General features: G+C 46.7%; 59 protein-coding genes (2 of these 59 cut by a window edge). 49 read left to right on the top strand and 10 right to left on the bottom strand.

Annotated features, from left to right (window positions below):
- From CS562_RS01890 to CS562_RS01760, 28 genes are all read left to right on the top strand, one after another.
- On the top strand, positions 1-938 hold the 3' end of the coding sequence (locus CS562_RS01890) for an FtsK/SpoIIIE family DNA translocase (RefSeq protein ID WP_099853253.1). 1804 nt of this gene lie to the left of the window's left edge; 938 of the gene's 2742 nt are visible here — the last part of the coding sequence; the start codon falls outside the window, past its left edge; the stop codon is at positions 936-938.
- 186 nt (positions 939-1124) lie between these two features.
- Complete coding sequence (gene sleB, locus CS562_RS01885) at positions 1125-1955, top strand: spore cortex-lytic enzyme (protein WP_099853251.1); 831 nt, start codon at positions 1125-1127, stop codon at positions 1953-1955.
- 126 nt (positions 1956-2081) lie between these two features.
- Positions 2082-3362 (top strand): EF-P 5-aminopentanol modification-associated protein YfmF, encoded by a 1281-nt coding sequence (gene yfmF, locus CS562_RS01880; protein WP_099853249.1) that lies wholly within the window; start codon positions 2082-2084, stop codon positions 3360-3362.
- 3 nt (positions 3363-3365) lie between these two features.
- On the top strand, positions 3366-4646 hold the full coding sequence (gene yfmH / locus CS562_RS01875; RefSeq protein WP_099853246.1) for an EF-P 5-aminopentanol modification-associated protein YfmH: 1281 nt from the start codon (positions 3366-3368) through the stop codon (positions 4644-4646).
- A 1-nt stretch (position 4647) separates the two neighbouring features.
- Positions 4648-5418 (top strand): elongation factor P 5-aminopentanone reductase, encoded by a 771-nt coding sequence (gene ymfI / locus CS562_RS01870; protein WP_099853242.1) that lies wholly within the window; start codon positions 4648-4650, stop codon positions 5416-5418.
- A 175-nt stretch (positions 5419-5593) separates the two neighbouring features.
- A complete protein-coding gene (locus CS562_RS01865; protein ID WP_062833846.1) occupies positions 5594-5857 on the top strand; it encodes a DUF3243 domain-containing protein in 264 nt (87 codons plus the stop codon).
- A gap of 197 nt (positions 5858-6054) precedes the next feature.
- The gene (locus CS562_RS01860; protein ID WP_024630282.1) at positions 6055-6822 is read left to right on the top strand and encodes a DUF3388 domain-containing protein; all 768 of its coding nucleotides are present in this window, start codon (positions 6055-6057) and stop codon (positions 6820-6822) included.
- 66 nt (positions 6823-6888) lie between these two features.
- Positions 6889-7941 carry a helix-turn-helix domain-containing protein gene (locus CS562_RS01855; protein WP_099853240.1) on the top strand — a complete coding sequence of 351 codons (1053 nt, stop codon included), beginning with the start codon at positions 6889-6891 and terminating at the stop codon, positions 7939-7941.
- 74 nt (positions 7942-8015) lie between these two features.
- Entirely contained in the window at positions 8016-8180 is a 165-nt protein-coding gene (locus CS562_RS32790; protein WP_167434746.1) for a hypothetical protein, read from the top strand.
- A gap of 153 nt (positions 8181-8333) precedes the next feature.
- The gene (locus tag CS562_RS01850) at positions 8334-8825 is read left to right on the top strand and encodes a YajQ family cyclic di-GMP-binding protein (RefSeq protein ID WP_017689115.1); all 492 of its coding nucleotides are present in this window, start codon (positions 8334-8336) and stop codon (positions 8823-8825) included.
- Positions 8826-9147: 322 nt separating this feature from the next.
- Positions 9148-9735 carry a CDP-diacylglycerol--glycerol-3-phosphate 3-phosphatidyltransferase gene (gene pgsA / locus CS562_RS01845; RefSeq protein WP_063566359.1) on the top strand — a complete coding sequence of 196 codons (588 nt, stop codon included), beginning with the start codon at positions 9148-9150 and terminating at the stop codon, positions 9733-9735.
- A 107-nt stretch (positions 9736-9842) separates the two neighbouring features.
- Positions 9843-11099, top strand: a complete 1257-nt coding sequence (locus CS562_RS01840; protein ID WP_076289543.1) for a competence/damage-inducible protein A — start codon at positions 9843-9845, stop codon at positions 11097-11099.
- A 240-nt stretch (positions 11100-11339) separates the two neighbouring features.
- On the top strand, positions 11340-12404 hold the full coding sequence (gene recA / locus CS562_RS01835) for a recombinase RecA (RefSeq protein WP_076289544.1): 1065 nt from the start codon (positions 11340-11342) through the stop codon (positions 12402-12404).
- Between the two features lie 335 nt (positions 12405-12739).
- Positions 12740-13477 (top strand): regulatory protein RecX, encoded by a 738-nt coding sequence (locus CS562_RS01830; protein ID WP_076289545.1) that lies wholly within the window; start codon positions 12740-12742, stop codon positions 13475-13477.
- A 310-nt stretch (positions 13478-13787) separates the two neighbouring features.
- Positions 13788-15329 carry a ribonuclease Y gene (rny, locus tag CS562_RS01825; RefSeq protein WP_062326115.1) on the top strand — a complete coding sequence of 514 codons (1542 nt, stop codon included), beginning with the start codon at positions 13788-13790 and terminating at the stop codon, positions 15327-15329.
- Positions 15330-15492: 163 nt separating this feature from the next.
- A complete protein-coding gene (locus CS562_RS01820; protein WP_024630289.1) occupies positions 15493-16287 on the top strand; it encodes a TIGR00282 family metallophosphoesterase in 795 nt (264 codons plus the stop codon).
- A gap of 117 nt (positions 16288-16404) precedes the next feature.
- Positions 16405-16665, top strand: a complete 261-nt coding sequence (locus tag CS562_RS01815; RefSeq protein ID WP_019005392.1) for a stage V sporulation protein S — start codon at positions 16405-16407, stop codon at positions 16663-16665.
- Positions 16666-16758: 93 nt separating this feature from the next.
- Positions 16759-17745 (top strand): dipeptidase, encoded by a 987-nt coding sequence (locus CS562_RS01810; protein WP_099853238.1) that lies wholly within the window; start codon positions 16759-16761, stop codon positions 17743-17745.
- Between the two features lie 212 nt (positions 17746-17957).
- Entirely contained in the window at positions 17958-18530 is a 573-nt protein-coding gene (gene pduL, locus CS562_RS01805; protein ID WP_053783855.1) for a phosphate propanoyltransferase, read from the top strand.
- Between the two features lie 307 nt (positions 18531-18837).
- Positions 18838-20394 carry a tRNA (N6-isopentenyl adenosine(37)-C2)-methylthiotransferase MiaB gene (miaB, locus tag CS562_RS01800; protein WP_099853235.1) on the top strand — a complete coding sequence of 519 codons (1557 nt, stop codon included), beginning with the start codon at positions 18838-18840 and terminating at the stop codon, positions 20392-20394.
- Positions 20395-20691: 297 nt separating this feature from the next.
- Complete coding sequence (locus CS562_RS01795) at positions 20692-21105, top strand: YlbF/YmcA family competence regulator (protein WP_373561674.1); 414 nt, start codon at positions 20692-20694, stop codon at positions 21103-21105.
- Positions 21106-21351: 246 nt separating this feature from the next.
- The gene (locus CS562_RS01790) at positions 21352-21777 is read left to right on the top strand and encodes a PaaI family thioesterase (RefSeq protein WP_076289549.1); all 426 of its coding nucleotides are present in this window, start codon (positions 21352-21354) and stop codon (positions 21775-21777) included.
- A 58-nt stretch (positions 21778-21835) separates the two neighbouring features.
- Positions 21836-22639, top strand: a complete 804-nt coding sequence (locus CS562_RS01785) for an NUDIX hydrolase (protein ID WP_062326181.1) — start codon at positions 21836-21838, stop codon at positions 22637-22639.
- Between the two features lie 64 nt (positions 22640-22703).
- On the top strand, positions 22704-23273 hold the full coding sequence (locus CS562_RS01780) for a cysteine hydrolase family protein (RefSeq protein ID WP_099853233.1): 570 nt from the start codon (positions 22704-22706) through the stop codon (positions 23271-23273).
- Between the two features lie 205 nt (positions 23274-23478).
- Complete coding sequence (locus CS562_RS01775) at positions 23479-24933, top strand: nicotinate phosphoribosyltransferase (RefSeq protein WP_063566350.1); 1455 nt, start codon at positions 23479-23481, stop codon at positions 24931-24933.
- A 314-nt stretch (positions 24934-25247) separates the two neighbouring features.
- Complete coding sequence (locus CS562_RS01770) at positions 25248-25895, top strand: hypothetical protein (RefSeq protein ID WP_099853229.1); 648 nt, start codon at positions 25248-25250, stop codon at positions 25893-25895.
- A 100-nt stretch (positions 25896-25995) separates the two neighbouring features.
- The gene (locus CS562_RS01765; protein ID WP_099853227.1) at positions 25996-27015 is read left to right on the top strand and encodes an oxidoreductase; all 1020 of its coding nucleotides are present in this window, start codon (positions 25996-25998) and stop codon (positions 27013-27015) included.
- A gap of 74 nt (positions 27016-27089) precedes the next feature.
- Entirely contained in the window at positions 27090-27644 is a 555-nt protein-coding gene (locus CS562_RS01760; protein ID WP_076289553.1) for a hypothetical protein, read from the top strand.
- A gap of 41 nt (positions 27645-27685) precedes the next feature.
- On the opposite strand, the gene CS562_RS01755 is transcribed toward CS562_RS01760, so the two are convergent.
- Positions 27686-28207 carry a MogA/MoaB family molybdenum cofactor biosynthesis protein gene (locus CS562_RS01755; RefSeq protein WP_099853702.1) on the bottom strand — a complete coding sequence of 174 codons (522 nt, stop codon included), beginning with the start codon at positions 28205-28207 and terminating at the stop codon, positions 27686-27688.
- A gap of 166 nt (positions 28208-28373) precedes the next feature.
- On the opposite strand from CS562_RS01755, the gene CS562_RS01750 reads away from it, so the two are divergent.
- The 7 genes from CS562_RS01750 to CS562_RS01720 all read left to right on the top strand — a co-directional run bounded on the left by CS562_RS01750 (position 28374) and on the right by CS562_RS01720 (position 35335).
- Positions 28374-29513: a CobW family GTP-binding protein gene (locus CS562_RS01750; protein ID WP_099853224.1), complete on the top strand. Its 1140-nt coding sequence runs from the start codon at positions 28374-28376 to the stop codon at positions 29511-29513.
- Positions 29514-29580: 67 nt separating this feature from the next.
- A complete protein-coding gene (locus CS562_RS01745; protein ID WP_076289555.1) occupies positions 29581-29916 on the top strand; it encodes a four-helix bundle copper-binding protein in 336 nt (111 codons plus the stop codon).
- Between the two features lie 641 nt (positions 29917-30557).
- Positions 30558-32297: an arginine--tRNA ligase gene (argS, locus tag CS562_RS01740; protein WP_099853222.1), complete on the top strand. Its 1740-nt coding sequence runs from the start codon at positions 30558-30560 to the stop codon at positions 32295-32297.
- Positions 32298-32301: 4 nt separating this feature from the next.
- On the top strand, positions 32302-33345 hold the full coding sequence (locus CS562_RS01735; protein WP_099853219.1) for an ATP-binding cassette domain-containing protein: 1044 nt from the start codon (positions 32302-32304) through the stop codon (positions 33343-33345).
- Positions 33342-34052 carry a hypothetical protein gene (locus CS562_RS01730; RefSeq protein ID WP_099853217.1) on the top strand — a complete coding sequence of 237 codons (711 nt, stop codon included), beginning with the start codon at positions 33342-33344 and terminating at the stop codon, positions 34050-34052. The genes CS562_RS01735 and CS562_RS01730 overlap by 4 nt, the downstream gene beginning before the upstream one ends.
- A gap of 102 nt (positions 34053-34154) precedes the next feature.
- A complete protein-coding gene (locus CS562_RS01725; RefSeq protein WP_076289559.1) occupies positions 34155-34706 on the top strand; it encodes a hypothetical protein in 552 nt (183 codons plus the stop codon).
- Complete coding sequence (locus CS562_RS01720; protein ID WP_076289560.1) at positions 34706-35335, top strand: YdcF family protein; 630 nt, start codon at positions 34706-34708, stop codon at positions 35333-35335. Before CS562_RS01725 ends, CS562_RS01720 begins: the two co-directional genes overlap by 1 nt.
- Before the next feature lie 87 nt (positions 35336-35422).
- On the opposite strand, the gene CS562_RS32785 is transcribed toward CS562_RS01720, so the two are convergent.
- From CS562_RS32785 to CS562_RS01700, 5 genes are all read right to left on the bottom strand, one after another.
- Entirely contained in the window at positions 35423-35596 is a 174-nt protein-coding gene (locus CS562_RS32785; protein WP_167434745.1) for a hypothetical protein, read from the bottom strand.
- 25 nt (positions 35597-35621) lie between these two features.
- Positions 35622-36401, bottom strand: a complete 780-nt coding sequence (locus CS562_RS01715) for a DUF4097 family beta strand repeat-containing protein (RefSeq protein ID WP_099853214.1) — start codon at positions 36399-36401, stop codon at positions 35622-35624.
- Between the two features lie 5 nt (positions 36402-36406).
- On the bottom strand, positions 36407-37090 hold the full coding sequence (locus CS562_RS01710; protein ID WP_099853210.1) for a TetR/AcrR family transcriptional regulator: 684 nt from the start codon (positions 37088-37090) through the stop codon (positions 36407-36409).
- Positions 37091-37417: 327 nt separating this feature from the next.
- Complete coding sequence (locus CS562_RS01705) at positions 37418-39508, bottom strand: ABC transporter ATP-binding protein (RefSeq protein WP_099853208.1); 2091 nt, start codon at positions 39506-39508, stop codon at positions 37418-37420.
- Between the two features lie 12 nt (positions 39509-39520).
- Complete coding sequence (locus CS562_RS01700; RefSeq protein ID WP_076289564.1) at positions 39521-41266, bottom strand: ABC transporter ATP-binding protein; 1746 nt, start codon at positions 41264-41266, stop codon at positions 39521-39523.
- A 531-nt stretch (positions 41267-41797) separates the two neighbouring features.
- On the opposite strand from CS562_RS01700, the gene CS562_RS01695 reads away from it, so the two are divergent.
- Together CS562_RS01695 and CS562_RS01690 are read left to right on the top strand one after the other, a co-directional pair.
- On the top strand, positions 41798-42094 hold the full coding sequence (locus tag CS562_RS01695) for a HesB/YadR/YfhF family protein (RefSeq protein ID WP_024630313.1): 297 nt from the start codon (positions 41798-41800) through the stop codon (positions 42092-42094).
- 71 nt (positions 42095-42165) lie between these two features.
- Positions 42166-42615, top strand: a complete 450-nt coding sequence (locus tag CS562_RS01690; RefSeq protein ID WP_076289565.1) for an NUDIX domain-containing protein — start codon at positions 42166-42168, stop codon at positions 42613-42615.
- Positions 42616-42739: 124 nt separating this feature from the next.
- Here the strand turns inward: CS562_RS01690 and CS562_RS01685 are convergent, their stop codons facing one another.
- The 3 genes from CS562_RS01685 to CS562_RS01675 form a co-directional block, all read right to left on the bottom strand.
- Positions 42740-43255 (bottom strand): hypothetical protein, encoded by a 516-nt coding sequence (locus CS562_RS01685; RefSeq protein ID WP_063566333.1) that lies wholly within the window; start codon positions 43253-43255, stop codon positions 42740-42742.
- A gap of 185 nt (positions 43256-43440) precedes the next feature.
- A complete protein-coding gene (locus CS562_RS01680) occupies positions 43441-43884 on the bottom strand; it encodes a DUF441 domain-containing protein (protein WP_024630316.1) in 444 nt (147 codons plus the stop codon).
- 5 nt (positions 43885-43889) lie between these two features.
- Complete coding sequence (locus CS562_RS01675; RefSeq protein ID WP_099853206.1) at positions 43890-44888, bottom strand: YpdA family putative bacillithiol disulfide reductase; 999 nt, start codon at positions 44886-44888, stop codon at positions 43890-43892.
- A 175-nt stretch (positions 44889-45063) separates the two neighbouring features.
- Between CS562_RS01675 and CS562_RS01670 the strand changes: the two genes are divergently transcribed.
- From CS562_RS01670 to CS562_RS32780, 6 genes are all read left to right on the top strand, one after another.
- Entirely contained in the window at positions 45064-45657 is a 594-nt protein-coding gene (locus tag CS562_RS01670; protein ID WP_076289568.1) for a DUF2087 domain-containing protein, read from the top strand.
- Between the two features lie 484 nt (positions 45658-46141).
- Positions 46142-47233, top strand: coding sequence for a ribosome small subunit-dependent GTPase A (rsgA, locus tag CS562_RS01665; protein WP_257219302.1), 1092 nt, complete (start codon positions 46142-46144; stop codon positions 47231-47233).
- A gap of 56 nt (positions 47234-47289) precedes the next feature.
- The gene (locus CS562_RS01660; protein ID WP_076289569.1) at positions 47290-47628 is read left to right on the top strand and encodes a L,D-transpeptidase; all 339 of its coding nucleotides are present in this window, start codon (positions 47290-47292) and stop codon (positions 47626-47628) included.
- Between the two features lie 66 nt (positions 47629-47694).
- Positions 47695-48228, top strand: a complete 534-nt coding sequence (locus CS562_RS01655; protein ID WP_180287002.1) for a GNAT family N-acetyltransferase — start codon at positions 47695-47697, stop codon at positions 48226-48228.
- Between the two features lie 172 nt (positions 48229-48400).
- Positions 48401-49876 carry an aldehyde dehydrogenase family protein gene (locus CS562_RS01650; protein ID WP_099853202.1) on the top strand — a complete coding sequence of 492 codons (1476 nt, stop codon included), beginning with the start codon at positions 48401-48403 and terminating at the stop codon, positions 49874-49876.
- Positions 49877-50124: 248 nt separating this feature from the next.
- Complete coding sequence (locus tag CS562_RS32780; RefSeq protein ID WP_170867771.1) at positions 50125-50277, top strand: hypothetical protein; 153 nt, start codon at positions 50125-50127, stop codon at positions 50275-50277.
- Positions 50278-50403: 126 nt separating this feature from the next.
- Here CS562_RS32780 and CS562_RS33300 read toward each other — a convergent pair whose 3' ends face one another.
- The gene (locus CS562_RS33300; RefSeq protein WP_063566326.1) at positions 50404-50643 is read right to left on the bottom strand and encodes a hypothetical protein; all 240 of its coding nucleotides are present in this window, start codon (positions 50641-50643) and stop codon (positions 50404-50406) included.
- A gap of 423 nt (positions 50644-51066) precedes the next feature.
- On the opposite strand from CS562_RS33300, the gene CS562_RS01640 reads away from it, so the two are divergent.
- The 6 genes from CS562_RS01640 to CS562_RS01615 all read left to right on the top strand — a co-directional run.
- Positions 51067-51387, top strand: coding sequence for a hypothetical protein (locus CS562_RS01640; protein ID WP_053783884.1), 321 nt, complete (start codon positions 51067-51069; stop codon positions 51385-51387).
- A 56-nt stretch (positions 51388-51443) separates the two neighbouring features.
- A complete protein-coding gene (gene essC, locus CS562_RS01635; RefSeq protein ID WP_099853199.1) occupies positions 51444-55448 on the top strand; it encodes a type VII secretion protein EssC in 4005 nt (1334 codons plus the stop codon).
- A gap of 16 nt (positions 55449-55464) precedes the next feature.
- A complete protein-coding gene (locus tag CS562_RS01630) occupies positions 55465-56295 on the top strand; it encodes a hypothetical protein (RefSeq protein ID WP_076289573.1) in 831 nt (276 codons plus the stop codon).
- 6 nt (positions 56296-56301) lie between these two features.
- Complete coding sequence (locus tag CS562_RS01625) at positions 56302-56850, top strand: WXG100 family type VII secretion target (protein ID WP_063566322.1); 549 nt, start codon at positions 56302-56304, stop codon at positions 56848-56850.
- Between the two features lie 194 nt (positions 56851-57044).
- Entirely contained in the window at positions 57045-57320 is a 276-nt protein-coding gene (locus tag CS562_RS01620; RefSeq protein ID WP_017689071.1) for a WXG100 family type VII secretion target, read from the top strand.
- Between the two features lie 157 nt (positions 57321-57477).
- Positions 57478-57671 carry the 5' end (the start) of a serine/threonine-protein kinase gene (locus CS562_RS01615; RefSeq protein WP_099853197.1) on the top strand. Its footprint extends 1897 nt past the window's final position, so 194 of the gene's 2091 nt are visible here — the first part of the coding sequence; its start codon is at positions 57478-57480; the stop codon falls past the right edge of the window.

Below are 57671 nucleotides of genomic sequence, written 5' to 3'. Positions count from 1 at the left end.
CAGTATGTATCAATGGTATTATTACGAGCATCCTGTACAAAGCGAAGCCAGATGAAGTGAAATTTTTGATGGTCGATCCCAAAATGGTCGAGCTAAACGTATATAACGGTATTCCGCATCTGATGGCACCGGTCGTAACGGATCCTAAAAGGGCCTCACTTGCTCTCAAGAAGATCGTTGTTGAGATGGAGAAAAGATATGAGTTGTTCTCCAAATCCGGTACACGTAACGTTGAAGGTTATAACAATCTGATGAAAGACAACCCAGCGGCGGTTTTGCCTTACATCGTTGTTATCGTGGACGAGCTGGCTGACCTCATGATGGTTGCCGCCGGTGACGTGGAAGATGCGATTGCTCGATTGGCTCAGATGGCGCGTGCAGCGGGTATCCATCTGATCATTGCCACACAGCGCCCTTCTGTGGATGTTATCACTGGTGTAATCAAAGCCAACATTCCGTCCCGGATTGCCTTTGGTGTATCCTCTCAAGTGGATTCTCGAACCATTCTGGATATGGGTGGGGCCGAGAAGTTGTTGGGCCGAGGAGATATGCTGTTTATGCCTATGGGAGCTTCGAAGCCGGTTCGTGTACAAGGCGCTTTCATGAGTGATGAGGAAGTTGAAAATATCGTGAATTACGTGCGTGGTCAAGGTGAAGCGCAGTATGACGAATCCATTGTTCCTGAGGTGGATGATTCCGTTCAGGCAGCAGAAGAAGTGCAGGATGAGTTATATGAACAAGCAGTACAGATTATTTTGGAGGCGAAGCAAGCTTCCGTTTCTCTATTGCAGCGCCGAATGCGAGTGGGTTACACGCGCGCAGCACGTTTGATTGATTCCATGGAGGCCCGAGGTGTGATTGGTCCTTACGAGGGCAGTAAACCAAGGGAAGTATTGATCTCACTGGAACAGTATCAACAGAATAAAATAAGCTCGTAATACACATATGTGTAAAAGATCCAAGCCCTTAACCTTACTGGTTGAGGGCTTTTTGCATGCCATTTGACTGAAGATTTGCCATGATGTCCAATGATCGGAGGATTTGGTGCATAGGAACGAAGTATGCTTGTCATAATAACCTTAGCGATTCTGTTAATCCCACAAGAGAAAGGTAGAGCACAGTCGATGCGAAAAATGAACATATGGCTTTTCACTGCTATTTTGCTGATGTCCGCATTGGGAATTCGTTATTTGCTTCCTGGGAATACAGCAACCGAAAGTCCAAACCCAAGTACCCCGCAAGTCGAAGAGCAGTCGTTACCCACCTTTAGCACCAATGCTGTGAAATATGGAAGTTACGGTCAGGATGTATACGAGCTTCAAGGCCGGCTAAAATATTTGGGATTTTACAATGGTAAAATTGACAGTAATTTCGGCAGCACCACATTGAAATCAGTAAAATGGTTTCAATCGGAATTCGGCATGAAGGCAGATGGTGTGGTTGGAGCCAAAACCAAGCTGAAACTTTACAATGCTTCAAAACAATGGTCGCCAACAGAAACACCGTTGCATAAGGATCAAACCTCAGGAGGTAGTGGCAACAATAACAATACTGCGGATAAAGAGCAGGACAATATGGGCTCTGCCAATTCCATGGGATTGTCAGAGAACGAAATCAAAATTATGGCTAACGCGGTATATGGTGAATCTCGCGGAGAGCCATTTGAAGGTCAAGTGGCAGTAGCGGCAGTTATCCTGAATCGTGTGAAATCGCCGAGTTTCCCGAACACACCATCAGGAGTGATTTTCCAGCCGGGTGCGTTTACTGCCGTTGCAGACGGCCAGATTTATCTGGAACCGAATGCTCAAGCTAAAAAAGCAGTTGAACAGGCGATGAATGGTTGGGACCCATCCGGTGGATGCCTCTATTATTTTAATCCGAAGACAGCTACATCCAAATGGATCTGGACACGTCCTCAGGTAAAAACAATTGGGCAGCATATATTCTGTATGTGATGATCTTGGAAGCAACCAGAAGGCGTGACTTCGGTTGCTTCTTGCCTTTTGAATGGGTTAAAATGGTTGTTACGTTTAAGCTTCACTTATTGCATGATAAATGACGCCGTAAAGGGGTTTTGACATTTGAATACATCAGGATTTGAACGAGGAAACCGGAAAGAATTCCGCATACATGTTCTTCCTACGAAACGTTTTAAGACATTTGCGATCTCGCTTTACGCAGGGGTTCCCCTGCAGGAAGATACGGTTACCAAAGTAGCCTTAACACCTTTCGTACTTCGGCGCGGGACCGAATCCTATCCGGAAACAACGCAATTTCGTGAACAATTGGAACATTTGTATGGAGCGGGTTTTGGCTTTGATGTCTATAAACGTGGCGATTACCAGATTGTACAGTTCCGTATGGATACCATTAATGATTCCTTTGTTGGCGGAGACGAGCAGCTGTTGGATCGTTCTTTTGCTTTTCTAGGTGAGGTCCTCACACGCCCTGCACAGGAAAATGGACATTTCAGAACTTCTTATGTACAAGCTGAGCGGGAGACTGTTCGCAAAATGCTGGAGTCCATCGTCAATGACAAGATGCGTTATGCTGCGGAACGTAGTATTGAGGAGATGTGTAAAAACGAACCTTACCGCTTGCACCCGCTTGGTGAACGCAAGGATTTGCCGGGCATTGATCCAGATACATTGACAGCTTCGTATCAGGAATGGTTGCAGCAGGCAAGTATGGACTTGTATGTGGTGGGCGACACCACGCTGGAAGAGGTAGAGAATCTGGTTCAGCGTTATTTCAATGTAGAACGAGCGACCTCTTCTGACTATCATACACAGGAAGCTATTCGTGGAGATAAAGAAGTGGAAACCGTTGTAGAACGGCTTAATGTTAATCAGGGTAAGCTCAATATGGGGCTTCGCACGTCTATCACTTATGGTGACCCTCAGTATGCAGCTGCTTTGATGTATAACGGCATTCTCGGAGGATATCCTCATTCCAAGCTGTTTGTTAATGTTCGTGAAAAAGAAAGTCTGGCGTACTATGCCTCTTCGCGTTATGACGGGCATAAAGGGATTGCAACGATCCAATCCGGGATAGAAATCCCCAACTACGAAAAAGCCGTCATGATTATCAAGCAGCAGCTGGATGAAATGAAGAATGGGAATATCACTGACCTGGAGATGTCCCAGACCAAGGCGATGATCCGTAATTTGCTCAAGGAAATGCAGGATTCTGCATTTGAGCTGATTGCTTATGATTTTAATCGACAATTATCCGGCAAAGAACGGACCGCCGAGGAACTGCTGGCCCAAGTAGAACAGATCAGCAAAGAAAATGTTCGTGAGGCGGCAGAGAAATTCCGTCTGGATACGATTTATTTCTTGCGTGATGAGAAGGGGGAATAGTCGGTGGAGAGCATAACATACGATCGTTTGCAGGAAACGCTGTATTATGAAGTGATGGATAACGGGCTGCATGTTTATATTCTGCCTAAACCGGGTTTCCAGAAAACATATGCCACATTTGCAACCAAATACGGCTCGGTGGACAATCATTTTAAGGTTGAAGGACAAGAGGAAGTGAAGGTTCCTGACGGAATTGCTCATTTTCTGGAACACAAAATGTTTGAAGAACCAACAGGAGATATTTTCGCTACATTTGCTTCTCATGGAGCTTCTGCCAATGCTTTTACCAGTTTCGATCAGACGGTTTATTTGTTTTCGGCAACGGAACATGTCAATGAAAATATACAAACATTAGTTGATTTTGTGCAAAATCCTTACTTCACCGATCAGAATGTGGAAAAGGAAAAAGGGATCATCGCACAGGAAATTAATATGTATGCGGATAATCCGGATTGGCGCGTTTATTTTGGCCTGATTGAGGCGATGTATCAGAAACATCCTGTGCATATTGATATCGCCGGAACCGTTGAATCCATTGGTACTATAACCAAAGAAACGTTGTACACGTGTTACAACTCTTTTTATCATCCAAGCAATATGCTTCTGTTTGTCGTGGGTGGAGTAGATCCGCAGGAAGTGATCGATATGGTTCGTTCGAACCAGGCGAAGAAAAATTACAAGCCTCAAGGGAAAATCGAGCGGATTTTTGAACCGGAACCTAAGCAAGTGGGCGAAGCTAGACGTGAATCCAAATTGGCCGTTTCCCTGCCCAAATGTTTGTTTGGTTTTAAGGAAACTGAAGTGGGACTTACTGGAGAAGACCTGCTGCGCCGGGATATGACAACTAAACTAATGATGGATCTGTTATTTGGTTCCAGTACCCCGCTATTTCAAAAATTGTACGATGAAGACCTGATTTCGGACAGCTTTGGGCATGAATATAACAGTTCGCCGCAATATGCTTTTTCTGCTATTGGCGGGGATACCAAAGACCCGGATCAACTGCTTGCGCGTATTCGTGAAGAAGTCGATGCTATTGTGGAAAAGGGATTTGATGCAACCGACTTTGAGCGCGCACGCAAAAAGAAAATAGGTGGATATTTGCGTATGCTCAATTCACCAGAAAACATTGCGAATGAATTCACGCGTCAGCAATTCCGTGGTGGTGATTTTTTCAACATGCTCTCGTTGTATGAATCGCTCACACTGGAAGAGGTAAACCTTAGATTGAAAGAGCATATTCGTTGGGATCAACTGGCGATATCGCTTGTCGTGAGTCCTTAATATGGAGAGGGGAACAGGACAATTGAAGCCAATTGGAGAAATGACAGTACTTGTAACAGGCGCGAGCGGAGGCATTGGAGCAGCTATCGCAGAGCGTTTTGCCAAGGTGGGCATGAATGTAGTGATTCACTATATGAAATCGCATGAAGCAGCTAATGAAGCGGCGAGAAGGTGCATGGAACAAGGCAGTGGTAAAGTGATGACGGTGTCTGCTGATCTACGCAGTCGGGAGCAAATTGAACGAATGCGTGAGAAGCTGGAATCACATGGGCTGATGCCGGATATTCTGGTGAATAATGCAGGGATATCTCATTATGGAATGCTGTCCGATGTTACGGAAGAAATCTGGGACGAAGTGATGGCGATCAATCTGAAGGGCACGTTCTTGTGCACACAGGAAATGATGCCTCACATGATCTCCCAAAGATATGGTCGAATTATTAACGTGTCGTCTATCTGGGGACTATCGGGTGCCTCTTGTGAGGTGTTGTATTCTACAACCAAAGGCGGTGTAAATGCTTTCACCAAGGCTCTTGCAAAAGAGCTGGCTCCATCTGGCGTAACGGTGAATGCTGTAGCTCCTGGTGCAGTTCAAACATCCATGTTGAACCAACTGGACCAGGATGAACTAAAAATGCTGGAAGAGGAAATTCCGGCAGGAAGACTTGCCCAGCCAGATGAAATCTCATCACTGGTCTACTTCCTTGCACTTCCCGAGTCTGGATACATTAATGGGCAGATTATAAGTCCAAATGGTGGCTGGCTCACGTAATATATGGAGGAGCGCAATCAATTTTGTTTTAAATACGGGGTAGTTTCTTGATGGAAATTAATGATTTGTAGATGATCTTCGATTAATTCAAAAATGCTCGTATATAAAATGTCCGGGAAGCACATATTACAACTGTTGATTTTAAATCTCATGCGTCAGCTAAGGAGGATTTATCATGTCAACAGAAAAAACAGTGCTCTCAAGTTTTGACACATGGAAGAAGTTTTTGGGTGACCGCGTGCTGCAAGCAGAGAAGATGGGGATGAGTGAAGATACCATCAACAAACTTGCATACGAAATCGGTGACTTCCTGGATGAGAAAGTCGATCCGGCGAACCATTCCAACCGGGCATTGAAAGAATTATGGGATGTCGGCGATGCAGATGAGCGTCGTACGATCGCGTGCCTGATGGTCAAATTGGCCAAACAAAACGCATAAGATTACAGATGGAAAGCTCCCGCAAGGGGGCTTTTCTCTAATGATTACACATTGATTACAGACCTGTTCTTGTAATTCATTTTCATTTTATATATCATTAACGTGACCCATTTTTAGAAGATATCTCAGATTGTCGTCCAATGGACGCGTTCTGTTACTGTCGAATAATGTGGAATAATGCTTTACGGGGTGTTTAAATGGAATCTAAACAATGGTATATGGAGTATAAAATACATAAGAACAGACCCGGCCTTTTGGGGGATATTGCCTCTATGCTGGGGATGCTTGAAGTAAATATATTGACCATCAACGGTGTTGAAGGCAAGACCCGGGGGATGCTTTTGGAATCGGACGATGATGAGAAGATCCGTCTGCTGGGTGAAATGCTTGGCAAAGTGAACAGCATAACTGTGTCTGCTTTGCGTCAACCGAAACTGGTAGATATTCTCGCTGTCCGTCATGGTCGTTATATTGATCGTGATTCGGATGATCGCAAAACATTTCGTTTTACGCGGGACGAACTTGGGTTACTTGTGGACTTTTTGGGTGAAGTATTTAAGAGGGAAGGCAATCAAGTCATTGGTTTGCGTGGAATGCCGCGTGTAGGCAAAACGGAATCCATTATTGCAGGCAGCGTATGTGCGATGAAGCGCTGGACGTTTGTTTCCTCCACACTTCTTCGTCAGACCATAAGAAGCCAGATGTCAGAGGACGAATTGAATCCAAACAATGTGTTTATCATTGACGGAATTGTCAGTACGATTCGTTCAAGCGAACGGCATTATAATCTGTTACAGGACATCATGACGATGCCAAGTACCAAGGTTATTGAACATCCGGATATTTTTGTGCAGGAGTCTGAATATGATTTTAATGATTTTGACATTATTATTGAACTGCGCAACAATCCGAATGAAGAAATTATTTATGATACGTTTACGGCCAGCTACACCGACGAACTGTAACGCTCCGTACGGGATCATGAAATAGATAAGCAACAACCATAGAGATAAACATAAGGAGGAGATGGCATGTCTGAACTGGGTCAGCAGTTAAGGGAGGCCCGGCTGCAAAAAGGGATGAGTCTTGACGATGTACAGGAAATGACTAAAATTCGCAAGAGGTATTTGGAGGCAATAGAGGCAGGAGACTACAAAGTGCTGCCTGGCAGCTTCTATGTGCGTGCATTTATCAAAACCTATGCGGAAACGGTGGGACTAAATCCTGATGAGCTGCTGGAGGGACATAAGAAAGATGTACCTGCAGAAGAAACGGAAGCAACCATGGAGCCAGTTATTCAAAAGCGTTCAAGCCGCCCGGTAGAGCGCAGTAACCGCTGGATGTCTGTTGCGCTGATGTGGACTTTTCCGGTATTAATTCTTGTACTGTTGTACGTGTATGTAGTGATGAACAAAGATGATTCGGATACACAAGGGCTGGATCAGACGAAGATCACAGACAGCCAGCAGCAACCTCAAGATAAACCGGATGAGCCTACAGATAATGGCCAAGCTTCTAATCCTCCAGCTAATGAACCAGGTAGCGGAGAAACGAATGAAGGCGAAGCAGGCGGTAACGGTGGCGGAACAGCAGAGGGGCAGCCTGACGGACAAACTGACGGACAGACGGATGGTCAAACAACGGGTGAAAATGAAGAGAACCCAACAGATAATCAGCCAGCTTCTGTAACTGTTGCTGAAGACGGAAAATCAGGCAATATTACGAACTTCAAAGTGAACGGCAGTGCAGGGCAGCCTGTGACGGTTACAATTAAAGCAACGGGGCATAGTTGGCTGGAAGTATACAAGGGCGAGAACTCTAGTGGCGAGAAGTTGGAATACGGCAACACCGCTGAGGGAGACAGTTATACTTTTGAATTGGACAGTGCAGGAATGTACATTAAGTCCGGTTACGCTGCAGCGACCACAATTGAGGTTGCAGGGCAGGTTGTGACAGACGGGAAAGCGACGAACCGCATTCGGTTAAGACTTGGTGAGGATACGTCCTCCACTGGTACTGAAGGCACAACGACGAATGAAACAGGAAGCAATACCGAAGGAAGCACCGGCACTAGCGGCGAATAACCAAAGTTTCTGCGGGAGACACTAACCTTGTCTTCAACTTGCAGTCAACTTTTGGTGAAGTGAGGTGGATGGCTGTGACAGTCAGCTGGATCGTAACAGGTTTGGGGATCATTGTCAGCCTCCTGGGTTATTACTTGACTCCAACTGCTTGGGGTTACGGAATTTTGGGTTTTGGACTTGCACATGTACTTCTGGGTGTGCTTGACATGTTCAGACAACCTAATCGCAGCCGTTATTAGAAGGACAGCCGCACAAAAAGCATTTTTGGCAACCATCATAAGTGGCAGCCAAAAATGCTTTTTTATTTTGAAAAACCTCATAAAATTAGACTTTTGCTTGGCGTATCCTCTATAATGTTACAGAACATATGATTAACTGAAAGGGTGACTGGTTTGAGTTCAGAAAATTCATTTGATATCGTGTCCAAAATGGACTTGCAGGAATTGACAAATGCCGTTACACAAACGGAAAAGGAAATTGGCACGCGTTATGACTTCAAGGGCAGCAAGAGCAGTCTGAAACTGGATAAGGATGCGTTAACGATCGTATCTGATGATGAGACCAAACTCAAGGCTGTTATCGATGTATTGCAATCCAAGATGGCTAAGCGGGGTTTACCTCTAAAAAACATTGATTATGCAAAAGTAGAACCAGCTTCTTCAGGTACAGTCCGCCAGCGTTTGAATTTCAAGCAGGGGATTGATCAGGATATCGCTAAAAAAATTAATATTCTGATTCGTGACTCTAAGATGAAGGTGAAGAGTCAGATTCAGGGAGATCAGCTCCGGGTAACAGGTAAAAGTAAGAATGATTTGCAAGCAGTTATGCAGTTGTTGAACGGTGCCAATCTACCTCTGGATCTGCAATATACAAACTTTAAGTAATATCTCCTCTTTGTAGCAAGGTATGTTTTTTGACACTACAATTGGCGTATATTATACTAAGTGTGCATTGCTGGCAGATAAGCATCAAAGCCCAGTCATCATCGTTTGCTGACTTTGTGAAAAGCAGTACATCTTCTGAAAGTCACCGGAACGTTTAAAACGGTTTTGCGTTTGAACGGTTGACTTTATTTTTTGCGTTTTTACATAGTGAGAGCACTTTAGTGCTGATTGACAGTGAAACTGTACATTTCATGTTCCGGATGATGAATACGGGATTAAGATGAATGTTTGGAGTAATGGAGGATAAGAGGGAGGGCGTCTTGTGAATTTACCCAACCGGATTACGCTTGCACGAATTTGCTTAATCCCTTTTTTGATGGTGTTCCTGCTCGTAGATTTTCCGTTTTATCCAGAGCCGTTGCAATTGGGAAGTTTATCACTTCCGTATAATCAGTTGATTGCTGCTGTCATTTTTATCATTGCAGCAAGCACGGATGGAATTGATGGCTATCTGGCGCGGAAAAATAATATGGTCACCAACCTAGGGAAATTGCTTGATCCGCTGGCTGACAAGTTGTTGGTTACTGCGGTGCTGATTTCACTTGTGGAAATGGGCAAGTTGGATTCCTGGATTGCTGTGGTCATTATTAGTCGTGAGTTTGCGGTTACCGGCTTGCGTCAGATTGCATTATTGGATGGTTCGGTTGTTGCAGCAAGTGCCTGGGGCAAACTGAAAACCGTCGTGCAAATTGTGGCGATTGTGCTGCTGTTGTTGAATAATTTCCCGTTCTCATTTACGGGTATTCACATGGACGTTATTGCCGTTTGGGCTGCAGCGATCATTACAATTTGGTCAGGTATTGATTACTTTATCAAAAACAAAAATTTGCTTCATTTATCAAAAGCGTAACGTTTGAGGTTAAATGGGTAAGCATGAAGAAATCATTTGTACGAAGGGCAATAGGAAATTATCCTATTGCCCTTTGATCACTCACCACGTGTACAGGAGGATGCTGAATGAAGGCAGAAATCATTGCAGTTGGCACAGAATTGTTGCTTGGACAAATTGTGAATACCAATGCCCGATATCTATCCCGTGAATTGGCTGCGATCGGGATTGATGTATATTTCCAAACGGTGGTTGGTGATAACCTTAATCGACTAAGTGACGCTATTCGCATCGCCCAGGGTCGTGCAGACGTCATTTTATTTTCCGGGGGCATCGGTCCCACACAGGATGATCTGACCAAGGATGCGATCGCGGCGGTCTTGAACCGCAAGCTGCATATAGATCGAATGGCTATGGACAAAATCGAGAGCTTCTTCAGAGATCGTAATGTGGACATGACCGAAAATAATCGCCGTCAGGCGATCGTTATAGAAGGTGGGACACCGCTGGCGAACGAAACAGGCCTTGCCGCAGGAAATGCGATTTCCGACAATGGCAAACATTATGTAGTGATGCCTGGACCGCCGAAAGAGCTGATTCCAATGTTTGAACAGGAAGTTAAACCTTGGCTGTTCCAGCATGTACTAACAGAAGAAATGCCGATTTACTCAAAAATGCTGAAGTTTGCAGGGATCGGAGAATCGGCATTGGAAGACCGACTCCTGGATCTGATTGATACGCAGACAGATCCAACGATTGCTCCTTATGCCAGTGAGGGAGAAGTTACGGTACGTGTATCTACAAAGGCTCCAAGTGAGAGTGAGGCGAAGCTGAAGCTGGACGCAATGGAAGTTCAGATCCGGGAACGATTGCCAGAGCATCTCTACGCGAACGAGGATGTGCCTATAGAGTACACAATTGTAACGATGATGTCTGATATGGGTCTGACCCTTAGCGCGGCTGAGAGCTGCACAGGAGGGCTCGTCATGCAAAGTCTGACGTCAGTCCCTGGCAGTGCTTCGATGCTTAAGGGTGGAATAGTATGTTACTCCAATGAAATTAAGGAGAAGCTGCTCCATGTGCCACATGCCTACCTAGAAGGTGAAGATGCACCGGGCGCAGTGAGTCCGGAAGTCGCCAAAGTGCTGGCAGAACAGATTCGCATGATTGGGGATGCCGACTTCGGTCTGTCGGTTACAGGTGTAGCGGGACCTGGTTATTCTGAACGCAAACCACCAGGACTTGTTTTCATCGCTCTGGCTCAACGTGGTAAAGAGACAGAAATTCATGAACTGCGCATTAATGGCAATCGGGAGACGGTGCGGATCCGTTCAGCGAAGGCGATTCTTTACCGTTTGTGGCGCAAACTTGTGGAGATGGACTAGTTCATAGCTCGGATTGCATTTGCTAAGGCAAGCAAGTATAATAAAGGAAGACGGAAGAACCGTAGAATCAGGCTTTACAGCCTTGTTTACGGTTCTTTTTTCTGTTTAATGGAGAGTTTGCTTGAGGAAGAGGCGCCTCGGCCTTCACAAAAAAAAACGAATGTATGTTCGAAAAAAAGCTTGGCAAACGTGTTAAAACAAGGTATCATTATCTTATAAACAGTAAAGGGTGTGAGCTTATTGTCAGACCGTCGTGCCGCGCTTGATATGGCGCTCCGTCAAATAGAGAAGCAATTTGGTAAAGGATCCATCATGAAACTGGGTGAGTCGACTCACATGCAAGTGGAAATCATACCCAGCGGTTCCTTGGCTCTGGATATTGCATTAGGAACAGGCGGCTTGCCTAAAGGCCGTATTGTTGAAATATATGGACCAGAATCTTCCGGTAAAACAACTGTAGCATTGCATGCGATTGCTGAAGTACAACGGGTGGGTGGACAAGCTGCATTTATCGATGCAGAGCATGCTCTTGACCCGCAATACGCAAGCAAACTGGGTGTTAACATTGATGAGTTGCTTCTGTCTCAGCCAGATACGGGTGAGCAAGGGCTTGAAATTGCAGAAGCGCTTGTACGTAGTGGAGCTGTAGATATTGTCGTTATTGACTCGGTTGCTGCATTGGTACCAAAAGCGGAAATTGAAGGCGAAATGGGTGATTCCCATGTCGGTTTGCAAGCACGTCTGATGTCTCAGGCGCTGCGTAAACTGTCTGGTGCAATCAGCAAATCCAAAACCATCGCAATCTTCATCAACCAGCTTCGTGAAAAAGTCGGTGTTATGTTTGGTAACCCGGAGACAACACCTGGTGGTCGTGCCCTGAAATTCTACTCTACAGTACGTCTGGATGTACGTCGTATTGAGAGTATTAAATCAGGCAATGACATCATCGGTAACCGTACTCGTATCAAAGTTGTAAAAAACAAAGTGGCACCACCGTTTAAACAAGCGGAAGTGGACATTATGTACGGTGAAGGTATTTCGAGAGAAGGCAGTATCATTGATATTGGTACAGAGCTGGACATCGTTAACAAAAGTGGTGCGTGGTACTCTTACGAAGGCGAGCGTTTAGGTCAAGGACGTGAGAACGCCAAGCAGTTCATGAAAGAGCATCAAGATATTGCTCAAGTAATCGAGCAAAAAATCCGTGTAGCCAGCAACTTGACTACTGCAGTTCCTGTGCCTACGACTGAAGATCAACAAAAAGAAGCGGCAGAAGAACAAGAATTGTTTGAAATTAATGAGTAATGCTCTGAATCCCCGAAACTTGTCTGAGTGAGCTTGGCTCGATCTAGATCTAGCTAACGGGGTAAGGTGTGCGCTCGTGCTGTCCAACAGCCTCTGTCCGAATGGGCAGGGGCTGTTGGTACGTTTTCTGTTAGGGAGAGGCCGGACATTGTTTCCGGCCTTTTGTATTACATCTGGTGTCTCTGTGAAATTACGCTCTAAACGTATGCAGTTTATCTGTGTTATCTCCGTCGGAGATCTGCTAATCGGATTCAAGAAAGTCTTTTGTTTTGCTCTGTGCTATCAGTAGACACCAGGTGATACAAGTATCAAATGATGTGGAAGGGGAGACCGAAATGGATCAACATGAAGATGATTTATATGAAGAAGCCAAGCTGGAGGGAATCTCCCAATTCCCGGATAACGAAGAACTTATCATTACACGAGTTGAACGAACGAAGAGTAGGGAAGCTCGTTACCGAATTACCTTTGGTTTATATTCAATTACGGTGCTTGAAGATGTAATGATTAAATATCGGATGACCCGGGGAAATACGTTTCTGAAAAAGGACTTGGAAGATATCATCATTGCTGATGAACGACAGCGGACGTATGTGCAGTCTTTGCGATATCTGGAACATAAACCCCGCACACGCCACGAATTAAGTCAGAAGCTGCGTCAGAAAGAGTTTGCTGCATCGTTGATTGAAGAGGCCCTGGATCGGCTTGAGCGGGAGAATTTGGTCGATGACGAACTGTTTGCGAAGGAATGGACTCGTCAGCGTATGGAGGGCCAGCGGAAGGGAAAACTGTGGATAAGGCAAGAGCTGCGTCAGAAGGGTATTGCCAATGAGCTAATTGCTGAAGCGCTGGAAGGTGTAAGTACAGATGCGGAATATGAGACGGCTCTAACCGCCGGACGCAAAAAATGGAATCAGGTCAAAGGAGACATCCAGGAGAAGAAACGTAAAACGCTTCCCTTCTTGATGCGACGAGGTTTTTCCATGGATATGGTGCGTCGGGTCGTGAATTGTTTAATTGAAGAAGACGAGGCTAAAGACCTCGAAGATGACGAAGCGTTGTTATGGGATTAGCAGACTGGACTCACTATACTGCATTCTCTTGACAATTTCTTTCGTCAAATACTAAAATGGACATGAGTCTGTAAGAAATGGACAACCCTTTTTCCTTCCAAAAAAGCGGTTTCTGTTTTTTAAGATTTATACCATTCATGATTATGGGTTCGCTGGAAACGGTGAATAGTACATGGAAGCATGTACATGTGAAATGAAAATCGGCGGGGGATCGCCGTGAGTATTCGTTATTCCCAAAAATATGTAAGGCTTGAAAACAACAAATTGACCCAAGGAGTGCCTTGGAGGAACCAACGAGGAGGTGAACAGTATGGACATCGTAATCACGATCGTTCTCGTTGTGGCCGCGCTCGTTATTGGGTTCGGAGTAGGGTATTTTATTCGCAAATCTCTTGCAGAGGCTAAAATCTCCAGTGCGGAACAAGCTGCCGTGCAAATCGTGGAGAACGCGAAGAAAGAGGCAGAGGCACTGAAGAAAGAAACGGTGCTGGAAGCGAAGGACGAAATCCATCGCATTCGCGCCGAAGCTGAAAAAGACACTCGTGAACGTCGGAACGAAATTCAACGACAAGAAAGACGATTGTTGCAAAAAGAAGAGTCGCTGGATAAAAAATTGGAATCACTCGAACGTAAAGAAGAGCAAGTGGCTAACAAAGAGAAACGAATTGATGAGACACAGCAGCAGATCGAGATGATCTACAAAAACCAGGTGACGGAGCTGGAGCGCATATCCAACCTCACTATGGAAGACGCACGCAGTATCATACTGTCCAACGTAGAACAGGAAGTTCGTCATGAGACGGCTCAAATGATCAAGGACATTGAACAGCAAGCGAAGGAAGAAGCGGACAAAAAGTCCCGCGAGATTATTACACTCGCTATCCAACGCTGTGCGGCTGACCACGTGGCCGAAACAACGGTATCCGTTGTTACTTTGCCAAATGAAGAAATGAAAGGCCGGATTATCGGTCGTGAAGGACGTAACATCCGTGCGCTTGAAACCCTTACAGGGATTGACCTCATTATCGATGATACGCCAGAAGCTGTTATTCTGTCGGGCTTTGACCCGATTCGCCGTGAAATCGCCCGTACTGCCCTCGAAAAACTGGTGGCTGATGGACGTATTCACCCGGCACGGATTGAAGAGATGGTGGAGAAATCCCGCAAAGAAGTGGATGAGCGTATCCGTGAATACGGTGAGCAAGCTACCTTTGAAGTGGGCGTGCATGGTCTGCATCCGGACTTGATTAAAATTCTGGGCCGGTTGAAGTTCCGTACAAGCTACGGTCAAAACGTCTTGAAACATTCGATGGAAGTCGCTTATCTGGCTGGATTGATGGCTGGCGAACTCGGAGAAGACGTAACCCTAGCAAGACGTGCAGGTCTATTGCATGACATTGGTAAAGCGCTGGATCACGAAGTGGAAGGATCACACGTCGAAATCGGCGTGGAACTAGCGAAGAAATACAAAGAACATCCGGTTGTAATCAACAGTATCGCGTCCCATCACGGGGATTGCGAAGCGACTTCGGTTATTGCCATGTTGGTTGGCGCAGCAGATGCGCTCTCCGCAGCAAGACCAGGCGCACGCCGCGAAACGCTGGAAACGTATATCAAACGACTGGAGAAGCTGGAAGAAATTTCGGAATCGTTCGAAGGTGTCGAGAAATCGTATGCCATTCAGGCCGGACGCGAAGTTCGCGTCATGGTACAGCCTGAGAAAATCGACGATGCTGAAGCCTTCCGCCTCGCACGTGACATCACGAAGATGATCGAGAACGAACTCGATTATCCGGGTCACATCAAGGTCACCGTCATCCGGGAAACCCGTGCGGTTGAATACGCAAAATAGAGCATTACGGAAAAGTGGCCGCAGTAGTGGGCCACTTTTCCTGTTGATAGCCTGTTAAAAGGCATTTTTATAATAAAATTGATGAGCAAGAGATAGAGGTCCTGCGAAGTTTCGGATGCTTTGAAGAAGGCTGCGCTTGGTAGGGATTAAGGAGGCAGTAATAATGAAAGTATTGTTTATTGGTGATATTGTGGGGAATGTGGGGCGTAAGGCACTGAAGGAGAACTTGCCCTACCTCAAAACGAAGTATAAGCCACATGTGGTCATTGTAAATGGGGAAAATGCAGCGGCAGGCCGGGGAATTACCGGGGCAATTGCGAATGAATTTTTCAACTGGGGTGTGCATGGTATCACCCTTGGTAACCATACCTGGGACAATAAGGACATATTTGATTTTATAGATGATGAGCCACGTATGATTCGTCCTGCGAACTTCCCTCCGGGAACGCCAGGCAGAGGGTACACGGTAGTCAAAGGAGAAGGCAAGGAGCTGGCGATTGTCAACCTGCAGGGCCGGACGTTCCTGCCTGCTCTGGATTGTCCATTCCGCGTTGCCGATGAGATTGTAGATGAACTGCGTCAAGACCATAAATGCATACTAGTCGATATGCATGCTGAAGCCACGTCAGAGAAGATTGCCATGGGCTGGCATCTGGATGGACGTGCATCGCTGGTCGTAGGTACACATACACATGTGCAGAGCAACGATGATCGTATTTTGCCTGGAGGAACAGCTTATTTAACCGACGCGGGTATGGTGGGGCCGCGTGACGGCATATTGGGCATGGAGCGTGAAGCGGTGCTTCGCAAGTTCTACACTCAGCTTCCGGTACGATTTGTTGTTGATGATGGCAAATGGCATTTCCACGGTGTATTTGTGGAGATTGATGAAGCCACAGGTGCTGCAACACGCATTGAGAAAATTCGTCTGATGGAGGACGAGTGGCGCATGGAATAGGGGTATTGTCCCATTTTGCAGGGAAACCCGTCTAAAAAGAAGGAATTTTTTTGCCTCCCGCGAATAACATCTAGTAAGTGGAAACAAACATTCAACATTCCCAGGGAGGTACTTACCATGGAAGTATTAAAAGTTTCAGCAAAGTCCAATCCCAATTCCGTAGCCGGCGCTCTTGCAGGTGTTCTTCGTGAACGTGGAAATGCTGAACTGCAGGCAATTGGAGCGGGAGCACTGAACCAAGCCATTAAAGCGGTAGCGATAGCCCGGGGATTTGTAGCACCAAGCGGAGTTGACTTGATTTGTATTCCAGCTTTTACAGACATTGTGATCGACGGCGAGGACCGAACGGCCATTAAGCTGATTGTGGAGCCCAGATAATACATGCGTTTATGCATTGAACCTGTTTACGAAGTAGACAGGTTTTTTTGCGTTTTAATTCCATAACATAACCGTGTAGAAGGAGAGATTTTGATGCACAACTGGCGAGTAGCCGATTTTCATTGTGATGCTTTGAGTAAAATGCTGATGAACCCTAGCCATTCATTTGAAAATGCTTCACAGCTGGATGTGAATCTGGAACGTATGAGGGAAGGTAACATTGGTTTACAGGCCTTTGCAATCTATTTGCCCGAAGTGCTTGGCAGAGGCAATTTTGAACATGTGATGGGCCAGTTGGACATCTACCGCAAGCGAGTGGAGATAACCAAAGAACGAACTGAAGGCACACATACATTATTATGGCGAGAACAGCTTACGCAGATCGGGCAGACGGACAGACCATGGGGGCTACTCACACTTGAGGGTGTAGATGGACTGGAAGGCAATCTCTTTTATCTGGAGTTATGTTATCAAATGGGTGTACGGATCGTTGGGCTTACCTGGAACTATGCCAATTGGGCAGCTGATGGTGTACTAGAGAAGCGTGGAGCGGGACTTACGGAGAAGGGCAGGGAGCTGGTTCAACTGTGTAACCAAATCGGCATGCTGCTGGATGTTTCGCATCTGACCGAAAAAGGCTTTTGGGAACTTGCTGACCTTAGTGAACGTCCTTTTATCGCTTCGCATTCCAACAGTTATGCCATCTGCCCACATGTGCGTAATTTGAAGGATGATCAGATTCGAGCTATTATTGCCCGGGAAGGGCGCATCGGACTGACGTTTGTGCCGTGGTTTGTGAAGCAAGAAGGCGAAGTATGTATTGAGGATCTACTGCCTCATATTGAACGGATATGTTCCCTGGGTGGGGAGCATCATCTGATGATGGGGTCTGATTTTGACGGAATTGCTACGTATATCCATGAGCTTGAACATACCGGGCAGTATCCAAAGCTGATAAATACGCTGCTCAAGCACTACGACGAATCAATCGTTCGAGGTTGGATGTGGGGCAATGCGATGAGTTATTTAGGAGAAAACTTGCCGGAGAAAAATTTGAAGATGGAACATGGGAAATCATGATACTGTTGGCCATCTGAATAAAACGAACTGAAAGCAAAAGTCGTACATCTTAGACGGATTTACCAAATGTTAGGGATTAATGATTGCAAAATAAGTGTATTTCATGAATTTTCAGCAGTTCGTTTTCATTTCACCTCAAAAAGGGGTATAATACCATAGGATTGTTAAGAGCCTGGCTACAGGCCATAGATAAACAAGGAGTGAAATTCACAATGAGCAAAACAGTACCTGTGGGCGTGTCTGCCCGTCACATTCATGTATCTCAAGAGCACGTTGAAATTTTGTTTGGTAAAGGCTACGAATTGACTGAGTTTAAACCTCTGTCCCAACCAGGACAATATGCTGCTAACGAAACAGTAGCGGTTATTGGTTCAAAAGGACAGTTTGATAAAGTGCGTATCCTTGGACCTGTTCGTCCGGAAACGCAACTGGAAATCTCAATGACAGACTCTTTCGCTATTGGTGTTAAGGCACCTGTACGTGAATCCGGAAGCATCGAAGGTACTCCAGGTATCACAATTAAAGGACCTGCTGGCGAAGTTACAATCGATAAAGGTGTTATCGTTGCTGCTCGTCACATCCACTTCCATACTTCTGATGCTGCTAAATGGGGTATTGAGGACAAACAATTGCTGAAAGTTCGTCTGGGTGGAGATCGTGGTCTGGTACTGGAAAATGTACTGGCTCGTGTATCGGACTCCTTTGCACTGGACATGCATATTGATACGGATGAAGCTAATGCAGCTGGCGCTCGTAACGGCGATACTGCTGAAATCATCGACTAATCACATGGAACCAATCTTCAGCCGTGATCCTGGCGGTTTGAATGAACTTATAAACCTGAGTATATCCACAGCGTCGCTACATTCGACCTGAGGATAGCTCAGGTTTTTGTGTTTTCGGGCTGTTTAGCACACCGGCGGGGATTTCGAATGAGGCGAAGAGGCAGCGGCTTTGGATGTGGAACTACAGCCCAATTCATGTTATAATTTGCTGTAATGCTCTTTTGATGTATAAAGCGTGCAAATCACGTGAAACAAGATGAAATAACGATTTTTTATTAATAGAGGCTGTAAGGAGTGACCGAAGGAAATGGCTAAAGACTCAAAAAAGGATTACTCCCAATATTTTGATTTCTCCGATGCCAAAGTAATTTCGCAAGATGAATTCAGCAAAAAGATAAGAATCCGGGGCCGGGAGATTAACATCAAGTCGGAACCCAATCATCGTCAGGAGAAACAACGGGGCAAGGAAGACGTCCAGGTGCTTTATGAAACGGCCGTACCCGATGAACTGAAAAACGTGGGGAAAGGCAAACACTATATCGTATATACGTACGGATGCCAGATGAACGAGCATGATTCGGAGACCATTAAAGGGTTACTTGAATCAATGGGGTATCAGGCTACCGAGGATCGCAAAGAGGCAGATATCATTCTGTTAAACACATGTGCGATTCGGGAAAATGCGGAAGATAAAGTGTTTGGTGAGCTGGGCCATCTGAAAACCTTGAAAACCGAACGTCCAGGCTTATTGCTGGGTGTGTGTGGTTGTATGTCGCAGGAAGAAGGCGTCGTGAACCGGATCATGCAGAAGCATGGCTTTGTGGATATGATTTTTGGTACACACAACGTGCATCGGCTGCCACATCTGATTCAGGAAGCACTGTTCAGTAAAGAAATGGTTGTTGAGGTATGGTCCAAGGAAGGCGATATCATTGAGAACCTACCGAAAAAACGTGAGGGCATGCGCGGCTGGGTGAACATTATGTATGGTTGCGACAAGTTCTGTACATATTGCATCGTCCCGTTCACACGGGGAAAAGAGCGCAGTCGACGTCCGGAAGATGTCATTGCTGAAGTTCGCGAACTGGCAAGACAAGGCTTCAAGGAAATCACGCTCCTCGGCCAGAACGTCAATGCTTATGGCAAGGATTTTACGGATCTGAAATACAGTTTCGGTGACCTGATGGATGATATCCGCAAAATCGATATTCCACGGGTTCGGTTTACAACCAGTCATCCACGTGACTTCGATGATCATCTGATTGAGGTGCTTGCGAAGGGCGGGAACCTGGTGGAACATATCCATCTGCCTGTGCAGTCTGGCAGTACGGAAGTGCTGAAACGTATGAGCCGCAAGTACAGTCGGGAACACTACCTGAAGCTTGCTGACAAAATTAAAACTGCAATTCCAGATGTCGTGTTAACCACTGATATTATCGTAGGTTTTCCGGGGGAGACGGAAGAGCAGTTCGAAGATACGCTGTCACTCGTCAAGGAAGTTGGCTATGACTTTGCTTATACATTTATCTACTCTCCGCGCGAAGGTACACCTGCTGCAGTGATGGAGGATAACGTGCCCATGGACGTGAAGAAGGAACGTTTGAAACGCTTGAACGAGACGATTAACGCATATAGCCATAGCAGCAATGAAAAGCAGCGCGGCAAGGTTGTTGAGGTGCTGGTTGAAGGTGAGAGCAAACGGAATTCCAATGTTCTGGCAGGACGTACACGCAGCAACAAGCTGGTGCACTTTGAAGGACCTAAAGAATTGATCGGTACTTTTGTACATGTGGAAATCACCGATCCAATGACTTTCTATATTCGGGGCAATCTACTCTCAGAGCCAGTAGCCGCCAATCAGTAATACACAAACCTAATAAGATGAAATTCTTTTTGCACTTGGCGGGTTACGGCGTAGCGAAGGTGACGGAATCGATTCTGTAGAAGCGAAGCGTTCGCCTTTGTCTCCAAATTTTAACCACGGACATAACAATCAGAAAAATTTGGAGACAACAGCGATCGAAAGAACGATCCGTAACCGTAGCGGTCACTCGAGCAGTCACTAAGCTTAGTGCAACATTGAGTAGTTCATCTTATATCATCTCATAGAATGGAGCGATTTCGAGTGGCGCAGGAAGAAGTGCAGTACAACCATTATGGAATGCCTACCTACGATACGCGCAATCTGGTCATACGCGACGACATTATGGGAAAAGCCAAAGAATTGGCTGATATGCTTGGAACGAGCGAAGAAGTTAAACAGTTCCAACAGGCTGAGTCCAAAATTCGTGATCATGAACGCATCCAGCAATTGATTGCAACGATTAAGAAGAAACAAAAGGAAATTGTTGCTTTTGAAAGCTTCAAAAATGCAGACATGGTCAGCAAAATTGAACAGGAAATTGAAGATCTGCAGGCAGAGTTGGACGGCATTCCACTCGTTACAGAATTCCAGCAAAGTCAAAGCGATATCAATTATTTGCTGCAGCTTGTTATTTCTGTAATCCGGGATACCGTCTCCGAGAAAGTGAATGTGGAGGCAGGTACGGATTCACCTCCGACTAGCTGCGGGTAAGTGAACGGAAGGGTGCGGACGCAGTCCGCGCCTTTTTTGATCATCTCAGACTCCACGTGGTGGGGTTATTTTGTGTGGTGGGCTTGATCAAGACAACTTCACTGGATAAGACCTGTTCCGTAAGAGCAGGCTTAATATAATAACCAAGCACTTTAGATCAACTACGAAAAGAATCAATGCTGGTAAAATCATCAACAACATACATCATGGGCTTTATACTTAAAGTGCACTAAAGGGGAAATCAATATGGGTATTTTGGACAAAATGGTTGCAGAAGGAAACGGAAGATTTTGGGGCTTCCTCGGTTGTCAGTTTATTAAAGGTGACGGAGAAGAAGTACAGATCGCGCTGACAGCGGGTGAACACCACACTAACTCTATGGGGATTATTCATGGTGGAGTGCTGACGTCTCTGATGGATCAGGCGATGGGCATGGTAGCTACAGCCGCAATGGCAGTAGACAGTTGTGTGACCACCAATCTGAATGTTCATTTCTTGGCACCCATGAAACAAGGGGAATTAATCGTGACATCAACGATCCTGCATCAAGCGGGGCGCAGTGTGACGGCGCAATCCGAGGTCCGGGATGCATCTGGCACGTTGGGGTGTATGGCAACAGCTACATTCCGTATAGCGCGAGTAAAAGCGCAAAACACGGAATCCCAAGGTTGACAAAAGATATTATTATGTCATAATGAAAATATCAAAATGAGAATAGTCGGTGGTGCCCATGAGCGAAAACTACGAACAATTCAATGCTGAAAGCGATGAACAGGCAGCACGTGCCTATAGTTCCAAGAAATATCGTACACCCGATGGAGTTCCCGCGGATATCGTCATGTTCACCTTGACCAAGCGGGAGCGTAAGACGGTAACCAAGACACTTCCCATCCGGGAGTTGAAGGTCATGCTGATCAAACGAAAAGGATGGCCTTTTGCGGGAAGATGGGCGTTGCCAGGTGGATTTTGTCAGGAAAATGAATCCATCTATGGTGCTGCAAAGCGCGAGTTGATGGAAGAGACAGGTGTGGACGGCGGACATCTGGAGTATTTGAATGTATATAGTCAGCCTGGGCGTGACCCCAGAGGATGGATTATCTCACATGCGTTTTTTGCGCTGGTAGAGGAATGGATGCTGGAGCACCGTCAGGCGGCAGATGATGCTGAGGATGTTGGATTATTTACGATTCAGGAAGCTTTGCAAGAACTCGAGCTTGCCTTTGATCACCGGACGATTATAGAAGATGCGTACCGCCGTATTCAACAGCAAATGCTGGAAACGACGATTGCACGACAGTTCCTGCCTCGGGATTTTACACTAAGCGAGTTATACCAAGTGATTCAGAGTGTTGTACCTGACTTTGAAGAACCGAATTTCATTCGGAAGATCACTTCAACTCGCAGCCGCAAAGGCATTGTGGAAGAGGTTCGGGATGAAGAGGGCAACCTGCTAAGCTCCAATCAATACTCACAGCGTCCAGCGCAGCTATACCGTTTTACCGAGCTTGTACCTCGTCTTTCCATCTATACTTAATTCGCAAGCGAATCATGATGGATTGAATCAGGATCAACCTATTCTCAAAAAGGGAGTGTGGACGATGAAAGCACTGATTGTAATCGATTTTACACGTGATTTTGTGACAGGTTCGTTGCCTGTTGGCCAGCCTGCTGTGGAGATTGAGGAGACGATTGCAGCCATAACCCAGGCTTATTGCAATAACAAACATGAGGTTGTTATGGCTGTGGACTTACATGAAGAGAATGATCCTTACCATCCGGAAACGGCTCTTTTTCCGCCCCATAACATCAGGGGTACGGAGGGAAGACAACTTTACGGTCGTTTGGCTCAGGTTATGGAAGAACGGGAATCCCAGATTCGCTGGATGGATAAAACAAGATACAGCGCATTCTGCGGTACAGATCTGGAACTGAGGCTGCGTGAACGTGGAATAACAGACATTGCACTGATCGGTGTATGTACAGATATTTGCGTACTGCACACAGCAGTGGATGCTTATAATAAAGGTTTTCACATAACGGTATATGAAGACGCCGTGGCGAGCTTCAATCAAGCAGGACATGATTGGGCGCTTGGACATTTTCGTGCAAGCCTTGGGGCTCAGGTGGTCAAAGCGAGCGATACCGTTCTCGCAAGCTTGAACCTATAAACGAACCTGTGATTATATCCATCATATTCTGTTGGTTGAACAAGTGTTATGTTACAGGGGAATATGGTGAATAGGAATAAACCGGAGACTTATGCAATGGTACGTAACCATAATCATGAATCATGTGCAATAAGTCTCCACATGTTGACCCGTGTAAGCAGGCAGAGCCTGCCGGCACAAGCGGAAGTCAGAGAGGATGAGACAAATGCAGACGACTAGCCTGGCTTTACATACGGATAAATATCAAATCAATATGATGTACGCCCATTGGGTGAATGGAACTCACAAACGGAAAGCGGTGTTTGAAGCCTATTTCCGCAAGCTTCCTTTTGGCAATGGATATGCCGTTTTTGCCGGATTGGAACGTATTGTGAATTATATCAGCCAGCTTCGTTTTACGATGGAGGACATCAAATATTTATCCAAACAAGAGGAAAATTACGATCCGGTCTTTCTGGAAGAGTTGCTCCAGTTTTCATTTCAGGGGACGATTCATTCCATGAAGGAAGGCGCGCTTGTTTTCCCTGATGAACCGCTCATTCGGGTAGAAGGCTCCATTATGGAGACACAACTGGTGGAGACGGCGATACTTAACTTCATGAATTATCAGACGTTAATTGCAACCAAGGCTTCCCGGATCAAACAGGTGGCAAGTCAGGACACTCTGCTCGAATTCGGAACACGGCGTGCACAGGAAGCGGATGCGGCCATTTGGGGGGCGCGTGCCTCTTATGTGGCAGGATTCCATGCAACGTCTAATATGCTGGCTGGAGAACGCTTTGGAATTCCGACAGCAGGGACACATGCCCATTCTTGGGTGCAGAGTTTTATGAGTGAGCAGGAGGCGTTTGACGTCTATGCCAAGGTGCTGCCAGATCAAGTGACACTACTGGTGGATACCTTTGATACATTGAACAGTGGTGTTCCTCATGCAATCAAGACCGCCAAGAAGCTGGAGAGCCAAGGCAAAAAGATGAACGCCATTCGTCTGGATAGCGGGGACCTTGCGTATCTATCCATTCAAGCTCGGCAGATGCTGGACGACGCCGGATTGGATTACGTGAAGATTGTAGCTTCCAACGACTTGGATGAAAATACGATTTTCAACCTTAAGGCGCAAGGAGCTCGCATCGATACATGGGGGGTAGGTACACAGCTAATTACCGCTTCCGACCAGCCTTCTTTGGGTGGCGTGTACAAATTGGTGGAGCGCGAAGTGGATGGTGCCATGCTGCCTACGATCAAAATTTCAGCGAATCCCGAAAAAGTCTCCACACCAGGTAAAAAAGAAGTCTTCCGGATCATTGATCCGAAACATGGCAAGGCGATTGCAGATTATATCTGCTATCCAGGAGAAGAGCAGCCGCTACAGGGAGGGCCGCTCAAGCTGTTCAACCCGCTACACCCTTATCTGAAAAAGACGGTAACCCGCTACGAAGCAGTGAACATGCTGGAACCGATCTTTGTGAATGGGCGCAAAGTGTATGAATTGCCTACTCTGGATGAGATTCGCAGTTATCACCGTGAGCAGATGGATCTCTTCTGGCCGGAATATCTGCGTAAACTCAATCCTGAGATTTACCGCGTAAATATCAGTCCTGCGGCCTGGAATATGAAGCAGAAGCTCATTGCTGAACACGTGCAATCCACCGAAGAATAAATCAAATAAAGGGGCATAACCGGAAGCAAGTAGGCCGGGTTATGCCTTTTTGGTTTCCTTTTTACTGCTAATTGTCCCACATGACGAATGACTGTGTGTGAAATATCATGGACGCACAGTCCATGAACTAAGGTATACTGTACCTTCAAAGGACACAGGTTCATAAGGGAAATAAACCAATTATTTCTCGGGAAAGCGCAGGAGACGTCAAATGCTGCATCTTTCCGAGCCTGCCTTTCGACAGGATCCGTTTCAGTGGCTGTTTCAATTGCACATTAGCCGGGGATGAATGAAAGAGGAGGTGCAACGCAACCATGAGATGGATTTTGGCACTGACCTGGCTGGCCTTCATTGCGTATGCCTGGATTTGGGCACCTGGGCAGCCTCTTGGGAGTGACCCTGTGTTTAAAGAGCTGGTTACACTGCAAAGCAAGGAACCCTGGCTACTAACCGTATTTTCGTGGCTTGGGATTTTCCCGGCCATTTTTGCTTGCCTGCTGTTAAGGAGGTCAGGGAAAGCGAGAGGATCTCGTGTACATGCTTGGCCCTTTGTATTGCTGTCTTTTGGATTGGGAGCCTTTGCGCTGCTGCCTTATTTTGCGTGGTCCTCGCAAACACACAGAGGTTCGGGGTACGAACAACTGTCTTTTGCCAGGCAGCGTGAATCAGGTATCGGACGTGTGGCAGCTCATAAGCTGACCCATATGGTTCTTTTGCTGCTTACACTGGGAACAGGCTTCTATGCAGTGACTCAAGGTAATCCTGATGTATATATGGAAGCGTTCAGAGAGTCTTCCTTTGTACATATTATGACGATTGATTTCGTCATCCTGACTTTGCTTTCCGTGATCGCATTGTTCAGGGATGCTTCTCTCAATCGTCGTTCTTGTGGGTGGGCCGTTGCAGGGTTAATCCCATTGATAGGCCCTCTCATTTATTTAATGACGGCCCGGAGAGATTGAGTTTGACGGAGGCCGCCCTTATACTTGTTTAACTGGAAGGCGAACAATTCATGATATGAATAGAAAAATATGTAAATCTTAATTAAGGAGAGGGTAACGAATGAAGAATACTTTTCCAGCCTATGTCGTGCGTAAAGAAGAACAGGGCGGCGTGAAGGCTGCTATGGAGCAGTTGACGAAAGAAGACTTGCCTAATGGTGACGTAACCCTACAGGTTCAATACTCAAGCGTCAATTTTAAAGATGGACTCGCCACAACAGAAAAGGGCGGTGTGGTTCGTGAATATCCGATCGTACCGGGAATTGATCTCGCAGGGATTGTAGAGGAATCCGTGAGTGGCCGATTTGCACCGGGGGATCGGGTGATCAGCACAGGCTTCGAGCCAGGCGTGTCTCATTTTGGAGGGTATTGTCAATATGCGCGTCTGCGCAGCGAATGGCTTGTTCCCCTGCCGCATGGACTGAGTGAGAAGGAAGCGATGGCGATTGGAACGGCAGGGTTCACGGCAGCACTTTCGGTAGATGCTTTGTTGCGGGCTGGAGTGACTCCGGAGATGGGCAATATTCTGGTGACGGGAGCTACCGGAGGAGTAGGCAGTATGGCGGTGGCTATCTTGTCGAAGTTGGGATTTGAAGTGACAGCAAGTACAGGCAAAAAAGATCAACAAGAGCAGCTGCTTCGGAATCTGGGTGCCTCACATGTCATTTCACGCGAAGAAGCGGACGCGCCAGCCAAAGGAGCAATGGACAAACAGCTCTGGTCAGGTATAATTGATCCTGCAGCAGGTCCGGCACTGGCCGAGCGTCTGAAACAGATTCAATACGGAGGGGCTGTTGCCGTGTCAGGCTTAACCGGAGGGGCTGCGTTCGAGTCTACCGTATTTCCGTTTATTTTGCGGGGGATTCAATTGATTGGGATTGATTCTGTCTATTGCCCGATGGGACGGCGGGAACGGATATGGAAACTACTTGGCGGAGAATGGAAGCCTGATCGGGCACTGGAGCTGGGGATTCAGGAGATCTCATGGGCACAACTGCCTCAGACACTGGAAACGATCCTCAAGGGCGGTGCTGTAGGTCGTACTGTAGTTAATACGATGTCGGTTACGCCTGCCGAATAAGATTCTTTTCTCCTAGACATGCTAACTCTACCTGAGAGCGTCACCGTGCATGTGGCGGGAAAGGAAGGATGAGTATGCGTGTTAACGGAAAAGGATTGCATTATAGATCTGGACGTGTAAAGTCTGTGCTGGTCAGTATGGTCGTGGTGCTATGTACAATATCGGTAGTAGCGTGTTCAGCATCGAATGTTGAGCAGGAACGAAAAATATATACCCGACAAGCGACGGATGAAGGAATTGTTCGGGCAAAGAGTCAAGGTCACGGGTTAAATGGTCCATTAATTCAGGAGCTGGATGAAGCTTTTGCTGCAAAAGGCATAAAGTTGATGAATAATATGTCTGCGGATGATGGTGAGGACGGCATATCTTATATGTACTTGCTGAATGGAAGTGGCAGACATATTGTAAAGGTCCACATTTTCAGTGATGCCCCTACAAGAGTAGCCCGGATGAACGAAATGTACGGTAATGATGGCAATGAGGCTGTGATGGAAAATGTACTTGGCAAAACAACGATTCGCAGCAAAGACTACGTATCACTGGTCTATACGGCTTCAGGTGGAGAAAAGGACGATTATGAAGAAGACGTTATGCAAGTATTTCAGCATGTGCTTGAGCAACTGAAGTAATCGACTCCACTAAAATAAATCCGATAAACCCGTCTGATTATTCAGACGGGTTTATATATTTCACGCATGACATGCCTCAGCTCAGGCAAAATAAGTTTTTCCATTGCCAGTTTGACAGCTCCCTTGGAACCTGGCATGGAGAATACGGCTGTACGCCCAATCGTTCCGGCTACCGCTCGGCTTAGAATGGCAGCAGAACCGATATCCTCGGTATAGCTGAGGAAGCGGAAGATTTCTCCAAACCCAGGCAGCTCCTTATCGAGTAGTGAAGACACTGCCTCGTATGTTGTATCTCGGGGTGCAATTCCGGTCCCTCCGCTGAGCAGCACCGCTTCGATATCGTCACGAACGGCTGCATCCTGCAGGATGCTTCGAATGGTTTCAGTTTCATCCGGTGTAATGATATATTCGACGATCTGGTAGCCTGAATCGGTCAGCAGCTTATGCATAAGTTGTCCGCTTGTATCAGTGTCCTTCGTGCGGGTATCTGATACGGTTACAATCATACATGATACCGTGTCAGGGGCTTCCTGACGATGTTGTTCTACTGAATTGGTCATAATACATCCTCCTCCAATCAACATGTTCTCATAGCATAGACCATTCAGTAGAATGAGGCAATGGACTTGCAAATAGAAGGCCAGGATTGCGCAAAGATTGCAGGATAGTGTACACTCGCTAGGATAGAGATAGATCAGTTCCATTGGACAAATAGAGAGGTGAACAACGATGAGTGAATTAAAAACAAATGAATCATCCATACCTGTATATATATTGTCAGGCTTCTTGGGCAGTGGTAAAACGACACTGCTTGTTCAACTGATTGAACATTGGCAGCAACAAGGTCTCCGGCCCGCCGTGGTCATGAATGAATTGGGTGAAGTCAATCTGGATGGTCAGATTGTGGATGCATCCGTGCCCATGACGGAAATGTTAGGAGGATGCATTTGCTGTACCGTACGCGGTGACTTGGGGCTGCAGCTTGCTGATCTTGTGCAGGAGGAATCGCCTGATGTCATTATCATCGAAGCAACGGGAGCAGCAAACCCGATGGAGATTCTGGATGCAGTAACGGAAACATCCCTCTATATGCGACTGGAATTGAGAAGCCTGATTACTGTAGTAGATGCCGCGCATCTGTCAGGGCTGTACCAGGAGCAGAAGGGACAAACCTTCAAGCTGATGCAGGAGCAGATTCGCTGTGCGTCTGTACTTCTCCTGAACAAAACGGACCGGGTGAATCAGCAGCAACTTGCAGATCTGCAGGATCTGTTGGCACGCTGGAACGGTTTCGCTCCGGTACTGCCTACGGTGAAGTGTGAAGTCGATATGGATGTGCTGCTTCGTAGTGGAGACAATGTGCATGCCTATCAATCTGTTGAGGAAACGAGTAAACACGCGGAGAAGCAACATCACGTGCATTCCGAGGCTTGTGCAGAGCATGGATGCAGCCATGATCATGGACATGAACATCATGAGCATGTGGATCATGATCACGAAGAACATCAACATTCTCAGAGAAATGACCATGAACATCCTCATGATCACAACCATAGACATAATCATCCCCATGCTTCGCATGAGCATGTCATGGTATATACACACTATTTCACCCAGCCGGTGAACAGTGAGGCCTTCGAGCGTTTGATAGCTGAGTTACCACGCGATGTGTATCGGGCAAAAGGGATTTTATCCTTTAGCGATACGTCCAGCCGGTTTTGGTTCCAATATGCTTACCGGGAATCGGATTATATGAAGATTACGCCTCAGGGGGATGTGCCTAACGTAGCTGTGTTTATAGGTGAACATTTCGATCAGTCGGTTATTCGCAACCAATTGCTGGAATTAGAGGCAGCAAATCAGGTTTAATGATTCAAGGTTCCTCCAGACGGGGTATTAAGAAGCATAGCAAACTTAGTCTGGGAGGTAACTTTAAATGACACAACAACAATATCAACAATGTATCGATGCTTGCCTGGAGTGTATGAATGCTTGCAACGTATGTTACATATCGAGCTTGAAAGAATATGATCTGGCAATGCTGCGTGATTGCATTCGTTTGGATCGGGAATGTGCAGAAATCTGCAGTTTTGCTGCTCAAGCCATGACACGCGGAAGTGATTTCATCGCCGAAATTTGCGCACTGTGTGTGAAAGCATGTGAAGCTTGTGCTGCTGAGTGTGGCAAACATCAACATGATCACTGCCAGGCTTGCGCAGAAGCTTGCCGCAAATGTGCAGAGGCTTGCCGCATGATGGCCGCAGTAGCGTAAATATAACTCCATTGAATTAAATTGAATTGAAAAATAAAAAGCCTGGGCAATCTGCAAAGATGCTTGGCTAATCCCCTCACAAAAGAGAACGTAATAAGACATCCGATAAGATGTACTTCAACGTTTTCTGCTGGAGGGGATTTTTTATCGATACAGTATAGTAACGTCTTTCTCAACCAGATGGCGAGAACCTCTATCGCAAGCAGGCCCTCCATTGGGAAATGCATGTAACAGGTTGCCAAAGCAGAGCTTGATCTGTATAATGATGGCAATGAATTGAAACGATGAATATCCGTGATCGGGAGAGTAGCCAGAATCCATGCATGACAGCGAGCCGGGGCAGGTGGAAGCCGGTATGACATGACCTGAGTGAAGCGCACCCGTGAGATGGTTGTCCGAAGGCATGTTTACATCCTTGAGAGGGTGCAGAGCATGGACTAGAGGGCAATCCGGTAGGCGGCCGTTAATCGCACCGAGCGGAGCGGGCAGTGAACGTACTATAGATGTACATTTACAACCTGCTCACCTAGAGTGGTACCGCGGGAACTGTGAAGATCAGCTCTCGTCTCTGATATAGAGACGAGGGCTTTTTTTGTTTTCTATAGCATGTCTAAATTCGATAATGACTAGGAGTGTTCGAGATGTTGATGAATCAGGCAGCAGCACAACTTGCTCCGTTAACGGGATTGAAGCAAGACGAGGTGTTGAGATTACTGGAGGTTCCACCACAGGCGGAGATGGGGGATGCAGCGTTTCCCTGCTTTATTCTGGCCAAGTCGTTGAAAAAAGCACCCGCGGTTATCGCCATGGATATCGCTGCTGAATTACAGACCGTTGGGCTGGATGCTTCAGCAGCAGGACCTTATGTGAATATACGCTTCAATCGGGAAGATTTGGCGCCGAAGCTGCTGCATGAACTGGGACTTAAAACATTTGGCAAGCTGCAGCTGGGGGCAGGTGCACGTGTGGTGATCGACATGTCATCGCCTAACATTGCCAAGCCATTCGGAATTGGTCATCTGCGCTCCACTGTAATTGGGGCAGCATTGTATCGTTTATATAATGAGGCAGGCTATACTTCGGTCAGTGTGAATCATCTGGGGGATTGGGGAACGCAATTCGGTAAACAGATTGCAGCCTACAAACGTTGGGGTAATGATGAAGCGCTACAGGCTGAGCCGATTCGTACATCTTTGGAGCTGTATGTGCGTTTTCACGATGAGGCGGAGAGCGATCCATCTCTGGAGATCGAGGCACGAAATTGGTTCCGCAAGCTGGAGCAAGGGGATGAAGAGGCACAGCGGTTGTGGACCTTTTTTGTAGAAGTGAGCATGAAAGAATTCAACCGGATGTATGAGCGTCTGAATGTACAGTTTGACCATACGCTGGGTGAGAGCTTTTATAACGACAAGATGGGTGCAATAGTTGAAGAACTGAAAGCCAAAGGATTGCTCGAAGAGAGCGAAGGCGCATTGGTGGTACGTTTGGAGGAGGAGAATATGCCACCTTGCCTGATTATTAAAACCGATGGAACAACAATCTACCCAACACGGGATCTGGCAACAGCCGTTTATCGTCATGATGTGATGAAGGCGGATAAAATGCTGTATGTAGTCGGGGGGGAGCAGAAGCTTCATTTCCGTCAGGTATTTGCGGTATTATCCCGGATGGGGTATGCGTGGTCTGAGATTTGTGAACATATTCCGTTTGGCTTGATGCGTTTCGAAGGACGGAAGATGTCTACCCGCCGGGGGAAAGTTGTCTTTTTGCAGGAGGTACTGGACGAGGCGGTCGCTCGGGCATTACAGATAATTCAGGAGAAAAATCCGGATCTGCCGAATTCGCAAGAGGTTGCGGAAGCGGTTGGTGTAGGTGCGATTGTATTCGGAGATCTGCGCAATAACCGGTTGAACGATGTCGATTTCTCGCTCGAAGATGCGGTGAGTTTTGAAGGGGAGACAGGACCTTATGTGCAATACACACATGCTCGGATTAACAGTGTGCTTGCGAAGGCGGTAGAGGCAGAAAGCGTGGAAAAAGAAAATCAATTAGAGAATGTTCGTAGCAGTAGTAGTAACAATGCTGGGGCAAACTCAGATAACAAGTCGGTCATGGTCGGCGACACTTCATGGGTATTGCTGAAACTGCTGGCGGATTATCCGCAGTATCTGGAAAAAGCAATTCATCGTAACGAGCCTTCGGTCATTGCCAAGTATGCGATAGATGTTGCCCAAGCGTTCAACCGCTTTTACCATGCGGAGCGGATTGCGGATGCGCCGGCTGACGTCAAACCCTTCCGGGTGGCGTTAACAGAGCGTACGGCGGAGCGTATTGCCTACAGCCTATATTTACTGGGCGTTCAGGCTCCTGAACGGATGTGATTCTATGGGATGGAGGACAAGTAGATTCTTCGATAAAGCAGGAAAAACAGCAGCAGGCTCAAACGGACGAATCATATCGCTACAACAGGTGAGCAAACGACTTGGGGATGTGAAGGTATTGAATGATATCAATCTGGAAGTAGGTCAGGGGGAGTGCATCGTCCTGGTAGGCAGGAATGGCTCAGGCAAAAGCACATTGCTGCGTGTGCTGGCGGGTATGTTACTGCCTGACTCAGGCTCGCTGTGCAAGTCCAGGCATGGGCGGATTATGTATGCACTGGATGGACTGTCACGCCTGCCCTTCACATCAAGAGAGTACCTGTGGGAAATGGGACGTATTCGTGGCATGCGACCTGAGGTATTGCGTCAACGGATAGGCGAATTAAGTGAGCTGTTATTCGTGGGCGCGGCGCTGGATCAGAACCTGCCTCAGTTATCCAAAGGTACTTTGCAGAAGGTGAATTTGATTCAGGCTTTGCTGCCTGGACCTGATGGGTTATTGCTGCTTGATGAACCATTGTCCGGTCTGGACGTTCCGGCACAGGAAGCAATTGTAGCTTTGCTCAGACAGTGGAAACAGGAAGGAAGCCAGATTGTTACAGCTTGCCATGAGCCATTGCTAATTGAACGTCTCGCGGATCAGGTCATCGTGTTACAGAAGGGAACGGTGCTGCGTCGCTGGAGCCAGGAAGATTTGCAGCAAGCTGCTGAACTCACTGTAAGTATTCAAAGTGTGATGGAAGGGCTGGAACAACCCGTTATCGATGCGCTGCTTGTTGATCAACCGGGAATCATTGCATGCCATCGCAGCATGGTTCGTCGGGATCATGGTCGAGAAGTATGGGATTGGAAGGTGTCACGCAGTTCGGCAGATCGGATTCTTGGATTGATTCTGGCAGCTGGCGGTTCGATTGTGTCTGTACAGCCGGAAGAGAGCCGATTAAATATGGAAGGGTTGATGGAGGGGCGGCACCCAGGTGAGGCTATAAGCAGGGAAGTTGCTGAGAACCTTTCCTCCATATCTACGGCAGGAGGCGACCTCCAATGATCTACTTGACTCGTTATTTGTTAAAACATTACATACGTTCACAGAAATATGTTGCGCCAGTGATCTTTTATATCATTACGATGCTGCTTATCTATTCCTACAAACCTAATCCGGTTGCGGACAGTTATAGCGTTACGGCCATGCTGCTCTTTTTTGGTGCGGCCTGGCTGGGCTTGACGGTAATGAATACGGAACCTGCGGGGCAGTATCAATTGCTTGTTCTGCATGCAGGAAGCAAACGCAAGGTTGTCTTCGCACAATTAATTTGTGCGTTGATCATGCAGTTCGGCCTGACTGCAATTACCGTGTTATATCCGGTTGTTACGGGCATGTTTGGAAGGATACCGAGTACTGGGGAGTGGATCATGGCTTGGGCCGGACATTTGGCGTTGTCGATCCTGGGTCTGGGGCTCAGTGTGTTCTTCCAAAAATCATACATTCCCATGCTGAGCCGCAGCATGCCGCCTTTCATTGTGGTGATGTTATTATCGTTTGTTCAAGGTTCATTAAGCGGACATTTGCCTGAATCCATACAGTGGGTTGTCAAGATTCTGCCTCCGGCCTTTTATCTGGTTCGTGAGATGATGTTATTTGAAGAATCGGAGTTGGGGGCTGTGGTTTTGACGACAGTGTGGGCTGTACTCTATGCCATAGTTTTACTTATCATTCATGTATGGTTATCGGGAAGAAGGGATATACGGAGTTAGAGGCTATTATCCTGCTTAACTTGAATGTTGGTCCATGTTTCGTTACCATAGAGGGACGTTAGAATGGAATGTATTGTACGGAGATAAAGGGGGCGCTCGCTTATGCAAAATTCAGACATGCAGCAGGGTGACATGCTGGACAGCGAACACTCCAGGGAATTGTTTGCATATTACGGATTGGCTGTATATTATGGACAGGCGCTTGAACAGCAACTGGTCAATCTGATTTTATTAATGAAAATGTCCCAGGGCAAAGTTGTTTCCGAAGAAGATCTGGAAGATCTGTACGAACGGAAGATGAGCAGTTCACTCGGGCAACTCATTCATGAGGTGCGTCATCATTTTACTTTTTCGGAGGAAGAGACTCGTCAGTTGAATGAACTATGGAAGCAGCGTAATAGCATTGTACATCACTATTTCAAGGAACGAATTCATGAGACATTCAGTCCTGAAGGACGATCACGCATGATCAAGGAGCTGGAAGATTTCAAAGACCGTGCACAGGAACTGGAGATTAGTCTTCAGCAGTACACAGGTGCCTGGATTGCAGAGCTGGGATTGGATGCTGAATCCGCGGCGGCGTTGCAGACACTCGAACGTATGCATGCAGAGAGCATGCACGCCCGGGCACTGGAAGAGGATGAATCATTGTGATGGAAGGCAAGTCCCGGATACGAAAAATAAAAAGCAGACGCTGGCTTGTAATATCCATTACATTGCTCGTGTTGCTTGGGGGTATATGGACGTTAACTACCGCCTCGCTCATCTGGACCTACACCGATGAGGAATCATCCAGACAAAGTGATGTGGCTATAATCCTCGGTGCAGCCGTAGAAGGGGATAACCCTTCACCCGTATTTCGCGAACGTATTGAGCATGCCATTTTATTATATCGCCAGGGGACGATCAGCCATCTGCTCTTTACTGGTGGTTCTGGCAGTGCAGGAGAACGAGCCGAAGCCGAAGTAGGACGAGATTATGCTGTTGCACATGGTGTAGATCCTGCAGATATTCAAATGGAAACAGAGTCAAGAATTACGGAGGAGAATCTGGTGAACTCGCTTAGCGTTGGGAAACAGGCGGGGTTTCACACCTACACCATTGTAAGTGACCCGCTGCACATGAAACGGGCGATGAAGCTCGCTAGTGGACTCGGCATGGATGCTGTTCCGTCCCCAACACGAACGACGGCTTACCAGACCTGGCGAAGCCAATTTCCTTTTCTGGCAAGAGAAACGATATTATATATGGGATATACGGTCAAAGAATGGATAGATGGATAGATGGATAGATGGATAGACAATCCGCAGCAGCACGGAAAGTGACTGGTCTGCGCGATTGTCTTTTTTGCACATGGTGATGAGGCGTTTCTAAGTTCCGGGATAATTAATCGCTGCACTAACCAGTGCGGCTACCCCGAAACCGATGAACCACCAAGGCCAGCGCCGATGATTGCTTTTGCGTATACCGATGAACAAACTGATGATCCCCGCAAGTAATACCACGGTAGCCAAGCTGCTGCCAACGATCCAGCCAATGCTCATATGTTTACCTCCTCTATATGGAATGTTAAGAAAAGCTCCCTATGGAGAGCTTCCCACCTCTGACCTCTGCTTGGAATGGATAAGTACCGTTACGATACGTATGTTGATTATGATTGGATTGAAGCGGGAAATCACTGTTGAATCGGCCTCCGGCCTGTTTGAAGTCTAACTTAAATCCATCGTTATCTGCTGGGATTCGCACTTCAACGTTACAACCTGTGGAGCGACTATCCAGAGATTGAAGCATCGTTGAGGAGTGAACGGTGAGTGGGCTGCCTGTCACTTTGGATTGAATATGGGTGAACTGACCGGATAACTGAACAGGTGAAGAAGTGGCTTGCAGTTGCATATGTTCTGCATGGAGGTCTGTTGCTGTAACCCGACTGCCCACTGATCGTAGACGGATATGCTGGGCATGGCCAGTTAAGGTGAGCTTGCCGGATGTACAGTCACAATCCCATTGTTCGGAAGAAACGTTATCTACAAGAAAGTGGGAACCAACTCCGTTGATCGATAGCCTTTTCAAGACACCAGGCGGCAGTATAATGTGGAGCGATGTGCGATGGAAGTTAATGCCCAACGGAAAAGCTTGTTTTCGTCCATCGATCAGATGTAATAAACCTTGGCTGACGTTAGTTTCAAAACATCTAGTTCTTGGGAAACGAGCCGAGCCCCATTGAGTAACACGAATAACCGCTTCTGTACCTTGGCTGATATGCACTTCGCCTTGCATCCATTCCAGAGAAAGGGCCAGAAGGGGTTCTTCAGACAACCATTCTTTGCAAATCATATGATTAGGTTTCAAAATGGTTATCCCTCATTTCTGTCATCGTCTTCATCCAGAATAGGATAAGCATCCATCGCAGCATGTTGGTCTAGAATACGTTCAATTAGTGATTCACTCACAATATCGGCACCAAGCATGTTCATCAACCGCTGTAAAAAATAAAGACGTTGCTTTGTTTCGCTTGAATTGCGGCCGAACAGTGTTGGATTAATCCATATATTGACCAGCATCATGAATACTTCTGCACAAGCTTCGGGATCTTCGGTTTGAATAGATCCATCTGTAATGCCTTCACGCAAAATCGCTGCAATCACCGGGGCATCAATCCGCACAGCCTGTTGAATCCCTCGTACAATGAACACTGGATTTTTGATCTGGGTTCGAAGTACGTGATCCAGGGAATGGGCCTGTTGATCAGAAACGACATACTCCAAAATCTGAATTAACTTCTCTCGTGCTGGTGTGGTCGTTGTATTTGTAACTAATTGATCCAGCATCTGAGCGGAATAGTTGAACTGTTGTTCCATGACCGCGTCCAGTATTTCCTCTTTGGATCTAAAGTGATGGTACACAGCACCCTTGGACATGCCGAGGGTAACAATGATGTCCTGAATACTCGTTTTTTCAAATCCTTTATCTGTGAACAACTGCGCAGCGACGTTCAGAATCTGTTGTACCGTCTGTTCAGGGTGCTTGTTTCTGGCCATAATAACCTCCTTATATTTTAGATACCGACCGTTGGTATGTATAATACAGAGAGATGTTTCCATTGTCAATAAGAGGAAATCAGAAGGAGTAATACACGTAGGAAGTTTATATGGATCAAATCTGAGATAATTGAGAAAAGGTAAGATCAAGAAAAAATAAATAAGAGCGGAGAAAAGTGAAGTGGGACCAGAAAAGTAGATAGAGCAACCAACCTTCTTTCGGATTTTGGGTCATGGACAAAATAAAACCGATATGCCTACAGACCAAGAGGTCCGCGGGCATATCGGTTATTTGTTGAAGTATATCTGCATTTATTCCCGGTTTACTTACACGCCGCCTCCAGCAAAGGAGGAAGTGGTTCGAATGGACTCGCCCAGTGGGTTGTTTTCATTCGTATTCGGTGCTGCTTGGGCACCTTGCTGTAGCTGATACATCTGATAATAGCGACCTTTCAGTTCCATCAATTCATCATGTGCACCTTGTTCAACGATCCGTCCGCGATGCAGGACCAGAATCTGGTCTGCTGAACGAATGGTGGACAGACGGTGGGCGATGATGAAAGTGGTCCGTCCTTTTTTGAGGACTTCGAGCGCGTTTTGAATTAATGCTTCCGTTTCGGTATCAATATTCGCCGTAGCTTCATCGAGAATCAGAATGGCTGGATCGAATGCCAGTGCACGAGCAAAGGAGATCAATTGCCGTTGTCCGGCAGATAATGTGCTTCCTTTTTCGATAACCGGCTCGTCGAATCCTTGCGGTAGATGGGCGAGAATTCGCTCAGCACCTACATCGCGCAGCGCCTGTTCAATCTGTGCACGAGTAATCTGTTCATCTCCGAGACTGACATTGGAAGCCACGGTACCCGTGAATAGGTACGGATCTTGCAGTACAATGCCCATATGTTCGCGAATCCACTGTTTAGGCAGATCCTTCACGTTCTGACCGTCAATCGTGATCTTGCCCTTTTGTGGATCATAGAACCGGAACAGCAGGTTGATGATCGAGCTTTTACCGGAACCGGTATGGCCCACCAGGGCGACCGTTTGACCTTGCGAGGCTTTGAACGAGATGTTGTTTAGCACATAATCTTTTTTATAGGCAAAAGATACATCGTCAAACACAACATTTCCTTTGTACCTCGGCATCGAGCCATCGGTTACCGGTTCACCTTTCTCATCCATCAGTTCAAATACACGTCCGGCGGATACCATAGAGGAGTCCAGGTTCGCGAGTTGGTTCACCATACCTGTAATTGGCTGGAACAAACGTCCGAGAACGTCAACGAATGCATACAGTACACCCAGCGAGATGATACTCGTGCCGTCCAGCACACTAGAGCCGAAGTACCACAGGACAACGGCAAAAGCCATATTCCGCAGGACGTTAACCAGGTTGTGTGAGGTGAAAGCGTTCAGGTTGAGCATTTTGTTCTGGTGTTTCATATAATCATCATTCAGATCCTCGAATTCCTGCTTGGTCTGTTTCTGATGACGGAATACCCGGATAATGGACATCCCCTGAATGGACTCGTTAATAATCGCATTAATTTCACTCAGACGTGAACGAATGATCGTGTTGTACCGAGTTGCGATTTTACGATAAAGCACAATCCACAGAACCAGCATCGGTACAACGAACAGCGAGATCAATCCGAGGCGGAAATCCAGCAGGAAGAGCGCAACGTACACTCCAGTAATCGTAATGATGCCTGAGAAAAAGTTCGACAGAACGGCAACGAACAGATCCTTGACGGCTTCGGTATCGTTGGTGACCCGGGAGACCACTTTACCTGCGGGCAGGTTGTCGAAAAAATGTACGGGCAATCGCTGGATGTGTGCATACACATCGTTACGGAGTCTTTGAATGACTTTGTTGGCAGATGATTGTAACCAGTATGTTTTACCAAACTCCATAATGACTGAGATGACAAGGAAGATCATGTAATACACAATCAGCTGATAGATGCTTGGCATTTCCGGTTTGTAAAAGGCAAATAGTTCACCAGCGGATAAAGGCACCGCCGCATATTGACCCGTCACTTCGCCTGCGCGTGTAACCGTCAGTGTTCCGTCCGCGTATGTTCGATCCCCATCGGGGGCACTAACGGGTTCATTTACAAAATAAAAACTTCTACCGGCTTGCAGTACGCGTACTTCGGTACCTTTCGTTTCTTCCGGTTCAAACCGGCCTTCACGTTTGTAGTTCTTTCCATTGTAGACCGCTGCTTCGCTAGAAGCAGTAGTCTCATAGAAAGGCTGCTCAATAGCAAGCAAATGATTGTCGATCATGGACTTGGCGATGAAAGGGCCGGCAAGCTCGGCGGCAACTCCAATCGTAAGCATAATTAAAGCGGCAATAAACGTGCCTTTGGCTTTTAGGGCATATTGAAGCAGCCGTTTGCCTGTATTAGACTTCAAAGCGTTAACCTCCTACGTGGACAAATTAGACTCCACCTGCTGCCGTTCATACTGTTCACGGTACCAGCCGTTCATAGCAAGCAGTTCCTGATGGGTTCCTTCTTCCGTTATTTTCCCGTGCTCCAGTACGATGATTCGGTCTGCGTGTTCAATAGCGGACAGGCGGTGAGTCGAGATCAGCGTAGTTTTGCCCGAGCGTTTGTTGCGTATATTTTCGATAATTTTAGCTTCGGTTCTTGCATCGACGGCGGATAAAGCATCATCCAAAATCAAAATGTCTGGATCGGCGATAAAGGCACGCGCCAGCGATACACGCTGTTTCTGTCCACCGGACAGCGCAATTCCTTTTTCACCAACGAGTGTGTCCAGACCATCGGATAAAGTGCCCAGATCTCCGTCAAAGGCTGCGGTGCGAATCGCTTCCATAATTACATTATCATCAGCACCAGGCTTACCGAATTGAATGTTCTGACGGACTGATTTGGAGAACAGCACCTGTTCCTGTGGAACATATCCAATCCAGCTGTGCAGGTCATCTTTGGCGATATCCTGAATCGGATGACCGGAGATGCTTAACTTACCCGATCCGGCCGGGTATTCATGAAGCAATTGTTTGAGCAGGGTGGATTTCCCGCTACCTGTACGTCCCACGATCCCCAGTGTCTGCCCGCGTCGAAGTGAAAAGCTGACATGACTTAGATTGTCTACAGTAGAACTAGGATAACGGAAGGTAACATCCTGCATGGCGATTTCTTCAGGATTAGTAATATGAGCAGGCTGCTCAACATCTTTCACGGCAGGTTCTACAGACAGCGTCTCGTTAACACGATCGAGTGAGGCACTACCACGCTGCATCAGGTTAATCAACTCGCCAATCGCAAACATTGGCCAGATCATCATCCCCAGGTACATATTGAACGATACGAGATCCCCTAGGGTAATTTCATTATGAAAAACAAGATAAATGCCGTAGGCAAGTGCAATCACATAACTGAGTCCGACACATAACCGGATGGTAGGTTCGAACAGTGCATCCATCTTGGCAACGGCCAGATTTTTGCGGTACACATCTTCAGTGACATCAGCGAACCTTTTCTCGTCCAGACGTTCCTGAACATAGGCACGCACAACTCGAATGCCGGCAATAGACTCAAGCACCTGATCGTTCATATCCCCGAATGCATCCTGTGCCAGTGTGTATCGTTGATGGACAGCTTTACCATAGATCATCATGGCGATGGCGATAAAAGGCAGAGGCAGAATTGCGGCCAGGGTCAGTTTCCAGCTAACCAGAAAACCCATGGCGAATAATACGGTTGCCAGAAAAGCAGTGGAGTCGGTTAACGTCAGCATGCCGAAGCCTGCTGTGGTAGCAATGGAACGAAGATCATTTGTGGCACGCGCCATCAGATCGCCGGTTCTGTTTTTCTCAAAAAAGGGCGGGGTCATTCGCAGCAAATGGTCCATAAAGCGTGACCGCAGCAAGCGTTCAACCAGATTGGCACCGCCAAACAGTTTGTGCATCCATATGTACGTTGTCAAATAGATAATGATGACCGATCCTAGAATAAGTAAAATGTAACGTGTGAGTGAGGCGCCGGTGATGGAACCGCGTACAATCTCGTCAATGGCATTGCCCAGAAGACGAGGTGGCAGCAGTTCAATGATGCCCACCATAATAAGCAAGGTGACACCAATGAGGTATCGTTTGCGTTCCAGCCGGAAAAACCAGGCCAGATTTTTAAGTACAGAGAACAAGTGGTATCCCTTCCTTTCAAGTTCGTGAAATGCATGTTCCGTTCATGTTCAGCCATTTGAGCCCACAAAAAAAGACATACCGCACGCAGGCGGTATGTCTTGGGTATCATTCATACGGCAGCATGGCTCCGAGAGCAGAGCCACCACCGTAGATAAAGTTCGATTGTGAGAGTACAAAACAGCAAACCTGAGTAGAGGCTTCTGTGATGCGGTCTTATGAACGGAATAACGATTTCATGGGTGCTCCGGTATTTAGTTGTATGCTGAATTGATGTAGATCGTCATTGTTAAACACCGTAACCACCCTTTCTTTTTTGGTAATAAATTGCATGTAGATCTCGTATGTTTGCATCTTAACACCGAGTTTTACAATCTGTCAAACGTTTTTCCAAAACAGAAGATGCAGCGCAATGTGATGGAATTATGACAAGTAAATGAACTTTTTTTGCGTATTTGGGGTGGTTGAGGTTTGTAATCAGGCCATTGTAGCGATATGATGGAACATATATATAGAGAAGGAGCTGACACCAAATGAGTACCATACATGTATCTGACCGCGCTGCTCGCTGGTATAAGGAAGAACTGAATTTGAACGAAGGAGACAGCATTCGATTCTTCGCCCGTTATAGCTCCGGCGGAGGTCTTCATCCTGGCTTCTCCCTCGGAATCGCCGTGGAGGAACCGAGACATCCTGCTGATCAAACGAAGGTATCGGGTATCCAATTTTTTATGGAAGATCATGATTACTGGTATCTGAAAGGTCATCAACTTCATGTAGATGTTGTTGAAGAAGGACAGGATATCGAATATCGCTACACCGAGATTTAACGTAATATCTCTGCGTATATAGAATGGCTCATCACCGGTCGCACCGATTTTCGAACAGGAGGAGATACGACATGAATCCGCCAGCCCGAGATTTGGCCCAGTATATCGCGAATCGCTCTCATATTGTTGTTAAGGCGGCGGTTCGGGCCGAGAATGAACAAGGTGAATTATTGCTGATCCAGCATGCTGAACACGGACATTGGCGTATTCCTGCGGGACAGATGCGCCCGGGAGAAGCCATTGAGGACACCGCGCACAGGGAACTGTGGGAAGAGACGGGGTGGACCACCAATCATATGATACTTGAAGGTTTGCATTCCGGTCCGAATCTGAGACATTTGCATGCCAGTGGGGATGAAGAATATTTTGTGATTGCCATGTTCAGGGCACAAATTGTTCAGGATTCGCTTGTAGAATCACGAGTAAATAGCGAGGCCGGGCTGAAGTTTTTTGATCTCAAGTCATTGCCCAGGCTGAATGATCTTAGCCGCTTGCTACTGAGGTCTTTCGAAATAGAATAAACGGAAAAAAGAAGAAGCCTTTCCTGCCCGGAAGGCTTCTTCTTGTTGTGGAAATCACAATCTAAATGGACCAATGTCCATGAGTAGGATAATCACTCTCGTGAATCAGCAGTTCCTGGCCTAACTAGACTTGATCAAGCGGTTCTTCATCATCCATCGCAAAATCAAAATCGTCAATATCGAAGACCTGCACGGGAGATGCCGATTCAATAATACGTGCGATCAATTCGACCTGATCGGTAAGTATAGGGGTATCTAGGCGCTGTGAAGTGAGAAGCAGCTCGGTCTCAATGGGATCAAAATATTCACCATATTGTGCGGTATCAACCGCATTAATAATGGCGATGGAGACCTGGTCACCGAACAAAATGGACGGACTTTTGGCCCAGGGAACAGCCAGGGCACGCTCTATTTTTTTCTTATTCAATGGTTCTTCAAAATAAGAAATCATTTCATTAATCTTGGATTTCACATGCTGGTCATCCGCCGGATTATCCATCAAAGGGTCAGGGCTGGTCTGAAATTCATATAACTCCAGGATGGTGGTGTAAGGAACAATATATTCAACAGGCGCCGGCGGCGCGAGTAATTGACCGTAAATTGCCACCATCACGGCTTCTGTAACAAACTGACGTGACATGGGTTCCTGAATCCTCCTGCGGCCATTAATAGTTGCGAGATGAATCAATTTTCTTTTGTATGATGGATCATCAAATTGATTTCTCTGCTATGGACTTGGGTGCTTGAATTGCATGAATAGAAGTATATCATACAACGGTGGGAAAAACAGCCAGTCCGCAGAAGGATGTCAAGTCCCAACTTTGATCATGATTTTCCGAGCAGTAAGGATAAAATTCCTGCTGCAATCAGGGGACCAACCGGTACACCTTTGAACAAGGCAACCCCAAGCACCGTACCAATAAGCAGCCCGGCAACGACGGTTGGCTGTGTACTCATCAGAGTAGCTCCTCGTCCTCCCAGATGGGCGACAAGTAATCCTACACCAATGGCGAGCAGCGATTTCCAGTGCAGAAAAGACTCTCCAATCGTCTGTAAACTGATTTTGCCACTGGCGAGAGGTGCCATAACACCAATGGTCAGGATGATGATACCGATTGTAAGTCCATACTTTTCCAGCCACGGAAAAGCCTGATTAAGGTTCAGCACCCGCAGCAACAACAGAAATACCATGGCTACGGTTACGGGTGTATTACTGCTGATAATACCTAGCGCGGCAAACACGAGCAACAGCAGTGAGGTCATATCCATCGATTTCATTCCCTTTCGGTCTGCCCGCGATGACGACCTACAATATGTTCTGCAATATATCTTCCATGCCAGCGCCCGGATTCAATAAACACTTCATTGGCATTGCGGCCTGAAGCGATTACTCCACCAACGTATACGCCTGGTACACTACTCTCCATTGTCTGTGGGTCATATACGGGTTTATCCATATCCTCAGACATCTCCACACCTACGGAAGAAAGCAGCTTGCGGTCAGGACGGAAACCGGTCAAGGCCAGCACAAAGTCATTGTCGAGTTCACTTGTGGAGCCATCAGAATGGAGCAAACGAATGGAATCATCCAAAATTTCATTTACACGTGAGCCAAGGTGCAGTGAGATTTTGCCTTTTTGCACCATGCTTTCGAACAATGGACGAACCCATGGTTTAATATGTTCCGAAACACCGCTCCCACGATAAACCATGTCAATATGTGCACCGACACGAACCAGTTCCATGGCAGCATCGACAGCTGAATTACTGCCTCCAATAATGGCGACACGTGTGCGTGTGTAAGGATGAGCTTCACGGAAATAATGAGTGACTTTATCCTTGTCTTCGCCAGGGATGCCAAGATAGTTAGGGTGGTCAAAATAACCTGTAGCAACAACGACATTTCGTCCTTTATGAACGATTGTCTGCCCACGACGATTGACCGTATGTACCTCGAACGTGCCATCGTCTTTACGTTTGATTTCTTGGGCTTCTTCATAGTTATGAACACGCAGGCCGAAATGTTCGGCTACCTTGCGATAATAGGCGAGTGCCTCGTAACGAAAAGGTTTGTCGTTCGGTGTGCTGAATGGAACATTCCCGATCTCAAGCAATTCCGCTGTACTGAAAAACTGCATATGGGTTGGATACAGATAAATAGATTGGACGATATTGTACTTTTCAACAATTACAGCGGACAGTCCCAGCCGCTCGCATTCAATGGCAGCAGATAGACCGCATGGGCCTCCGCCGATAATAATGACATCTTCCATGTTCTTAATCCTCCTTATTTCAAGCACTATAATCCTACCGTAAATATGGGTTTAATGCCAGTTCAAGAAGGATACGGACGTAAAGAATTGATCTTGATCCTGGGGAATTGACTTAAGAAAGGGAAAAGATTAATATCAAATTAGATGATCATCTAACGAAAGTGAGTTGAACGAAATGCAACTGGAGAAGATTGTGGCTTACCATAAAGCCTTGGCTGATCCGACTCGACTTCGGATGCTGCTGCTGTTATCCCAGGGAGAACTGCATGGTCAAGCGCTTGCCGAGAAGCTTAACTTGTCTCAGCCAACCGTTACACATCATGCATCCAAGCTAAGAGAAGCAGCGCTAATCAAGGAACGCAGAGAGAAAAATACGGTGTTTTTCTCGCTCAATCCCTATTTTATCCGGGAGCACGCGCAGGCTTCAGTTGATTTTATTTTTAGACAAGAGGAGGTTGCCGATATGAGTGATGTGAATGAGACGCTGAAGGCATCTGTAATGCGGAATTTCTTCTCGAAGGATGGACGATTGCGTCAGATCCCGGCTCAATATAAGAAAAAGCTGATTGTACTGGGTCATTTGGTGGAGCAACTGGAATTCGGACGGAAATATACGGAGAAAGAGATCAATGCATTCATTCAAAACTATCATGAGGATTTTGCCACTATTCGTCGGGAGTTTATCATGCACCAGTTCATGTACCGGGAAGATGGGATCTATGAACTGAATCCGAAGGAAATGTGGACAAAATGGGATCAAGTGAAATAATTGAAAAATAATTAAACTTGACAAAAGCGGTTGAAGCTGTGTAACATGATGGATAATTCTACAAGGGAGGCGATGTTAAATGACAAATCTAATGGCAGTATACGTTAATTTGAATATGAACAGCGTCTCCGGAACGGATCAATGCATGTAATTTTTTACGGCAGTTGGACAGTATTGTTAGCAATATTGTCCACATGTACGTAACACAGAATAACATGCACAGATGAAGCCACGGGTGACGTACCCGTGGCTTTTTGTATGCCAAAAATGGGTTGTTTCTGGATAACGAGTATCGGATTGGCGTAATGATGCTTCTGATATGAATGCGATAAAAACAATCATGTATTCGGCTAACTTCTTGTTTCCGCGGGTGTATTGCCGATCGTGGCTTATTTGGTTTTGATACCGGACCGGAGCGTTCATTGTTGATTGTTGTCAATGTCAATAAAGGATAACACACCAATTATCGGGAGGAATTTTTATTTTGAATAACACGATGGAGAAATACGGCTGGTCTACAAAGTGGCAGGAGTTGTGGCAGCAGACGGGTATGGAAGAACAATTAAGAAAACCAGCAAGAATTATTGCGGATCACGGGCAATTGCTTCGCCTGATTACGGCTGAGGGAGAGTGCTGGGGACGGATATCGGGACGGATGCGTCATGATAATGAAGAGACTGGCATTGTACCAGCCGTTGGGGATTGGGTGGCTGTTACAGGGCAAGCTGGAGAAGAAGCCATCATTCACAGCATTGTGCCACGTCAGAGCAGGGTATCCAGACAAGCCGCTGGTCCAGTGACCAAAGAGCAATTGATTGCGGCGAATGTGGATACATTGCTGATTGTTGCCGCTCTTAATCATGATTTTAATCTGAGACGGCTCGAAAGATACATTATGATGGCCTGGAATGGTGGAGTCAGACCTGTCATCATTCTAAGTAAAAGTGATCTGAGCGAGAATGTGGAAGAACAAATTTCGCTGGTGGAAGGCATTGCTCCTGGAATTGAAGTGTTGGCAATATCGGCTGTTCAGGATCAGGGCAAAACTTTACTTGAAAAATTTCTGTCTCCAGGCACAACGGTAGCCCTGACGGGTTCTTCCGGTAGTGGCAAGTCTACCCTGGTCAACTGGATGATGGGCGAAAGCGTACAGATTACGCAGGCCGTTCGTGAGGACGACAGCCGTGGACGACATACGACCACTCATCGGGAAATATTTGTACTGCCGCAGGGAGCAGTATTGATTGACACGCCGGGAATGCGTGAACTCAATCTGTGGGATGAAGGTCAGGATGGTTTGTCACATGCCTTTGGTGAAATTGAGCAGCTTGCAACGGAATGCAGGTTTCAGGATTGCACGCATACCCGGGAAGCCGGTTGCGCCGTGAAGGAGGCTGTTCAGGAAGGTTCGTTGGATGAAAAAAGGCTGGGCAACTACTTGAAAATGCAAAAGGAACTGAAATTTCAGCAGCGCAAGGAAGATGCCGCATCTAAACGACGTACTGCTTCAAGCAAACCCGTCAGTTCACGCAAACCGAAACATGTCCGCAGTACAAAAGACTGGGAAGAGGCCTGAGACCAGGTGGGCATCCCTCTATATCCTGCATAGGATAGATTAGGAGGGATGCCATCATGCCAGATTACAGCATCATCGTGGACCTGTCGGATCATATGTTATATCTTTTGGATGGCTCACAGGTGGTTAAGGGCTATCCTGTCGCTATAGGCAAGGTGCTCACGCAGACGCCTAACGGCGTGTTTACGATTATTAACAAACAAGAGAACCCTGGAGGGCCATTTGGCGTTCTTTGGATGGGGTTGTCGGCGCCGCATTATGGGATTCATGGAACCAATGATCCTTCATCCATTGGCAAGTCCGTTTCTCATGGATGCATACGCATGTATAACTCGGATGTGCTGGACCTTTCTTCCAAAGTGTCAGTCGGTACACAAGTAACGATCCGGCCCTAGGGCCGGATTTATCTGATGAAGGGGATTGTAAAGTCACGGCTTGGCCGAGAGAAAGGGAGTAATAACATGCAAATCAGACCAGCGCGTGAAGGGGATGCGGAAGCCGTAGCCCATGTACATACAGAGAGTTGGAAGACAACATATCGAGGGATCGTGCCGGATGATTTTTTGGACAATCTGACTACAGAATCAAGGTTGTCCCAATGGGAACGAAATATCCGTTCTGGCGAAAAGGATCAGATTCTGGTGGTGGCTGAGCAGGAAGATGGGAAAATTGTCGGATTCGCCTGCGGTGGAAAGGAACGTGAAGGCAAATTGCCTTACGATGCTGAGTTGTTTGCTATTTATTTACTGAAAGAAGTACAACAAACGGGTATCGGCCAGCAGCTGGCGAAACACGTCGTTCGTTATCTCCATTCCCTGGACATGAGAAACTTGTTGATCTGGGCACTGGAGCAAAATTCAGCCTGTCGTTTCTATGAAAAAATGGGCGGAATCCCTGTCCAAACACAGCAAATCCGAATTTGGGGTCAAGATCTGTTAGAGGTTGCTTATGGTTGGGAGGACTTGACTCTATTTGGAGAGAACGGTTCCCAGTAGTTGAATAAATGCAAATTTAGATTAATCTATTAGGCTTTGAGAAGCATCTTCCCTTCTGAGGATGCAAGGATTTCATCTGTTCTTCACGTTTGCGCAATCCTTAACAAGGTTAATGAACTACTACACCGTTTTGAGGTGAGATATTCAATCTTGATTGGGAGGCGTTATTCAGATGACTTTAATGGAGACAGAACATACAACATGGACGAAACAATTTATTAATGGCGAATGGGTAGAAGGCTCCGGCGAGAAAACAGTGGAAAATATAAATCCGTATACGGGAGAGGTCATCGTAATCTGGCGATCCTCGAACAAGGAAGATATAGATCAGGCATATGAGGCGGCTCAAAAGAGTTCGGTGGAATGGAAGAAATCCCTACCGGCGGTAAAAGAAGGTGTACTCCGCAAAGTTTCGGCTCTATTAGTAGAGCGCAAAGAGGAAATTGTAAAACTGCTGATTACGGAGTCCGGGAGCACGCGCATCAAGGCGGAGGCGGAGTTTGCTTCTGCGAAACGGATTGTGGATGAAGCAGCTTCGTTCCCTTATCGGATGAAGGGGGAGATTCTGCCCTCAAATACACCTGGGAAAGAGAATCGAGTTTTGCGTGAGCCCAAGGGAGTTATCGGCGTGATCGGCCCTTGGAATTTTCCTTTGCACCTGTGTCTGCGTTCCGTAGCTCCGGCTATTGCTTTGGGTAATGGAGTCGTTATTAAGCCTGCGTCCGATACGCCGATTACGGCTGGTTGGCTTATTGCTGATCTTTTTGAGCAGGCTGGATTGCCTGAAGGTGTACTGAATGTGGTTGCTGGAAGCGGGAGTGAGATTGGGGATTATTTTGTAGCGCATCCGGTACCCAAAGTCATTTCCTTTACTGGCTCCACAGAGGTGGGGCAGGGCATCGGTAAACTCGCAGGTGAGCATTTGAAAGAAACTGCGCTTGAACTTGGGGGAAACAATGCGATGATTGTTCTGAAAGATGCCGATATCGAACGTGCTGCAGAGTCTGCGGTGTTCGGTAAATTTCTGCATCAGGGGCAAATCTGTATGGCACTTAATCGTATTATTGTGCATGCTGATATTTACGATAAGTTTGTGGAATCCTTTGTCGCCAAAACGAAAAAAATTCAGGCAGGTGATCCTTCGGATTCCCAAACGCTGGTAGGTCCGCTCATTCGTGAGAAGGAAGTGGAGCGCCTGCTGGACTTGATTAAGGGAGCCAAGGCAGAAGGAGCAAGATTGCTGCTTGGCGGTACTAGCAAAGGCAGTGTGCTGGAGCCGACCATACTCGCAGATGTGAAACCGGAGCAGCATATTGTGCAACAGGAACTGTTTGGACCTGTCGCGGTATTAATGAAAGCGAAGGATGAGCAGGAGGCCGTGCGTTTGGCGAATGATACGCCTTATGGATTGAGCGGCTCCGTATTCACCGGAAATCTGGAGAGAGGGTATCAAGTTGCCCAGCAGATTGAATCGGGCATGGTGCATGTAAATGATCAATCCGTGAACGATGAGGCGCATGTGATGTTTGGTGGTGAGAAATCATCGGGTATTGGTCGTTTCGGTGGCGATTGGGCGATTGAAAAGTTCACACGGACTCGCTGGATCAGCATTCAGCATCAATATCGGGAATATCCCGGAGTTCAATAATTCGACAGTGAACATGGATTAGAAAACGTTCTGTTTTATAATCAGCTAGGGTTCGAGAAAGAGTGACAAAGATTGCGCAGAGTCCGCCACATACTTGATGAGGCGGCCTTTTGCATGTTTTTACACGTTTGAAAAACAGGCGAGGAAATGGTGTGAATAAGCTGTTTGGTATACCTGTAATCTGGTTATTTATGGATACACGGGCAGAACAGATCCGTAAATCCAATAGGTAAAGGGGCCTGAACTTCATGTCCATTGACCGTTTCATTCTGAGAAAGCTGAATACTTGTCAGGAAGAAAATACGCGTGATAATCTGGTTCGGTTGTTTGTCATTAGAATCCAAAAGGCCGAGATGGAAGAAGAACATGAAAATGCTTATGTCGTCAGCCGATTGCATTAGAAATAGATAAAAGAGATGTGGTACACAAAAAAAGGAAGCTTGTCCTTAGCGGCAAGCTTCCTTTTCCTTATGTTCGCGAATGAATGAATTCGCAGTTTCCATGTTGAATTAAACAACTGACTCATCTTAATAAAGCGATAAGGCGAGGGAGTCATTTTCGCTACGGCTGTGAAGAATGGCTTCACCACCGACAATCTCAATACTAATCAAAGATTGCAGACATTTCTGTAAAGCACGTTTACCATTGCTAATCTTGTTCTCAAGTGCACTGCTAAGCAATCGTAGTGTCTTTTGTACAGGTTGTTTGTTTTCTTGATTGAAATATACAGGGATTGATTTGTTTTGAAAAGTTATTAGTGTTCTCACTAGAAATCACCTCACGAGAGTTATTTCTTACTGGTTATATTAAATTCCAATGCTTAAAATTACCTTAAAATCAGCTTATGAAAACATAAAGGTGAGCAATGTTTGAAAAGTGTTCACAATTCAATTGTGGGCGAAGCATTAAAAAGTCCCGAAAAATCAATTCGAAGCTCCCATTTATATGGAAGAAACACGCATAGTTTCGCATCCTTGCAATAATTAACGTGACTACTGCCTCGAAAGTTCTGAGTCGAATGGACGATATTTTAATATATACGTGGGTCATATGTAACAAAATTACAGGTTGCACATTGCAAACAGGGTGTTTATGTAAGAAAATAGGGATGGAATAGCGTTTCATCTGCATTATTTTGATTTAATTTGACACTAGGACAATTTACATATGAGACCATGGGAGGGATTATTTTGATTCTTACCGTGTATTCCGGCCGGGAGGAAGGCGAGTGGTTCGACATCGAGGTCCCGGATGAATGTACTATTGAACATCTGAAGACATTGCTGGGGGTCCGTATTTTCGGTCAGGCACCGGGAGAGGGCATTCAGTACATCCTTGAAGCCAAATTTCCGGAAGGGTTGTGGTTCTCGCCACAGAACACACAACAGTTAATGGAAACAGGGCTGCGTCAAGGAAGTTGTGTACGGGTCCAGCGGGCGTTTTCCACCACTTCTGAAGAAGCGCCGGTGTATGGAAGACGTTCATTGTTTCAGCAGGACAGCAACGAATGAACAATCTGAACGTATATATTGTTTACGGCAATGAAATATAAGGAGGTCTTCTCTTCGTGAATGTGTTATATCAGCGTTCTCCAAGAATGACACCGGTTCTCAAGGAAGAAAGGCTGGAAATTCTAAGGCCTCCTGCAGAACCAAACAAACCTACATTTTCAATGATTTCTATTATTGTACCGATCATGATGACGATGGTCAGCATCGGTTTCTACGTATATATCAATATGAGCGGCAAAATGAACAATCCCAATTATATGATGTTTCAGATGATGACGGTTATGATGATGCTTACTTCATACACGATTCCGTTTTTTGTATATCTGAGCAACAAGAAGTCCTATCGCAAAAAGTTGGAAGAGCGTACTACCATGTATCGTGCACAATTGGAGAAACATCGTGAAGAGCTGAAGGAAGCTCAAGCGGAGCAAGTGAAGAGTCTGTATGAAATTCATGGGGATCCCAATGTATGTCTTCAGTTGGTGAAGAATCGCAACAGTTCGTTATGGGAACGTTCCCCGGAAGATGATGACTTCTTGCAGGTGCGAATCGGCACAGGCGAAATTCCGTTTCGAATCAAACTTCAGGTTCCTCGTGTGGACGGTTATGAAAAGGATGAGTTAATTGAAGCGGCTCATGAATTGGCAGCTGAGTTCGAGACGGTGCCCGAAGCATCGATTACACTGCCTTTATTTCAGTCGAAAGTGATGGGGTTGGTCGGCAATCGTGAGGAAGTACTCGCTTCATTGCGCGTAATTATTTCACAACTGACCGTCCGTCATTCACCGGATGAATTAAAGATTGCTGCCTTTTATGAAGAAAAGGAATCAAAGGAATGGGATTGGCTGCGCTGGTTGCCCCACATTTGGGATGAAGATCAGGGACAACGCTATATGGCCGACAGGCACAGCGGTGCGCATCAATTGGCGGACAGCTTGTTTTCCGTGTTGAACCGACGGCGCAATAATAAGGAAGATCGCTACAAGAAAACCGTGCAAACTCCATGTTATGTGGTGGTTCTCTCGGATACGCAATTAATAGAAGAAGAGCCGTTGCTTCCCCTGCTGCTGGAATCAGCTCAGGAGATCGATGTATGTACCATCATATTGGCAAACCGTAAGGAATCGCTACCCATGCATTGTCAGTTAATTATGGAGGCTTCCAAAGGCAAGGGGCTTTATATCAAAAAAACCGAGGATGCCGACGTGATCAGGCAAACATACACGCCAGATGTGATTTCCAGAGAGTCCGCAGAGGCGCTCTCGCGTTATATGTCACCGATTCGTCTGAAGCGTTCATCCGCTTCGGATATACCTCAGGTGCTTCCGTTGTTCGACATGTTAAGCACATCACGAGTAGAGGATCTGGATGTGGTCACACGCTGGAGCCAGACACGATATCCGGACACACTTCCCGTACCTATGGGCGTGCGAGCTGGTGGCAAGAAAATTGCGATTAACTTACATGATAAAATCGAACGTCAGGGGCACGGCCCACATGGTCTGATCGCAGGGACAACGGGTTCGGGCAAAAGTGAAGTCATCCAGTCAATTGTGGCTTCTCTGGCTGCCGAGTTCCATCCACATGATCTGGCTTTTATGTTAATTGACTATAAGGGCGGAGGCATGTCGAATACATTTGTGGGCTTGCCTCACGTCGTCGGCACGATCACCAATCTGGATGGGAATTTGATTGAACGAGCCAATATCTCACTGCGGGCCGAACTGGTCAGAAGGCAAAAAATATTAAATGATGCAGGAAATCTCCAGCACATTGATGAGTATTACAAAATTCTGCGTTCCAGACATGAACAGCCGTTGCCGCACTTAGTTATCATCATTGATGAGTTTGCGCAATTGAAGCGGGATCAGCCGGAGTTCATGGATGAATTAATCAGCATAGCGGCCATCGGTCGGACACTGGGTGTACATCTTATATTGGCAACTCAGAAGCCTGCAGGTGTGGTCGATGATAAAATCTGGAGCAATTCGCGTTTCCGTATCTGTCTTCGCGTTCAAAGCGAAGGGGATAGTCGGGATATGATCAAAATTCCGAATGCGGCCTGGATCACCAAGCCTGGTCGTGGATATTTCCAGGTAGGCAGTGATGAAGTATTTGAGGAAATGCAATTCGCCTGGAGCGGTGCGCCGTATAATCAGCAGGAAGATACAACGACGGTACTGCCTGTTATGGAAGTTCGTTTGAATGGGAAACGGGAACCACTATTGACTGGAGAGCGCAGGGCTGTGCTCAAAGGGGAGGATGCGCCCAAGCAGCTTCAGGTATTTATTGATTATGTGGCAGAAGCGGCAGCAGAGGCGGGGATCACCCGATTACCTGGGCCCTGGTTGCCACCCTTGCCTGAGACACTGGAATGGGAAAGCCTCAATGACTGGCAGGAAGAAGAGAATCGTGAAGTATTGCTTGACGGCGGTGCCGCTGGCCTGAAACCTATAGTTGGCCTGCTGGATGATCTGCCTAATCAACGACAGCAGCCGCTCGCACTTCCGGTGGATCAGGGACATCTGGTTGTATACGGTATGCCAGGTCTGGGGAAAACGACGTTTGTGCAAACCTTGTTGATGTCACTGGCCCGTTCTAAACGGACTGAACCTTGGCATGGCTATATTATTGATATGGGGCGGATGATGAAGGATTTCGCAGGTTTGCCTCAGATCGGTGCGGTAATGATGTCTGAAGAGGAAGATCGGATCAAGCGGTTATTCCGATACATCCTGAAACTGTGTGCACAACGCAAGGACATGATCTCGGAAGCTGGGTTTAAGACAATATCAGCTTATCGTCGTACAGCTCATGCAGCCGTGCCGCAGATTGTAGTTGTTATCGATGGTTATCTTTCTTTCCGAAATGCGTATCCCGAGGAGAATGAACTTCTGGAAACGATTCTTCGTGAAGGCGGCAGTTTGGGAATCACATTTATTCTCACGGCCAACCGTGTTACGGATGTATTTGAGAAATTCAGAAGTAATATTCCTAATGCGGTTTCGTTTGAATTATCTGATCCAAGCGACTATTATTACGCAGTGGGTCGGCCGTCCAAGGCACCTAGCCAGCTTCCACCTGGAAGAGGACTAGTCAAAGGACAGGTTCCTCCATTGATGTTCCAGGCGGCTTTGCCGTCATCCGGAGCAGATGAAGGCAAGCGTTCTTCCGCTCTGCGCCGCATGATTGCAGAGATCAGAGAAAGCTGGAACGGAGAAGAAGCGCCGCAGATTGCGCCGCTCCCGGAAGAGGTTAAGCTCAAAGATGTGCTTATCCGTACAGGAACCTTCGGGCAAGTCGGAGACGTATCATCCTTAACAGTACCCGTAGGTTTGCTGACTGATGATCTTGAACCCTTCCAGCTGAATTTGCGTGAAGGGCCACATTTCATGGTTACGAGTCCGATGGAAGGTGGCAAAACGACATTTTTGCTGACCTGGATGTTATCACTTGCCTATCATACGTCTCCTGAAGACGTGCAAATATACACGGTAGATATGCGGTATGGTTCCGGAGGACTGGGGGAAATCAGCAGTTTGCCCCATGTCCGCGGACATGTATCCCGTGAAGAACAGCTTGCACCTGTGATCCAACAGTTGTACGATGAAGTTCTAAAAAGAGGCGAGTTAACCGGTGGACCGGAGATCGTTCTTGTTATTGACGATGCGGATACGTTATCCAAGCAATTAAATGATTTTAACGTGAAGGATCAATTGGGAGCGATCGTTCGTCAAGGACGGGATCGAGGTATACATGTGATTCTGTCAGGAGTTCCGGCAGACTTTCCAACCTTTGGTTCTGACTGGGTGAACGATGTGAAGGCTTCCCAGAGCGGATTGTTGTTCGGGACTTTAGACCCTAATGATCTCTCGTTCTTCCGTATTCCTTATTCGGAATCCGGTGGGAGTTCAAATGGGCTGAAGGTACTGCCTCCGGGTCAAGGTTATTATGTTAAACGTAAATATTCCAGGGTTAAAGGTGCAATTCCATGTGATGGCACCTGGAAAATGACTGATTGGATTTCTGAAATTCGTGACCGATGGCATGTTGTAGTTTGAGGGGAGGTGGCTCATAATGTTGACGGTTCATGATTCCAAGCAAAAGGTAGTCACTTTGCAAATAAAAGAGCTTTTTTTCCTGGCCGGGATTCTCGGTTCAGACCGATTGCTTGGCGTGGAAGATCCGTTCCGCGGATATATGGCGGAAGACATTGCTTTGGAGTGGGAACGTGTGAAAACATCCCTGCTTGACAAAGGATATCTGATTCAGGATCAGGACAGCAATGAGCTGATCATGACACCGACCGTTTTCTCCAGGGTAGCCATTGCGGGACTGTCCGACAGGGCTTGCTGGATTCGCTACACGCACAGCGGCAAGTCGTATGAAAGTTATGTGCACTGCACGGATGAACGGGTCGTTGAAGTATCTCGTGTTGCAGACGAACCGGATTCGTTCCGGCTGAGTGATTTGGGGAATGTTCGTGAAGCGATTGATTTTCTGATTCAACGGATGAATTGGAGTGGTCATTCTCCGGCGGAAAAGCCGGCTCTGATGTGCTCCAAGAAAAAATTCTATGATGTGATGAATGATCTGAAGAACAAAGAATTACAGGCAGTGGCTGATGAGTTGGTACAAGAGACGAGCGATCCCGAGGGGTCACTTGCGCTTGCGCGCTGTCTGGTGAACAAGGAATCAGAAGGAGAACTGCGGTTGCTTGTATGGAACGGAGAAGGATGGAATTCACAGTCTGCGGCTTTTGCTGCAAGTACGGTATCCAACTGGCTGTTTCGCATGAGTACTGCGGCTTCGGATGATTGGCTTGTTGCAGCACTGACGACGAGAGAACAGTTTCACGAGATGCTGCTGGACTGGCTTAAACAGCCTGCAGGGGAAGAGGAAAGGTGATGGTAAATGCGCATTCGTGTGGAACCGGATGTGCTTCGGGCACTGAGCAGGCAGATTCAGTATGCGGCGGAGCAAATACAACAAAAGATGACAGTATTGGATCAGGCCATTCATTCGTTGGAGTGGGATCTTGAAGCCCGCGCCGCGATCATGAATGAATGGAATCACAGCAAGCGACTCTGCGAAGCGGCAGTACGTCGTTTTATGGACTTGAGCGTACAGCTGGGACGCAAGGCCTTGTTATTCCAGCAGGTGGACATGGAGTATCGTACAGTGTTGAGTCATGTGAACACAGCCTATGGCAATGCGGTCAATATGTTGAATGTTCTTCAGACAGAGCGTGCAGGGGAGATTATGCCTGCGCATTCGGCAACTGCTGCTGTTGTATCCGATCCATTTTCCGCGGTAGCGGCAGTGTACCGTGTACAGGATGCCGCACCGCCTGATGGCTCACCGGCGACCCTGATTCAGGCTATGCAGCCTGAACCTGTGGCGTGGAGATTCACAGATCCCTCCTTTCGTGGGAGAAGAGGAACCGAACCTGTGGTTTCCTGAGCTCACGGAGGACAAGGTTGAATAAGCAAGACAGCAGAAAGTGAATTTTTTTATAAATAGGCTGTTAGGGGAAGTTTCGAATGCCAAAAATGGGGTAAATAGGATTAGGTCCTTCGGCTTTTGTCCGATCGATCCTTGTATAGTACAATTTGAACAAGCGAATTTAATTGCACAAACCAAGGAGGAATTTACAAATGGCAGGACGTATTTTAGTTACCCCAGAACAGCTTGATCAGGTTTCCAACCAATTTAAACAAAGCGGTGAGCAAAGTCAGCAAATCGTTTCTACATTGACTCAATCCATCACAAGCATGGAAGGACAATGGGAAGGTATGACGAAACAACGCTTCTTCCAAGAATTCCAGGAAGCTAGCAAACAAATGCAATCTTTCGTTCAGACGCTGAATAGCATCAGCGCGGAACTGACGGCTATTGCCAACAAATTCCGTACGGCTGACCAAGCTCGCTAATCTGCGATACATAGTTCGGGCAGGTTCCATATCCGAATTCGCCCAGAATCATATGCAGGAAGCAAGCTGAAGATTTACAACTACAGCAAAAACCGGGCGTTTTCACAACACCCGGTTTTTGTTGCACTATGACAGAATGACAGAGAGAGGGATGAGCATGTCTTTTCAACCAAATCCCGGGGATGAAGTGGTGATTAACGACATTGCCTATATCATTGGGCAGCATCCGGCTGCACCTGGCCTGGCTTACGCCCAAGCTGGAAGGCAGGGTATCGTCTATCAGTTGTTACCCCGTAACGGTTCCATAAGTGGGGCTAAAGCACTAAAAGTATTTTTTCCTAAATTCCGTAT

It is taken from the genome of Paenibacillus sp. LK1 (assembly GCF_002750415.1).
GTDB lineage: Bacteria > Bacillota > Bacilli > Paenibacillales > Paenibacillaceae > Paenibacillus > Paenibacillus taichungensis.
The sequence above is the reverse complement of the archived record's forward strand: the minus strand, read 5'-3'. Positions and strand labels throughout refer to the sequence as shown.

What these genes read in the sequence shown, in the direction of transcription:
- sleB (WP_099853251.1), top strand. Translation starts at nt 1,125, where the DNA reads ATGCGAAAAATGAACATATGGCTTTTCACTGCTATTTTGCTGATGTCC.
- ymfI (WP_099853242.1), top strand. Translation starts at nt 4,648, where the DNA reads ATGGAGAGGGGAACAGGACAATTGAAGCCAATTGGAGAAATGACAGTA.
- CS562_RS01865 (WP_062833846.1), top strand. Translation starts at nt 5,594, where the DNA reads ATGTCAACAGAAAAAACAGTGCTCTCAAGTTTTGACACATGGAAGAAG.
- CS562_RS01860 (WP_024630282.1), top strand. Translation starts at nt 6,055, where the DNA reads ATGGAATCTAAACAATGGTATATGGAGTATAAAATACATAAGAACAGA.
- CS562_RS01855 (WP_099853240.1), top strand. Translation starts at nt 6,889, where the DNA reads ATGTCTGAACTGGGTCAGCAGTTAAGGGAGGCCCGGCTGCAAAAAGGG.
- CS562_RS01840 (WP_076289543.1), top strand. Translation starts at nt 9,843, where the DNA reads ATGAAGGCAGAAATCATTGCAGTTGGCACAGAATTGTTGCTTGGACAA.
- CS562_RS01830 (WP_076289545.1), top strand. Translation starts at nt 12,740, where the DNA reads ATGGATCAACATGAAGATGATTTATATGAAGAAGCCAAGCTGGAGGGA.
- rny (WP_062326115.1), top strand. Translation starts at nt 13,788, where the DNA reads ATGGACATCGTAATCACGATCGTTCTCGTTGTGGCCGCGCTCGTTATT.
- CS562_RS01820 (WP_024630289.1), top strand. Translation starts at nt 15,493, where the DNA reads ATGAAAGTATTGTTTATTGGTGATATTGTGGGGAATGTGGGGCGTAAG.
- CS562_RS01815 (WP_019005392.1), top strand. Translation starts at nt 16,405, where the DNA reads ATGGAAGTATTAAAAGTTTCAGCAAAGTCCAATCCCAATTCCGTAGCC.
- CS562_RS01810 (WP_099853238.1), top strand. Translation starts at nt 16,759, where the DNA reads ATGCACAACTGGCGAGTAGCCGATTTTCATTGTGATGCTTTGAGTAAA.
- pduL (WP_053783855.1), top strand. Translation starts at nt 17,958, where the DNA reads ATGAGCAAAACAGTACCTGTGGGCGTGTCTGCCCGTCACATTCATGTA.
- miaB (WP_099853235.1), top strand. Translation starts at nt 18,838, where the DNA reads ATGGCTAAAGACTCAAAAAAGGATTACTCCCAATATTTTGATTTCTCC.
- CS562_RS01795 (WP_373561674.1), top strand. Translation starts at nt 20,692, where the DNA reads ATGCCTACCTACGATACGCGCAATCTGGTCATACGCGACGACATTATG.
- CS562_RS01790 (WP_076289549.1), top strand. Translation starts at nt 21,352, where the DNA reads ATGGGTATTTTGGACAAAATGGTTGCAGAAGGAAACGGAAGATTTTGG.
- CS562_RS01785 (WP_062326181.1), top strand. Translation starts at nt 21,836, where the DNA reads ATGAGCGAAAACTACGAACAATTCAATGCTGAAAGCGATGAACAGGCA.
- CS562_RS01780 (WP_099853233.1), top strand. Translation starts at nt 22,704, where the DNA reads ATGAAAGCACTGATTGTAATCGATTTTACACGTGATTTTGTGACAGGT.
- CS562_RS01775 (WP_063566350.1), top strand. Translation starts at nt 23,479, where the DNA reads ATGCAGACGACTAGCCTGGCTTTACATACGGATAAATATCAAATCAAT.
- CS562_RS01770 (WP_099853229.1), top strand. Translation starts at nt 25,248, where the DNA reads ATGAGATGGATTTTGGCACTGACCTGGCTGGCCTTCATTGCGTATGCC.
- CS562_RS01765 (WP_099853227.1), top strand. Translation starts at nt 25,996, where the DNA reads ATGAAGAATACTTTTCCAGCCTATGTCGTGCGTAAAGAAGAACAGGGC.
- CS562_RS01760 (WP_076289553.1), top strand. Translation starts at nt 27,090, where the DNA reads ATGCGTGTTAACGGAAAAGGATTGCATTATAGATCTGGACGTGTAAAG.
- CS562_RS01750 (WP_099853224.1), top strand. Translation starts at nt 28,374, where the DNA reads ATGAGTGAATTAAAAACAAATGAATCATCCATACCTGTATATATATTG.
- CS562_RS01745 (WP_076289555.1), top strand. Translation starts at nt 29,581, where the DNA reads ATGACACAACAACAATATCAACAATGTATCGATGCTTGCCTGGAGTGT.
- argS (WP_099853222.1), top strand. Translation starts at nt 30,558, where the DNA reads ATGTTGATGAATCAGGCAGCAGCACAACTTGCTCCGTTAACGGGATTG.
- CS562_RS01735 (WP_099853219.1), top strand. Translation starts at nt 32,302, where the DNA reads ATGGGATGGAGGACAAGTAGATTCTTCGATAAAGCAGGAAAAACAGCA.
- CS562_RS01730 (WP_099853217.1), top strand. Translation starts at nt 33,342, where the DNA reads ATGATCTACTTGACTCGTTATTTGTTAAAACATTACATACGTTCACAG.
- CS562_RS01725 (WP_076289559.1), top strand. Translation starts at nt 34,155, where the DNA reads ATGCAAAATTCAGACATGCAGCAGGGTGACATGCTGGACAGCGAACAC.
- CS562_RS01720 (WP_076289560.1), top strand. Translation starts at nt 34,706, where the DNA reads ATGGAAGGCAAGTCCCGGATACGAAAAATAAAAAGCAGACGCTGGCTT.
- CS562_RS32785 (WP_167434745.1), bottom strand. Translation starts at nt 35,596, where the DNA reads ATGAGCATTGGCTGGATCGTTGGCAGCAGCTTGGCTACCGTGGTATTA.
- CS562_RS01710 (WP_099853210.1), bottom strand. Translation starts at nt 37,090, where the DNA reads ATGGCCAGAAACAAGCACCCTGAACAGACGGTACAACAGATTCTGAAC.
- CS562_RS01695 (WP_024630313.1), top strand. Translation starts at nt 41,798, where the DNA reads ATGAGTACCATACATGTATCTGACCGCGCTGCTCGCTGGTATAAGGAA.
- CS562_RS01690 (WP_076289565.1), top strand. Translation starts at nt 42,166, where the DNA reads ATGAATCCGCCAGCCCGAGATTTGGCCCAGTATATCGCGAATCGCTCT.
- CS562_RS01685 (WP_063566333.1), bottom strand. Translation starts at nt 43,255, where the DNA reads ATGTCACGTCAGTTTGTTACAGAAGCCGTGATGGTGGCAATTTACGGT.
- CS562_RS01680 (WP_024630316.1), bottom strand. Translation starts at nt 43,884, where the DNA reads ATGGATATGACCTCACTGCTGTTGCTCGTGTTTGCCGCGCTAGGTATT.
- CS562_RS01675 (WP_099853206.1), bottom strand. Translation starts at nt 44,888, where the DNA reads ATGGAAGATGTCATTATTATCGGCGGAGGCCCATGCGGTCTATCTGCT.
- CS562_RS01670 (WP_076289568.1), top strand. Translation starts at nt 45,064, where the DNA reads ATGCAACTGGAGAAGATTGTGGCTTACCATAAAGCCTTGGCTGATCCG.
- CS562_RS01660 (WP_076289569.1), top strand. Translation starts at nt 47,290, where the DNA reads ATGCCAGATTACAGCATCATCGTGGACCTGTCGGATCATATGTTATAT.
- CS562_RS01655 (WP_180287002.1), top strand. Translation starts at nt 47,695, where the DNA reads ATGCAAATCAGACCAGCGCGTGAAGGGGATGCGGAAGCCGTAGCCCAT.
- CS562_RS01650 (WP_099853202.1), top strand. Translation starts at nt 48,401, where the DNA reads ATGACTTTAATGGAGACAGAACATACAACATGGACGAAACAATTTATT.
- CS562_RS32780 (WP_170867771.1), top strand. Translation starts at nt 50,125, where the DNA reads ATGTCCATTGACCGTTTCATTCTGAGAAAGCTGAATACTTGTCAGGAA.
- CS562_RS01630 (WP_076289573.1), top strand. Translation starts at nt 55,465, where the DNA reads ATGTTGACGGTTCATGATTCCAAGCAAAAGGTAGTCACTTTGCAAATA.
- CS562_RS01625 (WP_063566322.1), top strand. Translation starts at nt 56,302, where the DNA reads ATGCGCATTCGTGTGGAACCGGATGTGCTTCGGGCACTGAGCAGGCAG.
- CS562_RS01620 (WP_017689071.1), top strand. Translation starts at nt 57,045, where the DNA reads ATGGCAGGACGTATTTTAGTTACCCCAGAACAGCTTGATCAGGTTTCC.